The following is a 57,671-nucleotide window of genomic DNA, read 5'->3' as shown; positions in this document are numbered from 1 at the left end:
ACTTTCTCCACTTTTAAGTGATGGTAATGATGTCACTTTATTTTCTTCTGATTCAGCTTGCTCTAATTCCTCTTCAGAAACAAATAGTAACTTGAATTTTTTCAGAGCCAACTCGGCTTCCGCCTCGTCCTTCACATATGCGATCACTTTATTATTCAGTGTTAACCCAATTGCTTCTGTTTTGATCGTCAGCTGGTCCTTCAATTTATCAACAACAGTATTGTCTGCTGCATTCGGACGAAAAACTTGTTCCGAAATATATGTAAGTTCATTTCCTAATTCTAATTGGTAGTCTTTATAATCCTTCTGTTTTGCTTCAACTGCCTCGTCCACTACCTGATCCGTAATCTTTTGATCAGAAATAGGTCCAAGATATTGATCGTCAAGGTATACATGATACACTGTATCCAGTTTCGTATTAGCTGTCGCAGTAATTGATACAGTTGTGAATACCATCATAAAAACGAACATCTTTATTAAAAACCCGGCTGGCTTGATGCCTTTTAACCGCTTTCCTTGCAAATCCATTCTGTAAATCCCCCTAAGATTGCTTCCCATTTATATAATTAGATTATTGATGTTTCGTATTTTCACGTGTTTTACTTTAGCATAGAATACTTTGATTTTGAGATGATTCCACAGAATGTAATATAACTGTATCACTATCTTTATCTATCATGCTTTAATAATGGTTCTATATTATTAATATAGAGGGATTTATAAGAGATATAAGACTCTGTTTCTACTGCTTATATTTTATTACCATTACATCTCTTTAATATTACAATTTCATTACAAAAAGCGGATATTGCAACAGCGATATCCGTTTTCCCCCAAAATAATGATCATTTATAATAATATTCTTGCCACTTATTATTACCTTCTTCATAAATTCTTCGCCATTCTTCATTTCCATTATCATATGATTCTCGCCATTTATCTGTTTTTGTCTCGTAACCATATCTCCAAATATCTAATCTTCGAGCATCAAGTTCTCTCCATATTTCAGTCCTCATATCAAGAGAAATTATTTCTTTATTTCTTAATTCATCCAATAAGTCATCGGCGTGTATATTTTCAGTGCTCGATTTTTCCATTATTGTCGCTACAACCAGCAAATAAAAGTAATAAGGCAAAAATAATAAATAGACGTTTCTTCATTTGACTTCCACTCCATATTTTTTAGTCAATTCTTATAATAGTATTATTGTGTAAATTTTCCATAGGTTATGAAAAAAGGTTACTTAGTACCTAAAATCCCTAACTATCTCAACAATACAAAGAACTATTTGTATGATAATGCAGGTAGAATAGAAGAGGAAAAAGCCCCATAGAGAATTACTCTACAGAGCTTATAGTCGTTATAATTAGAATCTATCTACATTTTTTCCATTATATATGTTTCCTCTGAAATCTCATCAATAAACGGAGTTTTTTCATCCATATAAAAAAGATAGAGCTCATGCATCGCTCTTGTACACGCAGTATAAAAAAGCTTACGCTCATTCTCCCTATTATATTGCTCTTTAGACGCATTATAAATAATAACAGCATCATATTCGATTCCTTTTGCCAAATATACTGGAAGAATGACGACCCCTTTATTATAGGAGTTTGCGTTTTTATCCATATGACGGATATGTAGCATTTTTCCTAATATGGCATATGCATGGAGGCTTTCTTCCAGTGTCTTGCAAATAATAGCTATTGTTTCATGGCCATTTTCTTTTAAACCCTTTACACAAGCCTCTATATTTATATGTAAAGAGTGAGTATTATCTACATGCATTAAAACTGGTTTTTTCCCCTCGCGATTGAACGGCTCAATCATTTCTCCTCCAGATACCAGCCCTTTTGTAAATTCTACAATCTGTTTTGTCGAACGGTAACTTTTTTTCAATACAATTCTTTCCGTATGATCCATCTCTGCTTCCAATAAAGTAGGCGCATTATTTGTATGTGCATAAATTGCCTGATTAATATCACCCAGAATGGTCATTTTACTATTCGGGAAAAGCTGCCTGAGATACTCCAATTGAAAAGACGAATAGTCCTGTGCTTCATCAATGAATAAATGACGAATGAGTGTATTGGATTTTCTGCCTTCTAGTTGATCTTGTAAATACAAATACGGAGTTGCGTCTTCATAAGTCATATAATTAGAGTTCAATCGATCTATTGTGTCAGAGCAAATAGCATCCCAACCATCTGGCTGTTTAAATGATCCTTTTAGTTTAAACAATTGACGATATAAAGCCGGCACATTTAAAAATCCAAATCGCTTTACGGCTCTCTTAATAGGTGTAAAATGCTTACTTACAATTGCTTTTGCCATAAGCTGCAATTCTCGTTCCGTATCTCCAAAAACATCTTCCACGTTTTCCTGTTCTGTTTGTACCTGCCTGAATACCTTTAAATAATCGGCTTTATCTAATAACTCCGCTTCCTCGATAACCCAATCCTTCAACCTTTCTACTTTTTCTTCTCTAGCAAGTTCCCTTATTATTTGCTCCATTGTTAACTTTAAACGATTTGGGATAGAGATAGATTTCTCTTGAGAGTAGAAAATATTAGATATATCCTGTGCGGAAAGAATTGTGCGATCACGGAAAGTAATGTTTTTAAAAATGAGTCCCTGCTCAGAAAGATCGTTTATATATTCATCAATAAGTGTCTTAAAGCCGATACTCGATTTATATTGAATGGCTTTCATCCTACTATCATATCCCGGCTCATTTATTGCAGTCAGCGTATATTCCAATTGAGAAAAAGGATCTTCTATATCAAATCTTCCTCCGAGTCTCGTAAGCAAATATTGTTGATATGTTGTTTGCTCCATGTTATCTTCCCCTAGCTCCGGAAGCACGGTTGCCACGTAACTATTAAAAAGAGGATTGGGTGAAAAAAGCATAATATTATCAGCTGATAGCGTATTTCGATACCGGTAGAGCAAATAAGCAACCCTTTGAAGAGCTGCCGACGTTTTTCCACTTCCAGCAACTCCTTGAACAATTAGGAACTTACTTCGCTCATTACGAATAATATCATTTTGTTCTCGCTGAATGGTAGATACGATGCTCTTCATCTGCGTGTTTGCGTTTCCCCCAAGCACTTCTTGCAACAAGCTGTCACCAATCGTAACACCTGTATCAAACATACTTTTTAGCTGACCTTCCTTTATAATAAATTGCCGTTTTAATTCCATCGTTCCTTCAATCATGCCCGACGGAGTTTTATAGATAGCGCGGCCTGGCGAGTAATCATAATACAGACTGGAAATTGGTGCACGCCAATCGTAAATTAGAAACTCTTCGTCATTCTCATCCATCAAGGAAGCCACACCTATATATGTGCGATCCGTTTCTCTCTCACCATCTTCATGAAAATCGATCCGACCAAAATAAGGAGACTTTTTCAGTTTATCGATCTGTTTGAGTTGTGTATTCGAATGTCCGTGAGTTCTTTCCCGTTCAGCGAGAAGTTCAGCTTGTTGTTTAATACTTGTAAAGGTCTCAATTACATCATCCGGCTCATCTAGATTGACCGTAACATCTTCCCAAAAATTCTTTCGAAGTTCAATAATTCCTTCTTTAAGCCCGCCCATATTTCCATGAAGCTGCTTCATTTTTTTATCAAGTACATCCTGAATAAAATCGACTCTTTGCTGCTCTTTTTCTCGCTCCTTATTCATTCGGCAACTCACACTCCCTCTTTTTTCGAAAAAAATGTTTGACACCCCAATTACCCTTGTGCTATAATTTAAATTGGATACAAATATACACACGCATTAAAAGGTCAAACAAAATTAAGAATAACATAATTCAATATATATTTCAATGGCTGAACGGGACTTTTCCGTTCAGCCATTTTGCTTTTATCCTAGCACTCTACGCTACCTCCTTTTCCAAAATGTAGAAACAAACCAAATGCTTCATTTTACCCTTTAACAGGAGTGCATCAAAAAAAGCACACCCATTAAATGAGTGTGCTTCGACTTTATTTATTTAGTGCAAGTTGAATCATCAATTCAATCGCTGTTGGAATGGCATCTTCATCAATATCAAATTTCGGATGATGGTGAGGGTATTCGCTTTTATTACTTTGCATCCCTACATTTATGAACGCACCCATCTTTTCTTTCAAATAGTAAGAATAATCCTCCGCACCCATAGATGGATCCATTACGGAAAAAGTATCAGCTCCAAATGTTTGGGCAATGATTTTTTCCGCATATTCACAAGCTTCAGGATGATTATATAGTGGTGGTGTACCTATAATATATTCGTAGTCACCTGTGGCCCCAAAGCTGGCACAAATGGATTCCGTCAGTTGTTTCGTTCTTGTGTGCATTAAATCAGCAGCCTCATAAGTCATCGCGCGAATTGTTCCAGTTAATCTTGCTTCAGAAGGAATAACATTAAACGAATTTCCCGCTTGTATGCCACCAAATGAAATAACACCGGCATGAAGTGGATGCAGACTTCTGCTTACAACCGATTGGAATGCTTGAATTAAATGAGATGCAATATAAATGGGATCGATCGCATCTTGTGGCTGACCGCCATGTCCACCAATTCCTTTAATCTTAATATCAAAATCATTGCACGATGCCATAGCTGGACCTGTTGCAAATCCAATCTTCCCTATTGGAAGATTTTGCATCAGATGAATACCAAAAATAGAGTCTACTCCATCTAGAACTCCTTCTTTTACTAGTTGCTCCGCTCCACTTGGTGACGCTTCTTCTGAGCTTTGGAAAATAAATTTTATATTATTTTTCACTTGATCTTGATTGCTACTCATCCATTTAGCAACAGCTAATAAAATAGCTGTATGACCATCATGACCACATGCATGTGATACACCTGGATTCCGGGAAATATATGGCTTGTTCTCCCCTTCTTCTTCGATTGGTAATGCATCCATATCAGCACGAAGCGCGATGGTTTTTTTACCTTCTGTACCTTGCAAATAGGCTACAACGTTTGGTGCTGAGTAGTTTTCATCAATCGAAATACCGAATGCTGTTAATGTTTTTCGTACATAAGCAGCTGTTTCAAATTCCTGTCCTGATAATTCAGGATTCATGTGAAAATGTCTGCGTTGTTCTATTGTCCAAGCTTTTAAAGCCGAGTCTACTAATTTAGTTGGTAACATGATGATTCTCCTTTTTCTTTTCGTGACCATGTTTTGCAATTTTGAAAACGTCTAAGTATGAAACAAATAACATAAGATCCCTCAACTAAGAATACCGCCATCCTGCGGCAACTTCGACGCACCCACGTCTTGTGAGCGCGGTTTGTACGTCGTTTAACGGGCGCCTTGCGCTTTTCTTGTTAAAATGGTCCGTATTTGATGGCTTGGGCAATAAGTAAGAAAATAATGCCGAGTGCGACTTCGATTAAAATAAAGGGAAGTACCCATCTGAACCATTTTGTATAAGGAATCCCAGCAACTGCAAGGCCTGCAATTAGTACGCCCGATGTCGGGAAAATTGAGTTCGTAATTCCATCACCAAGTTGGAATGCAAGCACTGCTGTTTGTCTTGTTACACCGACTAAATCAGCAAGCGGCGCCATGATTGGCATTGTAAGTGCGGCCTGTCCACTTCCTGATGGAACGAGAAAGTTTAAAAATAGCTGCACAAAAAACATACCAACGGCATTAAAAGCTGGTGATAATTGGTTAAGCAATGTAGATGCATAGAATAAAACAGAATCCATTAACTTACCGTCTTGGACTATAACTAGAATCGATTGAGCAAATCCAATAATTAATGCTCCACCAATAACATCTTTCGCACCATCCATAAAGTTATCTGCGATGCTACTTGGCGTTAACTTACCAATAAAGCCCATTAGGATACCAAATAAAAGGAATAATCCAGCAATTTCCGTAATGTACCAGTCGAATTTTAATACACCAATAATTAAAATCACAAAGTTTAGTAAAAAGACACTTAATACCCATTTATGACGAGTTTCCAACTTGATATCTTTCTTATTCAATTCGTTCTTGCTTTGTTTCGTATTTCCTATAAAGCGCAGTTCAGGTTGTTCCTTAATTTTTTTAGCATAACGGTATACATAGATAACACCAGCTAAATAAAATGTAACGAGCATGATGAGTCTAAGTCCAATACCGGAAAATGTCGGCAACTCCGCTATACCCTGTGCGACTCCGACGTTAAATGGATTGAGCACAGCACTAAGGAATCCAATATTCGCGGCCAATGAAACGATGGCAAATCCAACAATAGAGTCAAATCCAAGTGCGATAGCAAGTGGTGTGATAATGGCCACATAGACGATCGTTTCTTCTGACATCCCCATTAATGTGCCACCAACAGCAAAAAATAGCATTAATGCCGGGATAAGAAACAATTCCTTATTGGCTAATTTCTTCGTAATTGTAACGATAAAAGCATCCATTGCCCCTGTTGCCTTCAATACTCCAAACGCTCCACCAATAATTAAAACAAAAAAGATAATACCGGCGGCAGATATCATTCCTGAATGAATACTGGTGAAAATTTGAAAAAATCCAACTGGGGATTGCTCTGTAAACTGGAATGAATCAGGATTTACAATTGTTCGTCCGTCTACTTCTACTCTTTCATATTCCCCAGCTGGGACAACATATGTTAATATTGCCGCTACTACCATCACACAGAAAATTAACACGAAGGCGTTAATGTTTCTACCTTGGGGCTTCTTCGTAACTTTTTTGCTCGTTGCATTACTCATGATGTATACTCCTTTTATATATTTACCCATGTATTTTTAAGATTATTTAAGAATAATTATGCATCTTAGTGTAATCAATATTCATAGAAAATGCAAGGTAAATTCCTATAAAATTGCATATAAATATTGGTAAATGGGCATATTTGCAACTTATTTATATTTATAAAATATTCATTCTTTTATAAATTCTCCTTACACATAGTTTTATTACATATTATCAATCATTTAAACGTTTTATTTTATAGAAAGATCATGATTCCACTCATTACTCATACTAATTGATTAGCCACCATAATAACCTAGAAAAGTTGCTATAGAAATTAGACTCTGTCATCCTCTCTCAACTTCCTTTATTATTTTTTGGAAAATGGTACCCATTAGGTAAATTTCTGGTATAAATATAATAGGTCAGTATATCGACTCATTCTTCTTTGAGTCCCTCCTATTCAAAGGGGAGAAAATTAAAATACTTTATTCATAACTATATAAAGGGATGGAAAAGAGACGATGTTAACAAATCAATACATGTCTAAGCGAAGAATTTTTCTTATTATTGGTCTATTTATATTTGTGCTAACTAGTTTTCGTATTACATGGATTAAATTTCACTCCACTCCAGATCACCCTCAAGCAAAGAATGGAATAATAGATTTGCAAGATTGGGAGTTTAATAGTGAGCAAACGATTAGTCTAGATGGAGAGTGGGAGTTTTATCCCAATCAATTTCTTCCCCCTAACTCAGATCATTATCAGAGTACAGCGCTAGATAAACACCTAGTTTCTATACCTAATAACTGGAACAAAACGATATCTGATAATGTGATTATTTCACCTCAAGGGTTCGCCACTTATCGCTTAAAAATCTTACTTCCTGAAAATAAGCAGCGATTATATGGCATCTATGTACGAGATATTTCGACAGCATCAAAAGTTTTTATAAATGGCTCATTAATAGCTGAGTCTGGCCAACCAGCGAAGTCCGCTAGCCAATACACTGGGAAACTCGGCCCATATTCAGCCATCTTTCAAACAGAGCGCGATCAAATGGAAGTCATCATTCATGTAGCGAACTATGAAACCACTTATACCGGTGGAATTCCTAAATCAATAAAATTTGGAACAGAACCGGCTATAAGTAAAGAGGCAAATTCATCAAGATCAATGCAAATGATCGTATGTGTTATTTTATTATTACATGGAATGTATGCTCTCGGTTTATACATCATTGGCAAACAACAAAAAGAACTCATTTACTTTAGCTTATTACTCGTTTTTGCCATTTTCTCCATTTTAGTAGATGAAGATAGAATATTATTTTCTTGGTTACCGATTGATATCAAGTGGTCACTGAAATTAATGTATTTATCCTTTGCTGGTGTCCTATTTTTTATGCTCGCATTTATCGCATCTGCCTTTAGCTTAAAGAGCCGGATTATTCAAGTATTTTTAACACTGTATAGTATTTTAGGGGTCGTCATTTTATTCATTCCTTTTCCATACATGATGTTTATAGGCCCTATTACGATGCTTTTAAACTTTATGACCTATCTACTTATGTTTATACTATTAATCCATATTATTCGAAAGGGAGATTCAGATGCAATTTTTATCCTTTTGTCCAATACAGGTAATTTTGTCAATATTTTATGGGGAATTGCTATAAATGCTAACTTGATAAAAATCCCTTATTATCCATATGACTTTATTATTGCGATTATGGTTTTTACCTTTTTTCTATTTAAACGTCATATTCAAATTTTCAATCAAAATCGAGAACAAACGAAGATACTTCAGAAAGCTGATAAAATGCGGGATGAGTTTTTAGCAAACACGTCGCATGAATTGCGAAATCCTCTCCATAGTGTAATTAACATTGCCCAAAGTATTTTGGATGATAAAACCGATTTTTTAACGAATAAGAATAGGAGAAATTTGGAACTACTTATTAAAGTAGGACGGAGGATGACATATACACTCAATGACCTTCTCGATATTACGCATTTAAAAGAAAAAAATATTCACCTTCACAAAGAAAGTATTAGTATTCACGCGATTGCTTCTGGTGTATTCGATATGATCCGTTTTATGACAGAGGGAAAGAATATTCATTTACATCTCGACATTCCAGTTGATTTTCCTAAAGTGATAGCAGATGAAAATCGACTAATTCAAATCTTATTTAACCTCCTTCATAATGCGGTTAAATATACAAATGAAGGTACTATCACGCTATATGGTGACTATAACGAAAAGATCGCAATATTTTATATACGTGATACCGGTATTGGGATCGATACCGAAACGCAAAAGAAGATATTTGATCCGTACATACAAGAAAATGCTAGCATGACATCTATTGGTGGTGGCATTGGTTTAGGGCTTAGTATTTGCAAACAGTTAGTCGAACTACACGGTGGGGAGCTTAACGTAGATTCATCGCCAGGCCAAGGATCCGTTTTCTCCTTCACACTTCTATTAGCCGAATCACCTACTATTGAAAAGGCAGCTCAATCAGAAGTCGCTGCTTCTATTAGTATTAATAAGGTATTACCTAAAGTAAAAGAGTCAGAACTAATCGATCCACCCCTATTAGCTATTAGTAGTGACGAACCAAAGGCTAAGATTTTTGTTGTTGATGATGATCCGGTTAACTTAATTGTATTAAATAATATCCTTTCTTCAGAATATGATATTACCACTACAACAAGTGGAAAAGACGCATTGATTCACATAAACAAAGGTGAATGGGATTTGATTATCTCTGATGTGATGATGCCTCATATATCCGGGTATGAATTAACCCAAACACTTCGCAAGCAATTTTCTATCTCTGAATTGCCGATTTTACTGCTAACTGCTCGTGGACAAGTGGAGGATGTATATACCGCCTTCAGCATGGGCGCTAATGATTATGTTGTAAAGCCAGTCGAAGCATTAGAATTGAAATCCCGTGTTAAAGCGTTAATCGATTTAAAAAGAGCGGTCAAGGATCAACTGGGGATGGAGGCTGCATGGCTGCAAGCTCAAATTCAACCACATTTTTTATTTAATACATTAAATACGATTGCTGCTCTAAGTGAAATTGATTCAGAGAGAATGGTTATTCTGCTTGAGGAATTTGGAAATTACCTGCGGAGAAGCTTTGCTATAGACAATACAAGAACAGTGATCCCAATTAAGGATGAGCTTGCCCTTACACGTTCTTATTTATTTATTGAAAAAGAACGCTTTAGAGAAAGGCTACAAGTAGAGTGGGAGGTTGATGAACAACTTTCTTTAAAAATCCCTCCACTATCCATTCAGCCTATCGTTGAAAATGCTGTTAGACACGGTGTTCTTAAGCGCCCAAATGGGGGCACAATATGTATTCAAATTACTGATCATCTTACTTTCTTTAAAATTGCAATAGTGGATGATGGCGTCGGAATGAGCCAAAGTAAAGTAGCGGATATTCTTAATGGCCAACGTAATAAATTAAGTGGTATTGGTTTAACCAACACTATTAGGCGATTAAAGCAATTAAATGGAGAGGGATTACAAATAATAAGTGCTCCTAATCAAGGTACCACAGTAAGCTTTCACATTCCAAAGCTTTAAAAACTAATAGGGTTTGCTTGTTTAATGCAATTCCTTCATTAATACAGATTCTACAGAAGGTATACAATTCTTACTATATTTATATGATTGGAACAAAATCACTATGAGAAAATGAAAACCAAATTGATGGAAGCGTAAGGTGGCGACTCTGAGAGAATCAAGCGTGACAGGTAAGACCCTGCAAGGAGCAAAGCGACTGAAGCGGAAATCAACGGTGATTCATTTCCCATTATGTATAGATAATGTTATTACGACCCAATAAAAAAAGAGGAGTATCCAAAAAGTTGAACTTCTACGACTTCTTGGAGACTCCTCTCTTATCATTACTTCAAGTGATTTATGATGCAATTATACCTTTATTAAAGGAATCGATCGATCAGTTAATTGTTGGACCGTTTGATCATCGACTTTGCTATCCGTTATAATGTGATCAATTACATTCAAATTATTAATCCGAGAAAAAGCTTGGACACCAAATTTTGTATGATCCAACATAATATAAATAAGATCTGCTCTATCAATCATCATTTTCTTCAGTCGAGATTGTTCTTCATTTGACTCACTAATCCCATTCTCCATATGTAACCCCTTACACGATATAAACGCTTTATTTACGTGGTATGTATCCAACGATGATTCTGCCAAAGGCCCTACATAGGATAGTGATTTAGAGAGTAATGTCCCTCCTGTCGATATAACCGTAATTTGTTTCTTTTGGCTTAATTCCATTGCTACTTTAATTGAATTCGTTAATACAGTTATTGGTTTATCTCGCATTGCTTTAGCCATATACCATGCAGTTGTGCTTGCATCTAGGATTATTTTATCTCCTTCATTAACATGTTTCACTGCCTCAAGAGCAATTTCCTTCTTCTCTTTTACATTCATTATTTCTCTTTCAGTATAAGGAATCTCCAAGGAATCTGTAGGGCTAATGCTTATCGCTCCCCCATGACTTCTAGAGAGTTTCTTTTCTCCTTCCAACTTTTCCAAATCTCTACGGATGGTCTCTTCTGTGACGGAAAAAATCTGGCTTAATTCTGTTACACGAATACTTTTCCGTTCATTTACAAGTCCAACAATCTTCTGTTGTCTCTCAGCAACAAGCATATACTTCCCTTCTTTCCATTATCTCAGCCTATTATAATATAGATTCCCTGTTAGAAACAGGGAATCTATATGGTTCATTATTATCTAGTAAAGGCTGCTGCTACCCCTCCATCCACAGTTACCATACATCCAGTAGTTTTGGCTGCTTTGGACGATGATAAGAAAGCGATGGATTCAGCAATATCTTGTGGTAAAATGTTTACATTCAAAATAGTTCGTTTACGGTAATGTTCTTCCAAATCATTTGCACCGATTCCATAAGAGGAAGCTCTTTCTTCCTTCCATTCCGAATCCCATATTTTAGATCCGCGAATAACAGCATCAGGCAGTACAGAGTTTACACGAATACCATATTGACCGCCATCTGCAGCTATTGTTCTAGCTAGATGGACTTCTGCCGCTTTTGCCGTACTGTATGCAGCAGCATTTTTACCAGCATAGATAGAGTTTTTCGATCCAACGAATACCATACTACCACCGATTGCTTGATCCTTCATTAACTTAAATGCCTCTCTAGCTACAAGGAAATATCCTGTAACCAATACATTCATATTTAAATTCCATTTCTCAAGTGTTGTTTCTTCAAATGGACTTGAGCTCGCTAATCCTGCGTTGTTAACGATAATATCTAGACCGCCATATGTTAAAACAGATGCTTGGATGGCTGCAATGACTTCCTCTTCTTTCGTTACGTCCATCTTTACAGCCAGTGCACGGCCTTCACCAAATCGCTCATTAATCTCCAATGCAAGTTGCTCGGCACCTTCTAAGTTAATATCTGCAACCACTACATGTGCACCTTCGGATACTAAACGATAACATGTTGCACTACCAATTCCTCCAGCTCCTCCAGTTACAAATGCAATTTGACGTGAGAACTCTGCTTCAGGTGGAGCTAAGCTTAGCTTGTAAAGCTCTAATGGCCAGTATTCAATCGCAAATGATTCTTCCTCATTTAATGACACAAAGTTTCCAAGCGTTGTGGAACCTTTCATTACTGACACAGCACGATGGTATAATGATTCGCTTACCTTTGCTGCTGACCAACTTTTACCTGTATTAAGCATTCCAAGACCAGGTATAAGTATAACACGCGGGACTGCTTCTACAATTTCATCTCCATCTGATTTATTCCGATTAAAGTAGGCGATATATTCATCCTTGAAGGAAGCAATACCTGATTTCACCAATTCAATTAAATGCCCAACATCTTCGCTATTAGGATCCCATTCAATAAATAATGGCGTACGCTTTGTATGCACTAAATGATCAGGACACGCTGCTCCAATTTGAGATAATTCTTTCGCTTCTCTACTATTCACGAAAGATAATATATTTTCACTATCATCATAAGTTACGATCATCTTTTTCTCGTCGCTTACTTGTCCGCGTACAATAGAAAGTACTTGTGAAAGAATTTCTTTCCTTTCAGTAGCCTCTAATGATTTATATTTTGAACCACCAAAAAGGTCCTTTCCTTCCGCTTTATTTTCTATATAATCTTCCGCTTCTTGAATGATGGAAATTGTTTTATTATAGCTTTCCTTTGATGTCTCTCCCCAAGTAACAAGCCCATGTTTTTCCATAATAACTAGCTCTGCTTTCGGATTGCTTTGTACCCCCTCAGCAATCATTTTCGAAAGTTTAAACCCCGGTCTAATATATGGAACCCATACAAAACGATCGCCATAGATTTCTTTTGCGATTTCTTTTCCATTATCAGCACAAGCAATGCTAATAATAGCGTCTGGATGCGTATGGTCAACATGCTTGTAAGGTAAAAATGCATGTAGCAGCGTTTCTATCGAAGAACGGGGATGCTTAGCATCAATCATACAGTGAGCTAAATAATCTACCATTTCTTCATCTGTCATATCATCTTTTTCTATTAATGGCTTAATATCTTCCATCTTCAACCCAGTAAAATTCTTATCTTTCATGGTCGCAAGGTCAGAGCCACTCCCTTTGACCCACATCACTTCTATTTCATTACCTCGAAAGTCGGTTACTGTGGTTTTAGTGGAAGTATTTCCTCCACCCCAATTGGCGACTGAACGATCTTGACCTAATATATTTGAACGATATACCAATTCTCCCAAACCACTTTCAACCTTTGTTCCCTCATCACTCCAACGATTTTTCACCATTCTATTTCCTCCTCTATTTCTAAATCTTTGTTCTATCAATCTCTTGCTCTATATTTAGTTTTCGCTAGTACTTCAACCACCCATTATTAATAAATCGAGCATGTAGTATTGAAAAAGGGCTTTCATTTGTTTTTAGTATACATTGAATACAAATTAAAAACAACATAAAACAACACAAAAACTTTTGTTTATGTTTGAATTTATTGTTTTACAAATTATAAATCACCAAAAAGCAAGTGAATCATCATTGTTTTCATTGACTCACTCGCTATTTGATTATATAAAACTATTCATTTTTATTTTCTCTTAGATAGTACTGTTTCTTCATATTCTTTGACCTCATCTAACCAATTTTCCCTTACAGGTACTCCCATTTCATCACAGTAGTGATCCCAAATTGCGCCAAATGGATATGTTTTTAATTCTTCCATTAGGGCTAGTCTTTCTGTAAAGTTTCCTTCTTCTTGTAATTGCTTTAAATACTCATTTGGCGTAAGCATCGCATATAATAACGCTTTTATCATATTACGTGTCCCTATTGTCCAAGCCGCCACTCGATTAATACTTGCATCAAAAAAATCGAGTCCAATCCTTACTTTATCTATTGCATCATTTCGTACAATTTCCAAGCCTATTTCACGTAACTCATCATCTAAAATAACAACATGGTCGCTATCCCATCTAACTGGTCTGGATACATGCAAGGCCAATTGGTCACTATATAGAAGCATCGATGAGATTTTATTAGAAATAACTTCAGTTGGATGATAATGACCGCTATCTAATAAACATAATTTATTATTTTTTAATGCATATCCCATATAGAATTCATGTGACCCAACAACATAAGCTTCTGATCCGATACCAAATAACTTACTTTCCACCGCATCAACATTATATTTTTCATCAATTTCAACAGAAAAAACCTCATCTAATGACTCTTTTAATCGTTTTCTCGGCGTTAATCTATCACTTGGAATATCTTTATAACCATCAGGAATCCAAACATTGGTTAATGTCGGTGAACCTAATTCTTTCCCCATGTATTCGGCAATTTTTCGGCTTGCAATCGTATGTCTAATCCAAAAATCTCTAATATCCTTATTTGGATGAGACAAAGTTAAGCCATCCTCCGCTTTTTCATGGGAAAACAGCGTCGGATTAAAATCTAACCCCAAACCTTGTTCCTTTGCCCAATTCACCCAGTTTGCAAAATGCTTTGGTTCAATTTCATCTCTATCTACAACTTCTCCATCTGTCTCTGCATAAATCGCATGTAAGTTGACACGATGTTGGCCAGGAATAAGTGACAAGGCCTTTTCTAAGTCACTTCTCAGCTCCTCAGGCGTAGTTGCTTTCCCCGGATAGTTTCCTGTAACATCAATTCCACCTGATAATTCCTGACGATTGACTTCAAATCCTCCAATATCATCTCCCTGCCAACAATGAATGGAGATAGGAATATTCCGAAGCTTTCCTAGCACCTCTTCAACATCTATTCCCCATTTTTCATATAGTGTCTTTGCATATTCATAATTTTCTTTGCTCATCATACTAATCCCTCCAATTAATCCTTTTTTGTAAATGCATTCATTTCAAAAGATTGCTTCACTATCTTTCTAGCATCACTTAAATCAGCGATCTCACCAAGAGCTATTAATTGCGAGACAATATTTCCTATTGCCGTAGCCTCGATAGGCCCAGCTAACACTTTCTTTTTAGTCGCATCAGCAATGAGCTGGTTTAACATATTATTTTGTGAACCGCCACCAATAATATTTATGGTTTTAAATTCCCTTTCATATATTTCTTCTATTTCCTGTATCGCACCCTGATAGCTATCAACCAAACTAGTAAACACACATTTTGCTACTTGTCCCGGAGTTCTTGGAACAGCTTGATCCGTTTCCTCACAATACTTTTGAATTTCTTCAATCATATTTTTTGGCTTAAGGAATCGATCCTCATCCACATTCACTTTCGAGTTAAAAGTCGTTTCTTGTTTAGCCAATTCGGAAAACTCTGCAAAAGAATACTCATCATTATAATTTCGTTTTACTTCTTGAATCATCCATAGCCCCATAATATTTTTCAAGAATCTATACCGATAATCAAATCCACCTTCATTTGTGAAATTATAATCCAATGCTTTTGTAATACAAATGGGAAAACCATTTTCCACACCAATTAAAGACCATGTACCAGAGCTAATATAGATCGTGTCATTCAACTCTGGGACAGCTACTACTGCCGAGCCTGTATCATGTGTTGCTGGCAGTAAAACTTCCATATCAAAACCGAGTTCACTAACAAGCTCTCGTTTTAAATTTCCTATTGATGATTTAGGGGGCAACATTTCTAGAAACATATCTTGATTAATACCAATTTGTTCTATTAATTCTCCATCCCATTTCTTCGTAAACGCATTCACTAATTGCGTTGTCGTTGCATTGGTGTATTCATTTACTTTCCTTCCAGTTAATAAATAATTAAGATAGTCTGGAACCATAAGAAAAGACCGAGCCTTTTCTAAAATCTCTGGGTTACTTTTTTTCAGCGCATACAGTTGATAAATGGTATTAAACTTTTGAAATTGAATCCCAGTTTCTAAATACAGTCGCTCTTTACTAATAATAGAGAAAACTTCTTCCATCATTCCATCTGTTCTTGGATCACGATAGGCGACGGCGTCAGTCAGCAATTCATCATTTTCATCTAACAATACGAAATCCACAGCCCAAGTATCGATACCAATACTTACTGGTTTTAGCCCACTTTCTTTCGTCTTGTGAATACCCCTCTTCATCTCTGTAAAAAGGGAGTCCAAGTCCCAGCAAAAGTAATGTCCCTTTTGAGTTATTTTATTTTCAAATCGATGGATCACATCAAGTTTTAATTGACCATTTTCCATGTACCCGGCAATCACCCTGCCACTAGATGCCCCTATATCCACTGCTAAGCTACATTTACTCATCGTAATAGCCCCCAAAAACATTTTATTACTAAATATCATTGTTATACTTCATCAAGACTGTAGACATTCATATTGGTTACTCTAATTAGAATGGCTTATTAGTACATCATCTGTATCTTGTTCAGTACCATAACGTTCTTCTTCGATTTCTTTTAGTGATTTACCTTGTGTTTTAGGTGCTAGGGCAATTCCAATAATTGCATGAATGACTAAAAAGGTAATCATGACGATTCCTGCTATTTTAAATCCTAAAGTCATCATTATTGTTGGCAATACGAAAGACCAGATTGCAATACCAGTGCGTACCAAGAAAAACATTAGTCCTTGTGCACTAGCTCGATAGCGAGTTGGGAATAATTCACTTGTCCATAACGCATAAAAGGCTTGGGCTCCGATACCGGCAGCTGATCCCCATAAAATAACAAATGCAATGAGTGTTGGCCAGGTCATTGGCATAAAGGTTAAGATAATCCAAGCTACGACCCCCATCACTGCTCCTATACCAAACATCATTCGCCTACTGTATTTATCTCCTAACTTCATGAAAATAAAGTAAGTTGCTATTACTGTGAACATCCATAAAAATGCCTGAAGTAAATTTGCTTGTAGTGTACTTATACCACCCACATTTTCGTAGATATAAGGCATGAAATAACCCATAGCTCCTGAAGTCAGATTCCAAAATAAGTAAATACCGATAAGTAAAAATAAAGATTGACGGTTAGGTCTAAGTTTAAATAGTTCTTTTAATACACTTACTTGTATTTTACCTTGTGCAAGCTCTTTTTTCTCTTGTTCCTTTTGTTCTTCCCACATTTTTGATTCGCCGATCCCTCTTCTTATATACCAAGTAATGAAGGCAATAATGAGTAAATGAAGGAAGATAATTCTAGATCCCAGTAATCCAAGTGGTGCTAATAATACCGCTAAGAAGAATGTAATCATTGGGCCAATTGACCAAGCTAACTGCGCCGTACCAACATGTGCGGCACGTTTTCCTTCTGGCGATTCCTCAGCAATAAATGTCCAGGAAACAGGCACTCCCGCTCCAACTGCAATTCCCGTAATAACAGTTCCAATTAATAGCATTGGAAAATTAAATGAAAGGGCAATTAAGAGAACACCAATCATATAAACCAATAAATCATAGTTAAAAATAACCTTTCTCCCATACTTATCCGTTAATGGACCACCTATTAAAGCTCCAATAGCAGCACCAAAGGCGTTTGCACTTAGAGCGCTTAATAAACCGACGCCCATATTATCAATATTAAGATATGCCTGCCAAAGAGTTAAACTACTTGCGGCAGCAATAATCGAACCTGCTTCAATATAATTTGCCATCGCTATAGCAATCGTTGCTTTCCAACCAGTTACGTTTTTTGCACCAAATTTCTTCTTTGTCATTTCTGTTCCCCCCTGCTAGCACAACCGCTGTTAATCCATATGAAAAACTTGCTTTAAGCTCTTAGAAACCGGACTATTATCTGTATTCGTTTTCATTACAGGCTTCATGAAGTCCCACCACTTTTGATTAATATCTGTAGCAGACATCTTATTCCACTTTTCTTCATTCTCGATCTCCACATAACCAAAAAGTTGATTCGTCTCTTTGTCTAAAAAAATGGAATAATTACTTGCCCCATGATGATGTAATGCATCAACCATCTCAGGCCAAATCTCATTATGACGTTTCTCATATTCCTCATGTTTATCTGGATAAACTGTCATAACAAAAGCTTTTCTAATCATCTACATCCAACCTTCCTATTTGTATTATATGGATAACTCGAATGTTATCGTTTACATCAAAGTTGTTAGTATATACTTTAAATCTATTTATCTTTTAAGTCAACACAAAACAACACAAAGAAAAACAAACAAAGCGTTTTACTGTGTTTGTTTACTACTTATCTATGTGAAAAATTTTAAATTACTTTTGTATTTCTGTATTTATAATGCATATCGTTAATACTTATACTCTTTTTGATGTCTTACGATTAGAAAAACACCCTGCTTTTTAAAATTCACCGATAGATTGCTAGGGTTGTGCGGTGACAGCACTTGGGACATAATGCAAAGCACATGGTGGAACTGTTTATTTAAAAAGAATTTATTGAAAAATAATCGATTTAACAAAGGAATATGGGGACTTTCAAGTACTTGTGTCGTTTCGAAGAATTGAAAAACCATGTCAGTGGGAATTATCGTAACACAACAGAAGATGGAGGAAATCCTTTATTTCATGGTGATGTCAATGAATACACCGCGTGCAAAAAAACAATTAAAAAAGCAACCTCAGAGTAAGCATCATAAGGTTGCGATAATTGCATATGTGAATAGGATGAAAATTGCTCTTTTCGCCTTATTCCACACAGTATCATCTAGATTATCAATTAGCTAATCCTAATTCGTAAGAAGATAACTCAACTATGGCAAAAAGAAAACCAAGTTGATTGAAGCGTAAGGAGGAATTTTCATGGTCCTCAATGTTTAAGATATTTCCATTCTTTAAGCCCCCGAAGGAACGGCAGAATCATCATATCTATATTCAAGATTAACGAATTTATTATATTCTTTTACGAATGCGAGCGACACAGTGCCAACTGGACCATTACGCTGTTTCGCAATAATGATTTCAATAATGTTTTTATTCTCTGATTCCTGGTCGTAATAGTCGTCACGATAAAGAAACGCAACGATATCCGCATCCTGCTCAATACTTCCTGACTCACGAATATCCGACATCATTGGCCGTTTATCCTGGCGTTGCTCCACACCACGGGAAAGCTGAGAGAGCGCGATAACAGGCACTTCTAATTCACGAGCTAATCCTTTTAACATACGGGAAATTTCTGAAACCTCTTGTTGACGGTTCTCTTTAGAATTTCCACTACCTTGGATGAGTTGTAAATAATCGATTAGAATCATTCCAAGACCGTGCTCTTGCTTCAAACGTCTACACTTAGAACGAATTTCTCCAATTCTAATACCTGGTGTATCATCTATGAAAATACCCGAATTAGATAGACTTCCCATTGCCATCGTTAACTTTTTCCAGTCATCATCTGTCAAGGACCCAGTTCTTAGGTTTTGGGCATCGATATTACCTTCGGCGCAAAGCATCCTCATCACAAGCTGCTCTGCCCCCATTTCCAAACTGAAAATCGCAACGTTTTCTCCCGTTTTCGTCCCAACGTTTTGTGCAATATTAAGCGCAAATGCCGTTTTACCAACAGATGGACGTGCAGCAACGATAATTAAGTCGTTTCGCTGAAAACCAGCTGTCATTCGGTCAAGTTCGCTAAATCCAGTTGGAATACCGGTTACGTCTCCCTTTTGATTATGCAAAAGTTCTATATTATCATATGCACGAACAAGTACATCTTTAATATTATGAAAGGCTCCTGAGTTTTTACGTTGAGCGACTTCCATGATTTGCTTTTCCGCTTCATCAAGAAGTTCATTTACCTCGTCTTCTCGAGTAAAGCCATCTGTTGCTATATTAGTAGCCGTTCTAATTAATCGGCGCAATAATGATTTTTCTTCAACTATTCTAGCATAATAACCAATATTGGCTGCTGTTGGAACAGAAACTGAAATTTCACTTAAATAAGAAACTCCACCAACGTCTTCTAGCATTTTGGCTGCTGATAGTTCTTCTGTGACCGTAACTAAATCCACAGCTTTTCCCATCTCATTCAGCCTTAACATCACTTCGTATATCTTTTGATGTGCACTACGATAAAAATCTTCCGGTATAAGTATCTCAGATGCAAGGATTAAAGCAGCTGGTTCTAAAAAAATCGCACCTATAACTGCTTGTTCCGCTTCTATATTTTGAGGCGGTGTTCGATCCAGCATATCACTCATACTATTCCACCTCCGCTATTGCTCAAGGAACATCGGCTAAAGGGGCATACATCGTATTAGCTTGCCGATGTGACCCGCATTTTACGAGCCCCATATAAAAAATGTGACCGGCCTGAACCGTATCACATTTCATTTGTTAACTCTATTCTATCATGGAATCTGCTTATTAAGTTATAAAATCTTTAGTTTCCTTCTTTTACATGTACATCTACTGTTGCAGTAACATCTTGATGAAGTTTTAGAGGAACCTTCGTAACACCCAATGAACGGATAGCGTCATCTAGAACAATTTTTCTTTTATCTACTTTAATTTTATGTGTTTTTTTGAGCTCATCTGCGATTTGCTTACTTGTAATTGAGCCGAATAAACGCCCACCTTCACCAGATTTAGCTGTTAATTCTACTGTCAGACTTTCAATCTTTTCCTTCAATTGCTTCGCTTCTGTTACTTCTTCTGCTGCTGCCTGTTGCTCTTTTTTCTTTTGATTATCTAAAGATTTCATATTTCCAGGCGTCGCCTCTACCGCAAGCCCTTGTTTAATCAAAAAGTTCTGTGCATAACCTACAGCTACATCTTTTACTTCCCCTTTTTTTCCTCTACCTTTAACATCTTTTAAGAAAATAACTTTCATGATTCCTGACTCCCTTCCAAATAATCATCTAATGTTTGTTTTAATTTTAACTCTACTTCAATTACTTTCATTCCTTGTATTTGGACAGCGGCATTAGATAAATGTCCGCCACCTCCAAGTGCTTCCATAATCACTTGAACATTAACCTCTCCTAGCGATCGAGCACTAATACCTACTATATCATCTTCCCGCTTAGAAATAACAAATGATGCGGAAACTCCATCCATTGTCAGCAACGCATCAGCGGCTTGTGCAGTAACAACAGGGTTATAAACTTCATCCTCTGTCCCAGTTGCAATAGCGATGCCTACATTGTAAAACTCTACTGTTTCAATTAACTTAGAGCGCTTTATATATGTCTCAACGTCTTCTTTTAAGAATCTTTGTACCATTACCGTATCAGCACCAAGCGCTCGTAAATAAGATGCTGCATCAAATGTTCTAGATCCTGTTCTCAATGTAAAACTCTTTGTATCTACAATAATACCCGATAATAACGCTGTTGCTTCAAGCGTATTTATTTTCTCGCCTTTTGGTTGATATTCAAGTAACTCTGTTACAAGTTCAGCTGTTGATGAAGCATATGGTTCCATATAAACGAGCAGTGGTTTTTTTATAAAGTCTTCACTTCGACGATGGTGATCGATGACGACAATCCGGTCCGTTTTACCCAAAAGCTTTTCTTCAATCACGAGTGATGGTTTATGCGTATCTACCACAACTAGAAGTGTATTATCCGTCATCAATTCCATTGCCTCCTCTGGTGTAATTAACCAAGAGTATAGCTCGGGATAACCTTTCATTTCTTCAATTAGCCTCTTCACGCTAATATCAAGTTCCGAGAAATCAACCACAATATAGCCTTCACGTTGATTCATCTCAGCTGCTTTTCGAATACCAATAGATGCTCCAATAGCATCCATATCAGGGAATTTATGACCCATCACGATTACCTTATCGCTCTCAATCATTAATTCTTTTAAAGCATGAGAAATCACTCGTGCTCTAACCCTCGTACGCTTTTCCATTGGGTTTGTTTTACCACCATAAAATTTCAGCTTTCCATTAGGCAGTTTCATTGCAACCTGGTCTCCTCCACGCCCTAAAGCTAGATCCAGGCTTGATTGAGCTAATGTACCGAGTTCTGGAAGTGAGGAAACCCCTAATCCTACTCCTATACTTAATGTTAACGAGATATTCTGTTTCACTGTATTTTCACGGACTACATCCAAAATAGAAAACTTATCTTTTTCTAGCTCACGCAAGATTTGCTCATTAAATAATGTAACAAACCGATCTGATGATGTCCTTTTCAGGAAAATGCCATGATCTAGTGCCCAGTTATTTAAAATGGAGGTTACAGTACTATTTAATTCACTTCTTGATTGATCATCCATCCCTTGTGTAGCATCATCATAATTGTCTAAATAAATAATCGCAATGACATTGCGTTCCATTTCATAACGCCTTACTGTTTCAATTTGCTCTGTTACATCAAAGAAATATAAAAGACGTTCTTCCGGTTTAAAATATACCCGGAACTTTCTTTCATTTAAAGTAACAGTTTCAGATTCAATTTCCTGTTTTATAATCGGAAGAATTGGTTCTCCTACATCATATAAAGACCGACCAACGAGGGTATTTTCATTAAAACACGACGCCATAAATGGATTTGTCCATTCAATATAATAATCATCATTAATGAGCATAATTCCAATTGGCATTTCCATCAGTGCTTCTTCGCCGACCTTTTTTACTCTATACGATAAAGTCGAGATATGCTCTTCTACAGATTTAACCATATCGTTCTCAATTTTAATAGCGGCAATGGTTAATGCTATAAGTATGAAAGCTCCAATTATAGCTAGCCACCAATATTTAAAGCCAACATAGACGAGAAGAGCAGCTGACACCGTCAATATGATATATAAAGGATAGCGCATCCTTCGCGATTTTACATAAGAAGGCATACTTTCAACTCCTTCATCATTTTTTTTCAAGGTAACCTCTTAGATTAAATCCTATATCAATTATACCTAACATTCTTACGATAGAAAGGAAGATCGGCAGAATAAAGGTGAAAATCACTGCTAACACAGGTAATACTATTGGCCATTTTTTCAAATGGCTATAGAAAAAGATAAAAGCCAGGCCTTGAATAACTAATAACACTTGTAAAATAAAGGCGCCGTTTATTAATACCATATACATATATGTTCCAGGCTCTGGGTTAACGAGAAGCGTCAAAATCAAAGCGGCTAAATAATACCACAAAATACTTTTTGATACTTTCAATTCTCGAAATGGGCCAAATTTAGGTACCGGTATACCTAATCGTTTAGCAATTGGAAAATTAATAATAATCAATAGTATTACTGTGGAGAAGGCCATAGCAATAAAGAATATTGGAGCCATCGAACTCATTAAGCTAAGCATTTCGTTCATTTGTTCTTGCAACTTTTCTGGTGGATTTTGTCCAAATGATTGCAAGGCGGCTGTATATTGATCCAAAGACGATTTAAATATTTGAGCAATCTCATCGATAAAGTTCACAGAAAAGAATACAGAGGCTATCACAAACAACAGCACTATATTTATGAGAAATGTTATGCTCGAAGCTAAATAAATAATTAATTTACTTTTACCAGTTCTGATTCCATATCCCATAACCATACCAGTCGTACCAAATATAATGGCAATTGGCACCATTATAATATTTCCAATCAAAAGGGTAATGAACACCGCCCCAATCACTAGAATCGCTGTATTTTTCAAAGGATACTTAGCGCTGTACAATAGAAATGGTAGGATTAAAAAAAACTGAGTGACAATCATTACTATCGGCACAAATAAGGAGATAAACAGTAACACGGCAAATATTGCCAGCATCAATGCCCCTTCTGTTAACATTCGGGTATTTTTCACTTTTACACCTCTTCTAGCTTATATATACCTTTTCTATTTTACCGATGATTTGCCCAACGTTCAACTTTACCGCAGTACGATTATCTAAGATAAAACAAAAGAGATGTTTCAAAAGTAGAAACATCTCTCATTGTATCGTTTATATTTTAAAGTGATTGATCGAATCATGCAATTCATGACTCAGATCTGTAAGCTGCTCCGCGGATTTAGCAACTGATTGGATGGCACGTAATTGTTCATCTGTTGAAGCACTAACTTGTTCACAAGCAGCCGCTGTTTCCTCAGAAGTAGCAGCCATTGTTTGAATTGTATTATCTACTTCTTCTTTGTATGAATTTACTCTTTGGACTTCACTAAATACTAAATCAATGGATGTTTGCATTTCCTGAAGTAATTTAGAAATCTCTCCAAAAGTCACCTCTGTATTTTCCACTACAGTTTCTTGTTGTTGGAAATTCTCACTTGTTTCAAGCATTTGCTTGGAAACTTGTTGTGAACCAGATTGTAGTTCTTGAACTGTATTTTTAACTTCTTCAGTTGAGCGAGCTGATTGCTCAGCTAATTTGCGCACTTCTTCTGCGACTACAGCAAACCCTTTTCCTTGCTCCCCTGCTCTGGCAGCCTCAATACTAGCATTCAAAGCAAGTAAGTTTGTTTGTGATGATATTTCAGTTATCGTTTCCATTACAATGCCAATGGCATGTACCTTATGATTCAACTGACCAACCGCAGTCGACATTGTCTGTAAATTACCTTTCCAATCATTGAAAGATGCTTTTAACTGTTGCATTTGTTCTTGGCCAATCGTATTCATTTCATTCACTTGATTAGCTGTTTCTGCCATATTTGTTGTTTTCTCATTAATTTCATTAAGTTGAGCGCCTAATAAATGAGAATTCTCACTAACCTGTTCTGCATCTTCCGCGGACCTTGAAGCACCTTGCGCTATTTCATTCACTGCAATTGCCATTTCTTCACTAGCAGCATTTGTTTCTTCTGATGCCGCACTTAAACTTTCAGCAGACTCCCTGACATTCCCAACCGAATGATTAACCATAGTAATTAAGCTCTTCATATTATCCATCATTAAATTAAAGTTATTTGCCAATTGGCCAAATTCATCTTTTGATTTGATATCTGAACGGACTGTTAAATCTCCTTCAGATACAATATCCATCGATGCCTTTAATTTGTCTAATGGTTTAATAAGCCTAGATATTAAAATATATAATACGAAAAAAGTAATGATTTCAGAAATAAGCATAACCCAGATTAATTTTGTTTGAGTTGCAGTCACTATTTTATCAATTTCTTTTTTATCGTATGAGGCACCAATTTTCCAACCAAAATCCGGTGTGGTTTGAAAAATATTTATTCTATTCTGACCATCAAGTTCATACTCAATTTCACCCGATTCTTGTTCACCGTACATATCTGCAATAAAACGTAGATTAGTCAAGTTTTCCCCTTTATTTACCGGATAGGCGACAGCCATTCCTTCCGCATCAAATATAAACGGATATCCGCCATAAGCAAGATTATTAGCAGAAATTTTCTCCGTCAATGTGTTTAGGTTAATATCCACACCAGTAACACCAACAACTTTGTCATCAGCTACTACTGCTTTCGACGCAGTAATTACGAAATCCCCCGTTGCCTTATCAATGTAGGGGCTAGTCCAATTAACTTGTGCTGTATTTTCCATTGCTATTTGATACCACGTTCTAGTCAGTGGATCAAGATCACTCATATCTGCATATGGGATAATCCTCGTATGCTTATTAGGCAGTGATAAAAATACAGAGGATGATTCTTTATATGTATCAATATACTGACTAAACATATCTTCCAATTCTCCTATAAATAACTTCTCTTGCTTCGGATCATTTAAAGTGTTTACAGCATATTCTCTTAATGTTGCCGAGTTAGATGCCTGTTCTAAACTTCGCTCATATTGACCAAGGAAGTATTGAATAGAGTTATTTAGTTCTCCTACCATTTCTTCACTTTGTTTAATCAAATTCGCCTCTGTACTTTTTTTATTCTGTTGGCCACTAATCATAATAATGGTTGTTGCCATTAGTATCATCAAAATAAACACCGTAACAATAATTTTTGTCTTAACTGACTTAAACATGGACATTTTTGCCCCTCCCATATATTCACTCACAATATATGTTTCGGCAAAAATTAATGAATGTTTAACTAAGTGTAAACAAAACCATTTTTTTCAATTACACCCATAAAACTACTATGCCTGTTTCCCCCTACATAACTTTTTGTAAACAAAAAAGCACAACAGGTTGTATGAGACCATGTTGTGCTTTCGAAAGCATTATTATTCGCCTGTAACAAATGGTAAAAGTGCCATTTGACGAGAGCGTTTAATTGCTGCAGTCAATTTACGTTGATATTTTGCACTTGTTCCAGTTACACGACGTGGAAGAATTTTCCCGCGCTCTGAAACAAATTTCTTTAATAAATCAATATCTTTATAGTCGATGTGTGTAATACCGTTTGATGTGAAAAAACACACTTTACGGCGTTTACGTCCACCTCTGCGTCCACCTGCCATAGAAATAACCTCCCTTTATCTTTTACTTAAGTCCTTCGAAATTACAAGACAGTTTATCTCAGTACTAAAAACCTTACCAGACAATAAATTGTTTTATAATTGTCGAACTGTCATATATGTGTCAAATTTAGAATGGAAGATCGTCATCAGAGATGTCAATTGGTTGTCCATCATTTGAGAAAGGATCTTCATTCGTTCTAGTAAAACTTTGATTACTACGTTGATTCTGATTTTGCCCATAAGGGTTCTCTTGGCCTCTTTGTTCTCCACCATATTGGTTTCCTCCAAAGTTACCACCGCGTTCTTGCGATCCAGCCGCGCTTCTAGGTTCAAGAAATTGAACACTATCTGCCATTACTTCCGTGATATACACACGTTTACCGTCCTGGCCTTCAAAGTTACGCGTTTGGATACGACCGTCAACACCTGCAAGACTACCCTTTTTCAAATAGTTAGCAACGTTTTCTGCCGGTTTACGCCAAATCACACAATTTATGAAGTCAGCTTCCCGCTCCCCCTGTTGATTTGTAAAGGTGCGGTTAACTGCTAACGTAAAATTTGCTACTGCTACACCATTTGGTGTATAGCGCAAATCCGGGTCTTTTGTTAATCGTCCTACTAATACAACTCGGTTCATCATCAGAATCAACCTCTTCTCTATATACTTCTTATAAAATGTTTCACGTGAAACATTTAAGTTTATTTTTCGTCTTTAACAACAATATGACGAATGATATCGCCATTGATCTTCGCAAGACGGTCGAATTCCTGAATAGCTTCAGGCTTTGCATTCGTATGGATTAAACGGTAATATCCATCACGGAAATCGTTGATTTCATATGCAAGTCGACGCTTACCCCAATCTTTTGATTCGATGATTTCCGCACCTTCAGAAGTTAGAATATTATCGAAACGCTCAATAACCGCTGTTTTTGCTTCTTCTTCAATGTTTGGGCGGATAATGTACATGATCTCGTACTTTCTCATCGTTTGTCACCTCCTTATGGACTATGCGGCTCTTTTTGGTGTAAAAGAGCAAGGAGCAATTTTCATTACTCACAATGAGTAATTATAGCATATACACCCAGTATTAGCAATGTCTATGTATACTTTTCTTTTCTTCTTCATCTGTTTAGTATTTTTATTTAAGTAAGCGAAAACCCGGCTGAGAAACTCTCGCCGGGTTTTCGCTTACTTAAATTCTTCGTCTTCGTCTCCATCTTCCATATCTTCATAAGCTTCCATTGAAGGATTATAGAGCTTATCAAGATCAGGATCTTCTGCAAATTCTGTGGCATAACTTGTGTTACTTAAGTTCCTACTTTCTTCCCTATCAGGAACATCTGCTGTGTCAGAATTAAACAGGAGTCCCAGGCAAATAATGCCGCTAATTCCGACTAGAGTGTAAATAAATCTGGCAAAGCCGGAAGTAGTGCCTCCAAATATAGATCCAACTAGATCAAATTGAAATAATCCAATTAAACCCCAGTTAATTGCACCAATAATTACCAAAGCTAACGCAATTCTCCTTAAAGTTTTCAAACAAACACCTCTTTCTTTTTAATCAAATCAAAAGCATAACTTACTAATGATTCCGCTTTAGTTTTCGAAGAAAGAGGAAATTTATAACATGAAATAACTTCCAACCTACTTTTTATTTTTTGTTGCCTAAGATAAATTTATAAATCCCAATCCCATAAAATTGTCTCACTTAGTTTAACCTCTCTATAATCGTTGCATTCGCCATACCAAAACCCTCGCAAATGGCTTGTAAACCAAATCGCTTTTCCGTCCTTTCCAATTCGTGTAAAAGTGTCGTCATGACCCGTGCTCCAGTCGCTCCTAGCGGATGTCCCAATGCTATAGCCCCACCATTAACATTTAACTTCTTCGGGTCAGCTCCAGTTTCTTTTAGCCAGAACAACGGAACTGAAGCAAATGCTTCATTTATTTCAAATAAATCAATAGCAGATAAATCCATATTTGCTTTTTTAAGCACCTTTTCAGTAGCCGAAACGGGGCCTGTTAACATAAGCGTTGGATCTGAACCAACTACAGAACGGGCGACCACTCGAAAACGTGCCTTCAAATTTAACTTTTCCGCTTTCTCCTTTGACATCAGAAGGATCGCCGAAGCTCCATCACTAATTTGACTTGCATTCCCTGCAGTTACATTTCCATTCTTTAAAAAGGGAGGTTCTAGCCCAGCAAGTATCTCCATTGATGTATTCTCTCTCGGCCCCTCATCCTTTTGTATGTTGGAATTCCCAATCATAACAGGCATAATCTCCCGATCAAATCTTCCTTCTTTCATGGCTGCAATCGCCTTTTTATGACTTTGTAAAGAAAATTGGTCTAACTCTTTTCTTGTAAAGCCCCATTTTTCTGCGATTCTTTCTGCTGATAAACCTTGATTAATTATCTCGTATTTTTTTGTTAATATCTCACTATGCTTCGCTCCTTGTACATTTGAAAACATTGGTACTTGTGACATACTTTCTACACCACATGCAATCACTACATCCATATCTCCACTTAATATTGCTTGGGAGGCAAAGTGAACTGCTTGCTGACTTGATCCACATTGTCTATCAAGAGTTATGCCAGGTACTTCCTGTGGGAAACCTGCAATAAGAGAAGCAATTCGAGCAATATCCCCTGCTTGTTCTTTTACTTGTGTTACGCATCCGGCGATGACATCATCGATTATAGATGGGTCCATTCCAGTTCTGTTAATGATTTCTTTTAAAACTAATGCAAGTAGCTCATCCGGCCGTATACTACTTAATGCTCCATTCTTTCTTCCAATTGGCGTTCTTACGGCTTCAATAATCACGACTTCTGCCATTTTACTCCTCTCCTATCCTCAAAATAAACGCTATCTATTTGTATGATGAATATTCAAACCTCTTAGTTATCATTCTTTTTGCTTTTTCGTTTTTCCTTTTTTATCATTAGCAAAGTGCATACCGACCTAAAATCTAATGCCATATTTATTTTTATTATAAGTAAAAACTACCTATTGTTCTTCAATTAGGTAAATAGGTAGCAGCTTAAATATTCATTTAAAACTTTCATATAGTGGTTATTCTTCAAAAGCCATTTTAAATCTGGAGTGATTGGGTGCCAAACTTCATTACAGATAAACTCCTAGCCTTATTAGATCGCTTCTTATGACTACAATATTTGGTTTTTTCTTCACACTTTTCATCATCTTTCTCGGCATGATGCCAAGTCCTAGGTTGGATTGTTTAAATCTTAGATGATTATTTACGTAAAAAAAAAGACACCTCTTAGGTGCCTTATACGTTAAAGCGAAAATGGATGACGTCTCCATCTTTCACTAAGTATTCTTTTCCTTCCAGACGTACTTTTCCTGCTTCACGTGCAGCAGCCATTGATCCGCCTGCAAGTAAATCATCATAGGAAACTGTTTCCGCCCGAATAAACCCTTTTTCAAAGTCAGTATGAATGATACCCGCACATTGGGGTGCCTTCATTCCTTGAATGAATGTCCATGCACGTACTTCTTGCACACCAGCGGTGAAATAAGTAGCTAGTCCAAGAAGGTTGTATGTGGCACGAATAAGTAGATCAAGACCAGATTCCTCTATACCAAGTTCTTCAAGAAACATTGCTTTTTCTTCATCATCTAGTTCCGCGATTTCTTCTTCAATTTTTGCACATACGACAATTACTTCAGCATTGTCTTCCTGAGCAAATTGACGAACCTTTTGCACATATTCATTATCTGAAGGATCTGCGATATCATCCTCACTAACATTAGCCGCATACAATACTGGCTTGCTTGTTAAAAGATGCAATCCTTTAACATATTTCATCTGATCTTCACTAAATTCCAATGTACGTGCAGGTTGGTCTGCTTCAAATGCAGTTCTTAATTTATCTAATACTTCAAACTCATACATAGCTTCCTTATCTTTTTGCTTAGCCATCTTTTCGACTCGACCAATCCGTTTCTCAACAGACTCAAGATCAGCAAGAATAAGTTCAAGATTAATTGTATCAATATCATCTAATGGGTCTACTTTGCCTGATACATGTGTAATATTCCCATCATCAAAACAACGAACGACATGACAAATAGCATCGACTTGACGGATATGGGATAGAAACTTATTCCCAAGCCCTTCACCTTTACTAGCACCTTTTACGATTCCCGCTATATCTGTAAACTCAAAAGCTGTTGGTACCGTTTTTTTCGGTTTAACAAGCTCTGTTAATTTTTGCAGTCTATGATCCGGTACTTCCACAATGCCGACATTTGGGTCGATTGTACAGAATGGATAGTTAGCAGCCTCTGCGCCCGCCTTTGTTATTGCATTAAATAATGTAGATTTACCAACGTTCGGCAAACCCACAATACCTGCTGTAAGAGCCATTTCGGTCACTCCTCTTCTTTGGGGTCTAAAAATCGTACCTGTCCCCTTGTTCATCCTTTCATAATTATAGTGAGTCAATACGAAAAGCGCAAGGCGCTCGTTAGGAGAAGGAACGGCTAAGTTCGCCACGTAATGCGGCAACACCGCCCCTCACTCACCACGTACGGACCAACGACAAGTATAAGAAAAGATAGCTAGAAGGTCAGTCTTTCCCTTTCTTGGCAGATTGACTTATAGCCTCGAACGTAGAACTAAACATGAGGTGTCTCGACTATTCCTCTTGTTTTTGTAAAATCTTTTTTATTTTTCTAGCAAATTCTTTACGCGGTAACATGACACTATGGTCACAACCTTCGCATTTTATCCGAATATCCATCCCCATTCTAATAATCTTCCAGCGATTTGTCCCACAAGGATGTGCCTTTTTCATTTCTACAACATCATGAAGATTGAATTCCTTTTTTTCCAATTCCTATTCCTCCTGATGACTTTCCGTATTTTTTATTTCAGGTAGCTGTCTGTCAAGCTCTACTTTCAACTCACGACGAATTTGACGAGCTATATACCAATTTTTCAACGGAATGGTTTCCGCAGTAATTCGAAAGACCACTTCTTCACCATTAAATTGTTCAATACCAAGTAGCTTCGGAGTATCAATAATTTCTTCATATTTTTTTGGCAGAGTAGTTAAAAGCAACTCAATCGCCCTCTCTACTTTATCTAGATCACCTTCATAGTTAATAGTAAAGTCCACTACCGCAGTGCTATTATAAATGGAGTAGTTCGTAACTTCAGTAATGCTTCCATTTGGAATAATATACAATTCCCCTGTCCAATTAAGAACCTTCGTCGTACGTAGACCAATTTCCTCTACTTTACCTTCAAAACTATTTATCTTTACTTCATCACCAACAGAAAACTGATCCTCAAAAATAACAAAGAAACCGGCAATAACATCCTTTACAAGATTCTGCGATCCAAAACCAACAGCCACACCTAGAATCCCTGCACCTGCAAGTATCCCTTTAATATCTATCCCCACTGTCGAAAGTATGGTAACAAAGGCGATAAAATATATAGAATAGGTAATGATATTCTGTAATAATTTTACGAGTGTGTTTTCTCGCCTTTCGGATATCCTCAACCGCGATTTTGTTTTAATTTTTAACATATTTCCGACTGCAGCTTTTCCTACTTTGATAACCACAGAAGCTATGACAAAAATGAGAATGATTTTTAGACCTGTTGAGCCCAATTCAATCCACATTTTTTGATCAAACAATTTATCCCCAAAAGTTGAAGCTGCCTCTTTGACGTTCTTATCCAATGAATTGCCACCTACCTTCTTTATTCCGAGAAATCCAATGTTTATCTATTTTAACAACTTTGTTTTGAAATGCATAGACCGATGCTTAAAATCTTCTTTACTGTGTATAGAATGGAAAATTTCTCCGTATACTGACTAATAGTATAGAAAGGGGCGAAAGAAATGAAATCACATCCTCTTTTTGGTGCACAAGATCAAAATGAAATCAGGGTAAAATTTGATGATAAAGGGTCGAAAGGGACTATCTCTGAAGGTATCGGAACATTACTTCCTTTTAGTAAACATCGCACTATTGGAATCGTCTGTATAGGAACAGATCGATCTACTGGTGATTCTCTAGGTCCTTTAGTAGGGACCTTTCTTAAGGAAGCTGGTTTAAAACGTTTTCAAGTATATGGCACTTTAGAGGACCCGGTTCACGCTGTCAATCTTGAAGAAAAGCTACAACTTATCCATGATACTCATTTTCGACCTTTCATTATTGGAATTGACGCTTGTCTTGGTAAGTTAAATAGTATTGGTTCAATAAAAGTTGGTATAGGTCCTGTCAAACCTGGATCAGCCGTTAATAAAGACCTTACTCCAGTCGGGGATATTCATATAACAGGTATTGTGAATGTTGGCGGTTATATGGAGTTATTTGTTCTTCAAAATACACGTCTTAGTTTAGTAATGAGTATGGCAAAGCAAATTGCCGCTGCCATAATTGAAGCCGATAAAGCTTACTATGAAAATAAAAAATCATATTTGCAATTAGAATGGGATATGGAACGAGAATCGCACATTAAATGATAATGAATCAACCTCATATAAAAGACAGAACTTAATAGGATTTTTTTCTCCATTAGAACGTCACTCTTCCTCACCATCGTTTATAATTGAATAATGAACGTCTATTTTGGAAGGTGAGGTTTTAGAATTGAACCCTATTCTACAATACAATGGCATTGTTTTACTGAATGGCTATGTGCAACGTTTATTTGTTTTTGAGAAAGTCCACTCCTTACTAACACAAACAAACGATAATGCTGAAAAAATGAACAATCTTATTTCCCTCCTTGATACATTAGGAAAGATTGAAACAGACTTTACTCAAACAAAAAAGATTTCAGAAGCAGATGTGGAAGTAACTCAGGCCGTACTGAAAACAACACGCTCACTTATGAAAGAGTATATATGTAACCTTTCATCTGAAGCATCCTTTGATGAGAAGATAGCTATCGCTGCCTCCACTATTTATGCGGAAGAACATATTAACAACGGAGTGATTGAATTAGGTAAATTATTTAATCCAGATATTCTAGATCGCTATATGCAACAAATACCATACCATCAAAATCGAGTAGCCTTAGTTAATCGAATTGTTCATAAGAAAGTAGCAAATGAATTAATAACAGAGAGTGAAACGCAGCAAATAGATAAGTGGTGTTCTGATGTGATCCAGAACAAAGCTGGAATAGATTTAGATTTAAATACGATTCAAAGATTTCTTAAAGGAAAAAGGTAGAAGGTAGTGAGAAGAAAAGCACAATTACTGAGATGGAACTGCTTAAACGCTAGGTCGCATGAATCTAGCGTTTATATTATAAGATTAAATGATATGTATATTTAATCCCAACAAGTATAGTTACAACCAATAGTCCGGGCAATAAGTTGGCTACCCTAATTTTAGTCACCCCTATTAAATTCAAACCGATAGCAACAATCATGATTCCACCTGTCGCTGTCAATTCTAGGATAAACATATCCATTAATACCTTAGGTATAAGGCGGTCAATTTGCGTTGCAAAAATGGCAATCAAGCCTTGGTATAATAACACCGGGATGGCAGAAAAAATGACACCAATTCCTAGAGTTGTTGTTAAAATTAATGCTGTAAAGCCATCTATAACTGCCTTTGTATATAGAACTTGATGATCGCCCCTAATGCCGCTATCAAGCGCCCCGATAATTGCCATTGCTCCAATTACAAAGATCAAAGTCGCAGTAACAAACCCTTGTGCAATACTACCTTTTTCTGAAGGACCAACTTTTCTCTCTAACCACAATCCAAGGGTATTTAATTTATCTTCTAATTGCCACCATTCACCAAGCACCGCTCCAATTACAATACTTAGAATTACAATCAAAAAATTCTCACTTTTAAATCCCATTTGTAAACCTAAAACCATTACTACTAAGCCTATTCCTTGCATTGCTGTCCATTTCATTTTATCCGGAATCCGATGGAGAAACTTCCCTAATATTGTTCCTATAACAATACATAATCCATTTATTATCGTACCTAGAAGCACCATTATCTCACCTATTTATACAAATTACATATCTAAAAGAGCATTTCCGACTAATTATGATGAAAAAGGGTTCGTCATTATTACATATTCTGCATCGAGCAATACCTAATACCCCTGTGTCGTCTACCTCTCCTTTAAAAACATCGAAGTGACCCACATAATTGTGGGTCAGCTTATTCATATTACTCAAGGATTTCTAATATACGTTCGAGATCCTCGTTAGATAAAAATTCTATTTCTATCTTTCCTTTTTTACTAGAACGTTTAATTTTTACTGTCGTGCCAAATTTCTCCCTTAAACTATCTTCATATCCTTTTATAAAAACATCCTTTTTAGGGGGAGCCGCTTTTGTTTCACGTGGAACATTTTCATTCAAATTCTGTATCAGTTTTTCTAATTGCCGAACATTTAAACCTTCTTTCACACTTTTCTCAGCAACAGATTCTAACTTTTCTTTCTGTTTTAAACCGAGCAATGTACGGCCATGCCCCATGGAAAGCTTTCCTTCCGTTATATACAGTTGAATATCTTTTGGTAATGATAATAAACGAACATAATTAGCGATATGTGGGCGGCTTTTACCTAATCTTTTCGCCAATTCTTCTTGCGTTATATGTAGCTTGTCCAATAGAGTTTGATAAGCTGTAGCTTCTTCAATTGGAGTTAAGTCTTCCCTTTGAAGATTTTCTAAAACAGCAAGTTCCATCATTTGGCGATCGTTTAATTCACGAATAACTGCGGGAATTGTTTCTAGCTTAGCGGCTTTAGCAGCTCGATATCGCCGTTCCCCCACTACAATTTCGTAGCCTTTAATATTTTTTCTAATAATAATTGGTTGTAAAATTCCATGTTCTAAAATTGATTTCTTTAATTCCTCAATTGCTTCCGCTTCGAAGACCTTTCTTGGTTGATATGGATTAGGGTTAATTTCAACTATATCCACTTCACGAACGGTTTCTTCTTTACTAACATCCATATTTGCAAATAAAGCATTAATCCCTTTTCCGAGACCTTTAGCCATGTTCAGCCACTTCCTTTGCAAGATCTAAATAAACTTCTGCACCTCTAGACTTTGGATCATATACAATAATCGGTTCGCCATGACTGGGAGCTTCACTTAGTCGAATATTACGAGGTATGATTGTCTGGAATACTTTATTTTGAAAATATTTTTTCACTTCTTGAATAACTTGAAGACCTAAATTAGTTCGTGCATCAAGCATCGTTAATAATACGCCTTCAATCATCAATTCATTATTTAAATGTTTCTGAACTAAACGAACTGTATTTAATAATTGGCTTAAACCTTCTAACGCATAATATTCGCATTGAACAGGAATTAAAACCGAGTCAGATGCAGTTAATGAGTTAAGTGTGAGCAATCCAAGGGATGGAGGACAATCTATTAAAATATAATCATACTCATCTTTGACTTGGTCCACTGCGCGCTTTAGCCGCACTTCTCTTGATATTGTTGGAACTAATTCAATTTCAGCCCCTGCAAGTTGAATCGTTGCTGGAACGACAAAAAAATTTTCTAAGGCCGTCTTTTTAATTACATCTTTCATATCGACGTCATCTACCAATACATCATAAATACATTGGTGGACGTCTCCTTTATCGATCCCAGCCCCGCTAGTCGCATTTCCTTGCGGATCAATATCAATTAGTAGCACTTTCTTTCCAATATATGATAAACAGGCCCCCAAATTAACAGAGGTGGTCGTTTTTCCGACCCCCCCTTTTTGGTTGGCTATGGAAATAACTTTTCCCAACAAAGTCACCTACCTTTTACTTCCTTTAAAAATAACAATCTTATCTTCCTCTATTTTAGCAAACTATTTCCTTTAATTACTGTTTAAAGAAAAAAAAGTTTACTAATATATGTTTTTATATAGAAAAGTGAGAAACTTGCAGAACAAGTTTCTCACTTTTTTCTAAATTTGTCCTACTTGTACTATGCTTTAAAAGTAGGACTTATGCCTTTTTCTTCGGTATTTTAATTGTAATTTGATAAAAGTCCTCAAATTCTTCCTCTTCGGAATCAAGATTAATCCCACTATCGGATACCATAGAAAGTGACTGGCGAATTGTATTCACAGCAATACGCATATCCTTACTGACAGCTTTTCTTCTCGGCTTGCGTTTTGGTGTTTCTGTAGAAAGAAGCTTAACTACCTGCTCTTCCGTTTGTTTCACATTTAAATTCTTTTCGATAATGAGTTCCATTACCTGAATTTGTTTTGCCGGATCTTTTAAAGGAATCAATGCGCGAGCATGGCGCTCGGTTATTCTCTTTTGTAGTAATTCCGCTTGTACCTCTTCTGGCAACTTTAAGAGCCGCAGTTTATTCGCTACGGTTGATTGACCTTTTCCAAGACGTTGTGCCAAAGCCTCTTGAGTTAAATCATGAATTTCTAATAGTTTTCCATATGCCTTCGCTTCCTCAATCGGCGTTAACTCTTCACGTTGAAGATTTTCTATCAATGCAACAGAAGCCGTCTCTGCATCACTTAAATTTTTAATAATTACTGGTACTTCTACCCATCCAAGTAATTGGACAGCACGAAAACGACGTTCTCCCGCAATTATTTCAAATTGACTACCGGCTGATTCTCTCACTACAATCGGTTGAATAATTCCATGTGTATGAATAGTTCTAGCCAGTTCCTCAATTTTTGTTTCATCAAAAATCGTTCTTGGTTGGAATTGGTTTGGAACAATTTCAGATACAGGTATTTTTCTTACTTCTTCCCGCTCGTCTGCCATTTCATTTTCTATCGGCAATTCCTTATCACCCAAACCAAATAAACGAGAGAAAGGATGCTTCATCCTTCTACACCACCTTAATAGAAACTCCCTTTAATACATCATTCTATTTTATTTAGCATTATCCTGCAAAACAACTGCTAATTCCTCATAATTGAGCTAACCAGCTTACTCTAGAGGCATTTTATTTGGCGTTCCAGGTTTTCGGGGATATTTATTAGGTGTTTTTTTGACTTTCTTAATCACGACGATATTACGATCACTATCTTCTATCGGCAGTGTAAAAGAATGAACAGTAGATAATTGTCCCCCAAGTTGCTTGATCGCATGGTCTGCTGCTGTCAATTCCTCTTCAGCATTAGCTGCTTTCATAGCAACAAACTGGCCCCCTTGTTTTACTAATGGTAAACAGAGCTCGCTTAATACGGACATTCTTGCAACGGCTCGCGCCGTTACAATGTCATATTTTTCACGAAACTCTTGCTTTTTGGCAAACGTTTCTGCCCTATCATGATAAAAATGTGTATTTTTTAAACGAAGCTCTTTAGATAAATGTTCTAAAAAAGTAATTCTCTTATTCAATGAATCCACAATAGTAATATCCAAATTGGGATAGCATATTTTCAATGGTATACTAGGAAATCCTGCTCCTGCCCCTACATCACAAAGTTTGATTGGTTGGTTGAAATCTACAAAAAAGGCTGCACTCACCGAATCAAAAAAGTGCTTTAAATATACTTCTTCCTTTTCTGTAATTGCCGTCAAGTTCATTTTTTGGTTCCATTCAACGAGCAATTCAAAATATCGCTCAAATTGTTCAAGCTGTTGAGAGTCGAGGGCAATTCCCTTTTCTTTTAATTTGCCTATAAATAAATCTTTATTCATCTTCAACTCATTCCTTCTTAATCATCTCCAGATACGCGGGCTATTTTTCCTTGTTCTATATAAACAAGCAAGATTGAAATATCTGCAGGATTTACTCCTGCAATTCTTGAAGCCTGAGCAATCGAAAGCGGGCGTACTTCATTAAGCTTATGACGTGCCTCAGTAGCAATCCCATTAATAGCATCATAATCGATATTTTCAGGGATCTTTTTATCTTCTAGTTTTTTTAGTCTTTCCACTTGCTGTAGAGATTTAGTAATATACCCCTCATATTTAACTTGAATTTCCACTTGTTCCGTTACATCTTTAGGTAAAATCTTTTCAGCTGGTATTATTTCATGAATATGTTTATACGACATTTCTGTCCTTTTCAATAAATCCGATGCTCGAATGCCATCTTTTAATTCACTTCCGCCTTCTCGGCGAATAACTTCTTGGGCATGTTCATTCGGTTTTATTATGGTTGAACGAAGACGATTAATTTCCCCTTCTATTGCCGACTTTTTCACTACATATTTATTATAACGTTCTTCTGAAATAAGTCCTATTTCATGGCCGAGTTCAGTCAAACGTAAATCTGCATTATCATGGCGAAGTAACAATCGATATTCTGCTCTTGATGTAAGCAAACGATACGGTTCGTTCGTACCTTTTGTTACAAGATCATCTATTAATACACCAATATAACCATCGGAACGACTTAAAATAACCTCTTTCTTGCCCATTACATTCCTCGCTGCATTAATACCAGCCATAATCCCCTGCGCAGCAGCTTCTTCATATCCTGATGTTCCGTTAATTTGCCCAGCTGTGTATAAGTTTTTAATTTTCTTTGTTTCTAATGTAGGCCATAGCTGAGTAGGAATAATCGCATCATATTCAATCGCATAGCCTGGTCTCATCATCCGAGCATTTTCCAAACCTGGAACAGAAGTGATTAACTCATGCTGGATTTCTTCTGGCATACTCGTAGAAAGTCCTTGTACGTACACTTCATTCGTATTACGGCCTTCAGGTTCAAGAAAAACTTGATGACGTGGTTTATCATGAAAACGAACAACTTTGTCTTCAATAGAAGGACAATAGCGGGCGCCAGTTCCTTTAACCATACCTGAAAACATCGGCGAACGATGCAAGTTTTCATCGATAAGCTGGTGTGTCCGAGCAGTCGTATACGTGAGCCAGCATGGTAATTGATCTGTAATGAATTCCGTTGTTTCATAACTAAATGCCAACGGTTGGTCATCACCGGGTTGAATTTCCGTTTTACTGTAATCAATCGTTTTACTGTTAATCCTTGGCGGCGTACCTGTTTTGAAGCGTTCCATTTGAAAACCTAACTGTGCCAGATGTTCTGATAATTTTATCGATGGTTGTTGATTATTAGGTCCGCTTGAGTATTTCAGTTCTCCTAAAATGATTTCACCACGAAGAAAAGTACCAGTTGTAATGATAACCGACTTCGCCCGATAGACCGCACCTGTTTTCGCAATTACACCTTTACACTCATTTTCCTCTACTATTAATTCATCCACCATTCCTTGAAGTAAAGTAAGGTTTGGTTCATTTTCCAATGTGTTTTTCATTTCATGTTGGTATTGGAATTTATCTGCCTGTGCACGTAATGCTTGTACAGCTGGCCCTTTTCCAGTATTAAGCATACGCATTTGAATATATGTTTTATCTAGATTTTTTGCCATTTCCCCACCAAGGGCATCAATTTCTCTAACGACGACTCCCTTAGCCGGTCCACCAACCGATGGATTACATGGCATAAAAGCGACCATATCAAGATTAAGCGTCAGCATTAATGTATCTGCGCCCATTCTAGCCGCTGCTAAGCCCGCTTCACACCCGGCATGGCCTGCACCTATTACAATAACATCATATTGGCCTGCCTCGTATTGTTTCATAGTTAAATTGAACCTCCTTAAAGTTCTAAAGTAAAAAGTATTTATTTTAATCCCACACAATGTAAGTCCTATCAAATTTGCCACAAGACGTGGCGTGCTCCTAGCCGTTGTTCCTCTTATTTTTGTCTAGCTTCAGGTGCCCAACGACTAGCAAACTTCAGGAGTCTTCCTACGATAAGTCAACATCGATTCACCTTTCAGGCTCACCGTGTTTCCTTTGAAGTAGAAGGTCCTCGACTCTTATTTCCCTAAGCAGAATTGGGAGAATAGCTGGTCGATTAGGCTTTCTTGGACTGTATCGCCAATTATTTCCCCAAGAAGTTCCCATGTTCGAGTTAAGTCAATTTGAATAATATCTATAGGAGTTCCCATGTCTATTCCAGAGAGCACATCATCAATTGCTTGTAATGCTTGGTGCAATAAAGCAATGTGGCGGTTATTAGATACATAGGTCATATCTGCCGCTTCAAGCTGTCCTTGAAAGAACATACCTGCTATAGCTTGTTCAAGATCATCTATTCCCTCTTCTTCCAACAAAGAAGTCGTGACGATTTGATGATTTCCTGCAATTTCTCGTACGCGATCCATGTCTACCTTTTGCGGTAAATCAGTCTTGTTAGAAATAACAATAACATCCATACCTTCCACAGCAACAAAAAGTTGCTCATCTTCTTTTGTCAGTTCATCTGCAGAATTAAGAACAAGTAATATTAAATCCGCCTCTTTTAACACTTGTCGCGAACGCTCTACGCCTATTCGCTCCACGATATCTTCAGTTTCTCTAATACCTGCAGTATCAACTAATCTAAGTGGAACGCCTCGTACATTAACATATTCTTCAATGACATCTCTGGTTGTACCAGGAATATCTGTGACAATTGCTTTATTTTCTTGTACTAAACTATTCAATAAAGATGATTTACCAACATTAGGTCTTCCGATAATTACAGTAGAGAGACCTTCACGTAAAATCTTCCCTTGCTCCGATGTTTGAAGCAATTTTTGTAGCTCGGCCTTTATATGTGTTGCCTTTTCTACTAGTAACCGATGTGTCATTTCTTCTACATCATCATATTCTGGATAATCTATATTCACTTCTACATGTGCTACTGTTTCAATAATGTCTTGCCTAAGACCTCTAATCAGCTTAGATAAACGCCCTTCCATTTGGCCAAGGGCAACTCCCATTGCTCGATCTGTCTTCGCTCTAATTAAATCCATAACCGCCTCTGCTTGTGATAAATCAATTCGACCATTAAGAAACGCCCGCTTTGTGAATTCACCTGGTTCCGCTAACTCTGCTCCAGCATTCAATGCAAGCTGCAAAACACGGTTAACAGAGACAATACCGCCATGGCAATTAATCTCTACGACATTTTCTCTTGTAAAAGTACGAGGTCCTTTCATCACACTAACCATAACTTCTTCAGCTATTTCTTTTGATTTAGGATCAATAATTCGCCCATAGTGAATTGTATGTGACGGTACTTCAGCAAGTTTACTGCCTCCAGCACTACGAAAAATTCGATCAGCAATCTCGATCGCTTCTTCTCCACTTAATCGTACAATAGCAATTGCGCCCTCACCCATTGGAGTAGAAATGGCAGCTATCGTTCCATATTCCATTTTCTCCACCTCTCTTTCTTATTACGACATTTATATCATCGTGTGCTATCACGAAAATTTTAAGATAAAGGTTAATTATCCCCAATATAATAGAATAACAAAATTACTGTTTATATAAAAGATTGTTTTTCTGTTGTTGAAATTTATCCACAACCTTAATCGGTCGCACTCTTCATTTTAACTTATCCACATGTGAATAACAATAAGTCATTCTTTTTTTACCTTTATCTATACAAAACAAAAAACCCGGCTTTCGCTCAGGTTTCTATGAAATGATTACTCCATATTTATTTTCGCTTATATTGTCTTCACTTTCAGTTCTCTTTTTCATTATTTACATATATTATTTTCTATCGTTGGTTAAAAATTTAAGTAAATCACCAAAAACTACCTTATCCGAATAGTTTAATTCACGTTGAACTTGATCAAAATAAGGGGTACATTTATTTCTTTTTACCTTTTCACCCGTACTTTTACTAAGGCACTCGCCTTCACTAAAGATATGATGGGCAGTAGCAAAGCTGCCATCGCGAAATATTACAAGATTCTTATGATTTTCAGAGAGTAAGCTTGTGCCAAACGCAACTGTTTCTTTCTCCTCTTCTATACCAAGCAAATCAAGAATAGTTGTTCTTAAGTCAACTTGACCTCCAACCTTATTGATCACTTGTCCTTCCATCCCTGGGATATGAATAATCAGTGGTACCTTTTGTAATTCAACATGTCCTGTCTGTGTAATTGGCATTTCAAGAACTTCTTCCAATGCATCGTAATAATTTCTTGAAATGCCATAATGATCACCAATTAAAACAAACATAGAATCTTTATATAAATCAGTGTCTTTTATTTGCTCAAAAAATGTTTTTATAGCTTCATCTTCATAACGGACTGTTGTAAAATATCTGTTCACTACGCCTTGAGATGTATTGGCTTCTTCTATAAATTGATCCTCTGGATCCAATAAATAAGGAAAGTGATTCGTTAATGTTAACATTTTAGAATAAAACGGTTGAGGTAAAGTTTGTAAATAAGGGATAGACTGTTCTAAAAAGGGTATATCCTTTATTCCGTAATTTACAGAATTATCTTCATTTACCTCAAAATACTCCTTTGAAAAAAATTGGTCATACCCAAGAGTTTCATACATAACAGAGCGGTTCCAAAACTGTGCATCATTCCCATGAAAGGAAGCGGAATAATAACCTTGCTCTTTTAATATATGAGGTAAACTATAATATTCATTTTGTGGCCTTCGAACAAATACAGATCCACCTGGTAGCGGATATAAACTATTATCAATAATAAATTCAGCGTCTGATGTTTTGCCTTGAGCCGTCTGATGGTAAAAATTCGAGAAATATAAACTTTCATTTTTAAGTTTGTTTAAAAATGGAGTGACTTCCTGATTATCAATTTGTTTATCTATCACAAAAGATTGGGTAGACTCTAAGAAAACCAAAACGACATTTTTATTTTTAGCCATTCCATGTAACTCAGATTGATTTGCCTGCTTTTGTTTGCCTTTTGTGTACTTATTTATTTCCATTATTTCCGTCTCATCAGCAAAAACACTATTTACAGAGGTTTTGGAGTATACAAATAAATCATATAAATGATAATGATAAAGACCAAGTGACTTTACAATCAATTCCTTATCATAGGATTTTTTCCAAAATCCAGTATTAATAACTAAACTTAAAGCGAGAGGCACTACTATCGCCAAAATAGCAACTTTAGGCCAGACCTTTCTTTTCATTGATAAGTCTGGAAGCCAATTTTTTCTTAATAATAAACCAAGGATAAAGAAGTCAAGAAATAACAATATATCAAAATAACTGATCAATTCAAACGTACTTTGGCTGAGTCCACCAACATTTTGGAACTGCAATAATACAGGAACAGTAATAAAGTCAATATAAAAACGATAATAGAGTACATTTCCAAATAATAAGAGAGTAAGTAGAAAATGTATCGTAAATAGTGCTGCAATCCGAATTTTTTTAGGAAAAATAAAACCGATTCCTAGTAGGAAAACAGCCGAACCAATTGAAGTCAAGCCTAAAACGACGCCCTCCATCCAAGACTGGATGTTTATATGAAATACCCATATATATAGCGCACCCATTTTGAGACTTAGGAAAAAAATAGTAGATATATAGATAGATATATCTTGGTTTTGCCTTTCTTCAAGAAAACTTAAAAACCTACTTCTCATATTTATCCACTTCCTAAATAATCATTCTTCCTTCATTTTAACATTATTATTGTAACAATCACTAAATAATACCATGACTCTTAATTATAGACGATTGAAAGTTAGTTAAAGTTTCAAGAACAAAAAAAGAACCTTTCCTAAATTTAGGAAGGTTCTACTTTTCAACAAAATCACTTATTATTTTCTTTCTTTCGAGGTTCGATGACAACATAACGTTTCGGTTCTTCCCCTTTTGAAAGAGTTTGGATATTTTTATTATTCGAAAGCGCTGTATGGACAACCTTTCTTTCGTAATTTGGCATCGGTTCTAGTGATACCGGCTTGCCCAGATGATGTGCTTTAGAAGCAAGGCGCTCTGCCAACTGAATCAATGTGTCTTTACGGCGTTCACGATAATCTTCTGGATTCAAAATAATCGTGATATAATGTTTGGAATGACGATTTGCTGCTAATTGCGTTAAATATTGCAACGAATTAACAGTTTGTCCCCTTTTTCCAATCAATAATCCCATTTTTTCCCCAGATATATTAAAAACAACATTTCTTTCATCTTCTTTTGCTATTTCAATGTTAGCTTTAATTTCCATATTTTTTAGCACAACTTTTAGAAATTCCTTAGCAGATTCTATTGCATCCGGCTTCATCGTAACTTCTACTACAGCTGGGCGAGAACCAAATATACCAAAAAGTCCTCTTTTTCCTTCATCTACTATATTGATGTCTATACATTCTCTAGTGGTGTTTAGTTGAGCCAGTGCGGATTCTACTGCTTTATCGACGTTTTGTCCCGTAGCAGTGATTTCTCTCACTTTTTAGCTCCCCCCGCTCCTCCATCTTTTACTTTCTCGTTTTGTACAACCGGAGATTTAATAAAATATGTTTGAACAATCATGAATATGTTCCCGACTACCCAATAAAGGGCAAGTGCTGCAGGGAAATTCACTGCGAATATTAAGATCATAGCAGGCATAATATAAAGCATCATTTGCATTTGTGGATTTGCCGGTGTACCAGCCATCATAATTTTTTGCTGTAAAAATGTCGTTAATCCAGCAATGATTGGTAAAAGATATATTGGATCCGGTGCACCTAAATCGAACCAAAGAAAATCTCCAGCTTTACTAATCCCTTCTGTTCTGATGATAGCTTGATAAAATCCAATTAAAATTGGCATCTGAACGAGTAACGGAAAACAACCAGCAAGCGGATTAACTTTATGTGTTTGGAATAACTGCATCGTTTCCTGTTGAAGTTGTTGCTGTGTTTTTTGATCTTTGGAACTGTACTTTTCTTTTAACTTTTGCATTTCAGGCTGTAGAGCTTGCATAGCTTTAGAATTTCTAGTTTGCTTAATCATAAGGGGTAAAATTGCTAATCTAATTAAAATGGTAACGATAATTATAGCTAATCCATAACTATTACCAAATAATTCAGCAACTGTAGTGATGAGCCAAGATAGCGGATAAACAATATATTTGCTCCAAAACCCTGTACTTTCAGCAGTTATGTAGTCAGGATTATCAATCGTTGAACAACCTGTTGCTACCAGCACTACTACCAACATAACTGATAACAATAATATTCTCTTTTTCAAGCCTGTTTTCCTCCCTACTTTCAATTACGATTGGTTTATTATCTTCTACCGCATATTTTAACATCTTTTTCTAATATAAGTGATGAAAAAAACCTTTTTTAATTTTGTTCCTTTTTTAGACATTTCCCTAATTTAAGCACATGCTCTAGGCTTTTTTTCACCGTATGATAGTCCATAACAGACACAGGCTTCCTTGCGATTATCACATAATCCTTCCCCTGATCCACTCGCTCTGATAATTCATGGAAGGCTTGACGAATATAGCGTTTAATATGGTTTCTGACGACTGCATTTCCTATTTTTTTACTGACAGATAAACCAATTCTAAAATTACTTTGATCCTCTCTGTTCAATACATATACGACAAATTGTCTGTTTGCAACTGACTTTCCTTTTTTAAAAACTGTTTGAAAGTCATCATTTTTTTTGATTCTAAACGCCTTTTTCATACATTCACCTGCATTATGGAAATCATTTAAATATATTAAGAGCGATACCTAAACCTCATTTACTAGCTTAGGTATCTATCTCTAATAATTACTCTTTATTTGTCGAAGATCGCCACAAAAAGTGGCGAATGCAACTGATTCCTTTATTGTTTGCATATTTCTTATCATTTATTAGAAAAAAGACCACTGAGATGTTTCAGTGGTCTACGCTGATAACACTTTTCTTCCTTTACGGCGACGAGCAGCCAAAATATTACGGCCAGTTTTTGAACTCATGCGCGCACGGAAACCGTGTACTTTGCTTCTTTTACGTTTATTTGGTTGGAAAGTTCTTTTCATGCTATGACACCTCCTCGAGGGCTAAAAAAATTCAATATCAGACATACTAATCAATTATAAAGACCTAGCCAATTGATTGTCAACCCTTCATTAGTTTTTCCCTCTATTTATTTTCAAAAAATAGTATCATTCTTTTACTCTAATCTTGATTGTGGATAGTTTTTCGACAGTTTTATTTTATCCACAACACATATCGACAGCTTTTTCACAAATTAAGTGCTTGTGGACAATTTAAATTCACTGCTGATTAGCTATGTGGATAATTTACATTGTACATTGCTAAGCTTGGATTTATTTGTTATGATTATGATGTTTTCACTCTGGATACTTTTTGTGGATATTAAGTTTATCCACAGTTTGTGGATAAGGTGTGGATAATTAATTCACTTCCTTTGGATAATCTTGTCCACAATACGTGGATGATGTCGAAAACCGTTTTTCTTCCTTATTATACATTTTCCACATTCATATAATTGTATAATTATTGATACGCGTAATTTATATGAGAAACAGTTATATAACAGAGGTTAAAACTCTTTAGTAAAGGAGGTATCGCATTGGAGAATATAACTGATCTTTGGGATCAGGTCCTAATGAATATTGAAAAAAAGGTCAGTAAGCCTAGTTTCGATACTTGGTTGAAATTTACGAAAGCACATGTATTGCAAGGCGATACAATGATCATTACAGCGCCAAATGAATTTGCCAGGGATTGGCTTGAAGGCAGGTATTCTCAATTAATCTCCGGATTACTTTATGAGATTATTGGCGAGGAACTAAATGTTAAATTCATCATTCCTCCTCAAGAGGAAGAAGGTGAGAGTATTTCTTCAGTTCAAAAAGAAGTCAGTCATAACGAATCATCAGACATTTATCAAAGTATGTTGAACCCAAAATATACATTTGACACATTTGTGATTGGGTCTGGAAATCGTTTTGCTCACGCTGCTTCACTTGCAGTAGCCGAAGCACCTGCAAATGCATATAATCCTCTTTTTATTTACGGGGGAGTCGGTATGGGAAAAACCCATTTAATGCATGCAATTGGTCACTATGTAGTGGAACATAATCCAGCAGCAAAGGTAGTCTATTTATCTTCTGAAAAGTTTACAAATGAATTTATTAATTCTATTCGAGATAATAAAGCTGTTGATTTTCGAAATAAATACCGCACTGCTGATGTCTTATTAATTGATGATATTCAATTTTTAGCTGGAAAAGAACAAACACAAGAGGAATTTTTTCATACATTTAATACGTTGCATGAGGAAAGTAAACAAATTGTTATTTCTAGCGACCGTCCTCCAAAAGAAATCCCAACCCTTGAAGATCGGTTAAGGTCACGTTTTGAATGGGGATTAATTACTGATATTACACCTCCAGACCTTGAAACTCGAATTGCCATTTTACGCAAAAAGGCAAAGGCTGACGGTCTCGATATTCCGAATGAAGTCATGTTGTATATAGCTAATCAAATTGATTCGAATATCAGAGAATTAGAAGGTGCTCTCATTAGAGTTGTCGCTTATTCATCACTCATAAATAAAGATATTAATGCAGATTTAGCAGCGGAAGCATTAAAAAATATTATTCCAAGCTCCAAACCAAAGGTCATCACTATCTTAGATATCCAAAAAATGATTGGTGCTGAATATAATGTAAAGCTTGAAGATTTTAAAGCTAAAAAACGTACACAATCTATCGCCTTTCCACGGCAAATTGCCATGTATTTATCTCGCGAAATGACAGATTTCTCTCTTCCTAAAATTGGGGAGGAATTTGGAGGTCGTGATCATACTACAGTTATTCATGCCCATGAAAAAATTTCAAAAATGTTAGCGTCAGATCCTGAATTTCAAAATAAAATAGATGAAATACGTGAATCTCTTAAAAAACAATAATGGGGATAATGTGTATAACTGTGACTACATTGCGCACAGCCTGTCCACATGTGGATAAGCTGTGTTTCCAAACGATTCACAGGGTTATCCACATATTCACAGGCCCTATTACTATTACTACTATCTTTTCTTTTAAAAATAAGTATATATATAGGCATTTAGCCAAATTTTTAAGTTATGGAGGAAAATAGCATGAAATTCATCATTCAGCGTGATCGTCTTATAGATACTGTACAAGACGTGATGAAAGCAATCTCTTCAAGAACAACAATTCCAATATTAACTGGGATTAAAATTATTGCATCCGAAGATGGTGTTACTTTTACAGGAAGTGACTCTGATATATCAATTGAATCATTCATCCCTAAAGAAGAAGATGGAAATGAAATAATTGACATAAAACAATCTGGTGGAATTGTTTTAAATGCTAAATTTTTCGGAGAAATTGTTCGAAAATTGCCGATGGATACAGTTGAAATCGAAGTGTTAAACCATCATCAGACTATTATTAGATCTGGAAAAGCTGAATTTAATTTAAATGGCCAAGATCATGATGAATACCCTCATTTACCACAAATATCTGAGGAACATGTATTTTCAATACCAACTGATTTACTAAAAACCTTGATCAGACAAACCGTATTCGCAGTGTCCACCTCAGAAACACGGCCTATCTTGACAGGTGTAAACTGGCAAATTGCGGACAGTGTTCTTACTTGTACAGCTACAGATAGTCACAGACTTGCTATGAGAACAGCACCGATAGATATAGATCCTACTGTTTCGTATATCGCGGTGATTCCAGGGAAAAGCTTAATAGAATTAAGTAAAATATTGGATGATTCTAATGAGCCCGTAGAAATTGTTTTCACTGAAAATCAAATTTTATTTAAATCCAAAAACATCTTATTCTTTTCTAGAAGGCTTGAAGGGAATTATCCTGATACATCTAGATTGATTCCAACAGAAAGCAAAACAGAGCTTGTTCTTCATGCTCGTGATTTCTTACATGCAATTGATCGTGCTTCATTGTTAGCTCGAGGCGAAAGAAATAATGTCGTCAAATTAGCTACTCTTGAAGAGAAAATAATAGAAATATCTTCCCATACACCTGAAATTGGAAATGTCATTGAAGAAATTCAAAGCCAATCGATTGAGGGAGAAGAACTAAAAATATCTTTTAGTGCAAAATATATGATGGATGCCTTGAAGGCTTTGGAAGGCACAAACATTACAATCAGTTTTACTGGAGCAATGAGGCCATTTATTATTCGTTCCGTGGAAGATAGCTCCATACTTCAACTTATCCTACCAGTTCGAACATTTTAATATATTTAGTGATAAAAAATCCTGCCTCTTGAGGTAGGATTTTTTATTCAAACAATAACAAATGACACTTTATAATAATGAACATGGACCATTAGATCTTTGTAAATTAATTTAAAGTTTAGTAAAATAAAGGAATGACTTCTCATGGAAAAGAGTGAAAATGTGAAAAATAAAATCACAATTAATACTGATACAATAACATTAGGACAATTTTTAAAACTAGCAGATATTATTCAATCTGGTGGTATGGCAAAGTGGTTTCTTAGTGAACATGAAGTGTTTATAAATGGTGAACAGGATCAAAGAAGAGGCCGTAAATTACAAGCTAATGACAAAATAGAAATACCGGGAATTGGAAATTACATTGTTACCCGTTAAAGGATGTCGACTTCATGTATATTGAAGATTTGGAGTTAGAGAATTACAGAAATTATAAGGATCTGACTATTTCATTTGAAAATAACGTAAATGTTATTTTAGGTGAAAATGCTCAAGGCAAAACAAATGTGATGGAATCCATCTATGTTTTAGGCATGGCAAAATCTCATCGAACGTCAAACGACAAAGATTTAATACGCTGGGATGAAGAGTATGCTAAAATAAAGGGTAGGGTGCAAAAATCTAGGGGCACAATTCCACTTGAACTAACGATTTCCAAAAAAGGGAAAAAAGCAAAGTTTAATCACATCGAGCAACAAAAATTAAGTCAATATGTTGGCAATATGAACGTTGTCATGTTTGCGCCAGAAGATCTCCACCTCGTAAAAGGGAGCCCTCAAGTAAGGCGTCGTTTTATTGATATGGAAATTGGCCAAGTTTCCCCGGTCTATTTGTATGATATGAGTCAATTCCAAAAAATTCTCCAGCAGCGTAATCATTATTTAAAGCAGTTGCAAATAAAAAGGCAAACTGATTTTACGTTTCTCCATGTATTGACTGAACAATATATTGAAGTTGCAATAAGAGTTATAAAAAAACGCTTTGAGTTTATTCAAATGCTAGAGAATTGGGCTAAACCAATCCATTCTGGTATATCTCGTGGTTTGGAAGAACTCGAAATTCACTATAAACCTTCAATTGAGGTATCGGGAAGCACAGACTGGTCAAAGATGGTAGAAGTACTAACAGATAAAATCTCTTCTCTTCAAAATAGAGAAATTGAACGTGGGGTAACCTTGGTGGGACCACATCGTGATGAAATACTTTTCTTTGTCAATGGACGAGATGTTCAGACATTCGGTTCACAGGGGCAGCAGCGTACAACCGCATTGTCTGTAAAACTTGCTGAAATCGAATTAATCCATTCAGAAATTGGAGAATATCCCATTCTGTTACTTGATGATGTGCTCTCGGAATTAGATGATTATCGCCAATCGCATTTATTAAATACGATTAAAGGAAAAGTTCAGACCTTTGTTACTACAACAACAATTGATGGTATTGATCATCAAACTTTAAGAGAAGCAACAACCTTTTCAGTAGAGAATGGCGTGATGGTTAGAGTAGAGTGAGGTGAGTGCATGTATGTGCATATAGGTGATGATATCATGATTCGCTCTCGTGAAATTATTGCAATGCTTGAAAAAGATACAGTCCAGATATCGGAGGACATGCAAAAAATTTTCACTGAAAAAAAAGACCGATTGGTCAAATTAACGAGCGGTTCATATAAATCAATTATTTTTACTGGAACGCAAATTTATCTCTCACCAATCGCTGTTGGTACATTGAAAAAGAGATTGATAAAATCAACCAGCTATGAGCTGATCATATAGTTTTAAATATAAAAAGTTTTTACACAAAATTGGCAGGTTAGTATTAATCATGTCCATGTCCAGGCGTACAGAGTTATAAACTTACTTCAAAAGGTATAACTTTCACCCCGTAATAAATTTTTTTCAAAAGGGCTTAGCTCTTGTTCGGTAGTCTCCTTACGTTTTTTTGTTCTACAAATAGGAAAGTGCAGGTGAACTTTTTGACAATGGATCAAAAAGAATTGCAAGAACAATTATATGATGAAAATCAAATACAGGTTCTCGAAGGTTTAGAGGCGGTTCGTAAACGTCCAGGTATGTATATTGGATCGACGAGTGCGAAGGGTTTACATCACCTTGTATGGGAAATCGTCGATAATAGTATTGACGAAGCACTAGCAGGTTATTGTGATAAGATTAACCTTACGATCGAGGAAGATAACAGTATTACAGTAACAGATAATGGACGCGGTATCCCTGTTGGAATACAAGAAAAGATGGGGAGACCTGCAGTAGAGGTTATTTTGACTGTTTTACACGCAGGAGGTAAATTCGGCGGCGGCGGTTATAAAGTTTCCGGTGGTTTGCATGGCGTTGGTGCTTCTGTTGTAAACGCACTGTCTGAGACATTAGAGGTATACGTGCATTTAAACGGAGAAATACATTATCAAAAATATGAGCGTGGTGTTCCTGTTTCTGATTTAAAAGTGATTGGTGAAACAGATCATACAGGTACAACGATTCGCTTTAAGCCTGATCCAGAAATTTTCACAGAAACAACGGAATTTGATTTTGATACACTAGCGGCGCGAACGCGCGAATTGGCTTTTTTAAATAAGGGTCTCACATTAATCATCGAGGATAAGCGTGAAGAACCGAAAAAAAGTGAGTTTTATTATGAGGGCGGAATAAAGTCATATGTTGAACACTTGAATCGCACAAAAGAAGTTGTACACGAAGAACCTATTTATATCGAGGGTGAACGTGATGGAATTTCAGTAGAGGTAGCTATTCAATATAACGATGGTTTTGCAAGCAATCTTTATTCATTTGCAAATAATATCAACACATATGAGGGTGGTACACACGAGTCCGGATTCAAAACGGCATTAACTCGTGTCATCAATGATTACGCACGTAAAAATAATATATTCAAAGAAAGCGACAGTAATTTATCCGGTGAGGATGTTCGCGAAGGAATGACAGCAATCATTTCTATTAAGCATCCAGATCCACAATTTGAAGGACAAACAAAAACGAAACTGGGTAATTCAGAAGCACGCACAATTACAGATTCATTGTTCTCAGAGCATTTAGATAAAGTTTTAATGGAAAACCCCGTGCTTGCTAGACAAATCGTTGATAAAGGGTTAATGGCGGCAAGGGCACGTCTTGCTGCAAAAAAAGCTCGTGAATTGACACGCCGTAAAAGTGCTTTGGAAATCTCTAATTTACCAGGGAAATTAGCAGACTGCTCATCACGTGATCCCGAGATCAGTGAAGTATTCGTCGTTGAAGGTGACTCAGCTGGTGGCTCGGCTAAGCAAGGAAGAGATAGACATTTTCAAGCTATCTTACCTTTAAGAGGAAAAATTATTAATGTTGAAAAGGCTCGACTCGATAAGATTCTCTCTAATAACGAAATTCGAATGATTATTACTGCATTAGGAACAGGAATTGGTGAGGAATTTGATATCGCTAAAGCCCGTTATCATAAAATGGTAATTATGACGGATGCCGACGTGGATGGTGCACATATTCGAACATTGCTTTTAACATTCTTTTACCGTTATATGAGACCATTGCTTGAAGCAGGCTTTGTTTATGTTGCTCAGCCACCTTTATATAAAATTAGTCAAGGCAAAAAAGACAATTATGTCTATTCTGATAAAGAGTTAGAAGACTTTTTAGCTGGAATCCCGGAAACACCAAAACCAGGTATTCAGCGCTATAAAGGTCTTGGAGAGATGAACCCAGAGCAATTATGGGAGACAACAATGAATCCTGATAGTCGGACACTTCTACAAGTAAGCTTAGAAGATGCAATTGAAGCGGATGAAACTTTTGATATGTTAATGGGTGAAAAGGTAGAACCCCGAAGAATTTTCATTGAAGAAAATGCTCTTTATGTTAAGAATTTAGATATTTAGAAACGTAGCAAATATAAACAGATTTGAAGCTTAATAAAGATATTGCTTCATTCTGTTTTTTGCCAAGGAAAGGGAGGCTCCCAGAGGTATGGCAGACTTACCAAATTCGAATATAAAAGAAATTAATCTGAGTCAAGAAATGCGATCATCTTTTCTTGACTACGCAATGAGTGTTATTGTTGCACGTGCTTTACCTGATGTGAGAGATGGATTGAAGCCAGTTCACCGTCGTATTTTATATGCAATGAATGATTTAGGAATGACAAGTGATAAAGCATTTAAAAAGTCAGCTCGTATTGTTGGTGAAGTAATCGGTAAGTATCATCCGCATGGTGACTCGGCTGTCTATGAAACAATGGTCCGGATGGCGCAAGACTTTAGCTATCGTAATATGCTTGTAGAAGGACACGGAAACTTTGGATCGGTTGATGGGGATTCTGCTGCTGCAATGCGTTATACAGAAGCAAGGATGTCCAAAATTTCAATGGAACTTGTTCGTGATTTAAATAAAGATACGATAGATTATAAAGATAACTATGACGGATCAGAGAGAGAGCCCGCCGTATTACCGGCACGTTTTCCAAACTTGCTTGTAAATGGTTCTTCGGGGATTGCTGTCGGAATGGCAACAAATATTCCGCCACATCAACTTGGAGAAGTAATTAATGCATTGATTGCACTTAGCGAAGATGCAGATATTACAATTCCTGAATTAATGGAGTATATTCATGGGCCTGATTTTCCAACAGCCGGCTTGATTGTTGGCCGCAGTGGAATCAGAAGAGCTTATGAAACTGGGCGTGGATCTATTATTATGCGAGCCCAAGTAGAAATTGAAACAAAGGCAAATGGAAGAGAAACAATTATTGTTAATGAACTACCTTTCCAAGTAAATAAAGCGAGATTAATTGAACGGATAGCCGAGCTTGTACGCGATAAGAAAATTGAAGGATTAACTGATCTGCGTGATGAGTCGGACCGTACGGGTATGAGAATCGTGATGGAAGTTCGTAGAGATGCAAACGCCAATGTAATCTTAAATAATTTATATAAAATGACTGCTCTACAGACGAGTTTTGGGATTAACATGCTTGCTTTAGTAGATGGACAGCCTAAAGTATTAAATTTAAAGCAATGTCTCTATCATTATTTGGAGCATCAAAAAGTTGTCATTAGACGTAGAACTGAATTCGAGTTACGGAAGGCTGAAGCGCGAGCTCATATACTTGAAGGGTTAAGAATAGCATTAGATCATATTGATGCAATCATTAGTTTAATTAGAGGTTCAGCAACAACTGAGATTGCACGCAATGGGTTAATGGAACAATTTCAATTAAGTGAGAAACAAGCACAGGCAATTCTTGATATGAGACTTCAACGTTTAACTGGTTTAGAACGGGAAAAAATTGAAGAGGAATATCAGGAACTACTCAAAGTAATTGCTGAATTAAAAGCAATACTTGCAGATGAAGAAAAGGTGCTTGAAATTATAAGAGAAGAATTGCTTGAGATCAAAGAACGCTTTGATGATGGACGCCGAACAGAGATTATAGCTGGCGGTTTAGGACAAATTGAAGATGAAGATTTAATTCCAAGAGAACAAATCGTCGTGACATTAACACATAATGGGTATATCAAACGCCTACCTATTTCCACTTATCGTAGTCAAAAACGAGGTGGTCGTGGGGTACAAGGGATGGGGACGAATGATGATGATTTTGTTGAGCATTTAATTACAACCTCGACACATGACACGATCCTGTTCTTTACGAATAAAGGGAAAGTGTACCGTGCTAAAGGCTATGAAATTCCTGAGTACAATAGAACGGCTAAAGGCTTACCGATAATCAATTTATTAGGTATAGAAAAAGGTGAGTGGATTAATACCATTATACGTGTGGAGGAATTCCTCGAAGATTGGTATTTATTCTTCGCTACGAAACAAGGGATTGTGAAACGAACGCCAGTTTCTGCCTTTGCGAATATAAGAAATAACGGGTTGATTGCACTTGGTCTTCGAGAAAATGATGAGTTGATTTCTGTTCAATTAACGGACAACAACAAACATATTATTATGGGAACAAAAAATGGATTGTTAATTCGATTTAATGAAACAGATGTAAGGTCAATGGGACGGACTGCTACAGGAGTGAAGGGTATTACTTTATCAGGTGATGATGAAGTAGTCGGAATGGAAATATTGGAAGAAAGTCATGATGTGCTAGTGGTGACGAAGAATGGATTTGGAAAGCGAACGCCGGCAGCGGAGTATAGAATCCAAACCCGTGGAGGAAAAGGATTAATCACTAGTAATATTACTGATAGAACAGGAACGATTGTAGCAGTAGAGACTGTCGATGGTGATGAAGATTTAATGATCATTACTGGCGGAGGTATCTTGATTCGAATGGACGTTGCAGATATTTCGGTGTTGGGACGGAATACGCAAGGTGTGACATTAATAAGGCTTGGCGATGAGGAATCTGTAGCTACCGTAGCAAAAGTGGAAAAAGAAGTGGAAGATGAAACTGAAGCAGAAGATAAAGAGAGACAACATGTAGAAGATGCAACTGTTAATGAATCGGATGAAATGGTAGATGAATAAATAGTATTGTGAAAAAGGACACCAATTGGTGTCCTTTTTTGTTACAATTAAAAGAAAAGTGTGAATTTAATGGGGTGAGTGTGTGAGAGTACGAATCGAAGAAATACAGGCGGACTGTATTTTAGAAAAAGATGTAATGGGGAAAACGAAAAATCCCATTATTGCTGCGAATACGGTTCTAGATAAGAAACATATACATATATTAAGAGCATTTTTAATTAAAGAGGTAGATATTCAAGTTAAAATGGCAAATGGCGACTTTTTTAAAAAAACAGAAACGAAAATGGATAAAAAAGTATTTGATTTTAATACGGATAATCCATCACAGGAATTATCCTTTACAGAACAATATAGACAAGCAGTTGAACAATATAAAAAGGAGTTTCAATCTTGGCAGTCGGGTCTTGGGGTAAATATGAGCAATATGAGAAAATTGCTTATACCCTTAATAGAAGAATGTGAGAAAAATAAGGATTGGATTAAGAGTATTCATTTATATTCGAATAAGGATGAATACTTATATCATCACGCAATAGGTATTGCTATGATTTCTCACTTTTTAGCAAAAGGTCTAGGATATGATAAGGGGCAATCACTACAGGCAGCCATTGCAGGATGTCTTGCCGACTGTGGAATGGCAAGAGTAGCTTTAAGTACTTTAAATAAAATAGGTGCTCTTAATGAAAATGATTGGATTGAGATTAAGAAGCATCCTACATATAGCTATCAGATGGTAAAAATGCTCACTTTATTAAAACCAGAGGTGAAACTAGCTATTTACCAACATCATGAGCGATTAGATGGTTCTGGCTATCCAAGAGGAGAAAAAGGTATCCGAATCCATCAATTATCGCAGATAGTGGCAATTGCCGATGTATACCATGCAATGACAACGGAACGTCCTTTTAAAAACAAAAGGTCACCATTTAAAATATTGCAAATTATGGAGGAAGATCTATTTGGTCAATTTGATATTGCAATTTTAAAAGTTTTAGCTACCGGAGTAGCATCTTTATCAGTAGGCAGCAACGTGAAACTATCAAATGGAGAAAAGGCAAAAATTGTTTATATCAAACCTGAGGCGCTAACACGTCCATTAATAAAAATAAAGAATAATGGCAATATGGTTGATTTAGAAAAAAACAGACATTTGTATATAGAGCAAGTAATTAATTAAAAGTAAATAATCCTTTCCTATAAATACATACACGTTAATTAGGAGGGGATTATTGCTTATCCATTTTAAGTTTAGCTTTATAATAGTTGTATTGAATGGTCATTCCGATAGAATTAGATAAATATTTTAAAGTTGATACGTGTTGCATATAGACGTTTAGATAGACCTACAAATAAAAAAAGAATTTTTTTGTAAAAAACTATTGCAAGATGAGGTGAAACTTGATATATTAATAAACGTCGCTGCAAGAGAGCGACACAGCAGATAATTAAAACAAAAAATATTTTATAAAACATTTGACTAGTTTATATCAAATGTGTTATGATAGTAAAGTTGCTGTTGGGAAAGCAAAAAGACTTTT

Annotated in this window: 47 protein-coding genes (1 of these 47 running past the window's edge); 11 read left to right on the top strand and 36 right to left on the bottom strand. The window is 36.3% G+C overall.

Going from position 1 to position 57,671, the window contains the following annotated elements; all coding sequences use genetic code 11:
- The 5 genes from BLE01S_RS16085 to BLE01S_RS16065 form a co-directional block, all read right to left on the bottom strand.
- On the bottom strand, positions 1 to 528 hold the 5' portion of the coding sequence (locus BLE01S_RS16085) for a M23 family metallopeptidase (RefSeq protein WP_066144697.1). The gene continues 906 nt to the left of window position 1, outside the view; 528 of the gene's 1,434 nt are visible here — the first part of the coding sequence; it begins with the start codon at positions 526 to 528; the stop codon falls past the left edge of the window.
- A 317-nt stretch (positions 529 to 845) separates the two neighbouring features.
- Positions 846 to 1,097 carry a hypothetical protein gene (locus tag BLE01S_RS16080; protein WP_066144694.1) on the bottom strand — a complete coding sequence of 84 codons (252 nt, stop codon included), beginning with the start codon at positions 1,095 to 1,097 and terminating at the stop codon, positions 846 to 848.
- A gap of 281 nt (positions 1,098 to 1,378) precedes the next feature.
- Positions 1,379 to 3,691: an RNA polymerase recycling motor HelD gene (gene helD / locus BLE01S_RS16075; protein ID WP_066144691.1), complete on the bottom strand. Its 2,313-nt coding sequence runs from the start codon at positions 3,689 to 3,691 to the stop codon at positions 1,379 to 1,381.
- Positions 3,692 to 3,996: 305 nt separating this feature from the next.
- Positions 3,997 to 5,157: a M20 metallopeptidase family protein gene (locus BLE01S_RS16070; protein ID WP_066144688.1), complete on the bottom strand. Its 1,161-nt coding sequence runs from the start codon at positions 5,155 to 5,157 to the stop codon at positions 3,997 to 3,999.
- Positions 5,158 to 5,336: 179 nt separating this feature from the next.
- Positions 5,337 to 6,746: a YfcC family protein gene (locus tag BLE01S_RS16065; RefSeq protein WP_066144685.1), complete on the bottom strand. Its 1,410-nt coding sequence runs from the start codon at positions 6,744 to 6,746 to the stop codon at positions 5,337 to 5,339.
- Positions 6,747 to 7,253: 507 nt separating this feature from the next.
- Between BLE01S_RS16065 and BLE01S_RS16060 the strand changes: the two genes are divergently transcribed.
- A complete protein-coding gene (locus tag BLE01S_RS16060) occupies positions 7,254 to 10,343 on the top strand; it encodes a hybrid sensor histidine kinase/response regulator (protein ID WP_082788775.1) in 3,090 nt (1,029 codons plus the stop codon).
- 348 nt (positions 10,344 to 10,691) lie between these two features.
- On the opposite strand, the gene BLE01S_RS16055 is transcribed toward BLE01S_RS16060, so the two are convergent.
- The 19 genes from BLE01S_RS16055 to BLE01S_RS15965 form a co-directional block, all read right to left on the bottom strand.
- Positions 10,692 to 11,453, bottom strand: a complete 762-nt coding sequence (locus tag BLE01S_RS16055) for a DeoR/GlpR family DNA-binding transcription regulator (protein WP_066144682.1) — start codon at positions 11,451 to 11,453, stop codon at positions 10,692 to 10,694.
- A gap of 80 nt (positions 11,454 to 11,533) precedes the next feature.
- Positions 11,534 to 13,600, bottom strand: a complete 2,067-nt coding sequence (locus BLE01S_RS16050) for a bifunctional aldolase/short-chain dehydrogenase (RefSeq protein WP_066144679.1) — start codon at positions 13,598 to 13,600, stop codon at positions 11,534 to 11,536.
- 296 nt (positions 13,601 to 13,896) lie between these two features.
- Complete coding sequence (gene rhaA, locus BLE01S_RS16045) at positions 13,897 to 15,153, bottom strand: L-rhamnose isomerase (RefSeq protein WP_066144676.1); 1,257 nt, start codon at positions 15,151 to 15,153, stop codon at positions 13,897 to 13,899.
- Positions 15,154 to 15,167: 14 nt separating this feature from the next.
- The gene (gene rhaB / locus BLE01S_RS16040) at positions 15,168 to 16,574 is read right to left on the bottom strand and encodes a rhamnulokinase (protein ID WP_066144673.1); all 1,407 of its coding nucleotides are present in this window, start codon (positions 16,572 to 16,574) and stop codon (positions 15,168 to 15,170) included.
- A gap of 81 nt (positions 16,575 to 16,655) precedes the next feature.
- Positions 16,656 to 17,981, bottom strand: a complete 1,326-nt coding sequence (locus BLE01S_RS16035) for an MFS transporter (protein WP_066144671.1) — start codon at positions 17,979 to 17,981, stop codon at positions 16,656 to 16,658.
- A gap of 30 nt (positions 17,982 to 18,011) precedes the next feature.
- Positions 18,012 to 18,326, bottom strand: coding sequence for an L-rhamnose mutarotase (gene rhaM / locus BLE01S_RS16030; protein WP_066144668.1), 315 nt, complete (start codon positions 18,324 to 18,326; stop codon positions 18,012 to 18,014).
- Positions 18,327 to 19,085: 759 nt separating this feature from the next.
- Complete coding sequence (gene dnaB / locus BLE01S_RS16025; protein WP_066144665.1) at positions 19,086 to 20,447, bottom strand: replicative DNA helicase; 1,362 nt, start codon at positions 20,445 to 20,447, stop codon at positions 19,086 to 19,088.
- A 182-nt stretch (positions 20,448 to 20,629) separates the two neighbouring features.
- Positions 20,630 to 21,079, bottom strand: coding sequence for a 50S ribosomal protein L9 (gene rplI / locus BLE01S_RS16020; protein ID WP_066144662.1), 450 nt, complete (start codon positions 21,077 to 21,079; stop codon positions 20,630 to 20,632).
- On the bottom strand, positions 21,076 to 23,049 hold the full coding sequence (locus BLE01S_RS16015; RefSeq protein ID WP_066144904.1) for a DHH family phosphoesterase: 1,974 nt from the start codon (positions 23,047 to 23,049) through the stop codon (positions 21,076 to 21,078). The genes rplI and BLE01S_RS16015 overlap by 4 nt, the downstream gene beginning before the upstream one ends.
- 16 nt (positions 23,050 to 23,065) lie before the next feature.
- Positions 23,066 to 24,004, bottom strand: coding sequence for a YybS family protein (locus BLE01S_RS16010; protein ID WP_066144660.1), 939 nt, complete (start codon positions 24,002 to 24,004; stop codon positions 23,066 to 23,068).
- A gap of 139 nt (positions 24,005 to 24,143) precedes the next feature.
- Positions 24,144 to 26,147 (bottom strand): methyl-accepting chemotaxis protein, encoded by a 2,004-nt coding sequence (locus BLE01S_RS16005; RefSeq protein ID WP_066144654.1) that lies wholly within the window; start codon positions 26,145 to 26,147, stop codon positions 24,144 to 24,146.
- A 195-nt stretch (positions 26,148 to 26,342) separates the two neighbouring features.
- A complete protein-coding gene (gene rpsR, locus BLE01S_RS16000; protein WP_066144651.1) occupies positions 26,343 to 26,579 on the bottom strand; it encodes a 30S ribosomal protein S18 in 237 nt (78 codons plus the stop codon).
- Between the two features lie 127 nt (positions 26,580 to 26,706).
- Positions 26,707 to 27,219: a single-stranded DNA-binding protein gene (gene ssb / locus BLE01S_RS15995; protein WP_066144648.1), complete on the bottom strand. Its 513-nt coding sequence runs from the start codon at positions 27,217 to 27,219 to the stop codon at positions 26,707 to 26,709.
- Between the two features lie 59 nt (positions 27,220 to 27,278).
- Positions 27,279 to 27,566: a 30S ribosomal protein S6 gene (rpsF, locus tag BLE01S_RS15990; RefSeq protein WP_066144644.1), complete on the bottom strand. Its 288-nt coding sequence runs from the start codon at positions 27,564 to 27,566 to the stop codon at positions 27,279 to 27,281.
- Positions 27,567 to 27,770: 204 nt separating this feature from the next.
- Positions 27,771 to 28,121 (bottom strand): DUF378 domain-containing protein, encoded by a 351-nt coding sequence (locus tag BLE01S_RS15985; protein ID WP_066144642.1) that lies wholly within the window; start codon positions 28,119 to 28,121, stop codon positions 27,771 to 27,773.
- A gap of 169 nt (positions 28,122 to 28,290) precedes the next feature.
- Complete coding sequence (locus BLE01S_RS15980; protein ID WP_066144639.1) at positions 28,291 to 29,427, bottom strand: thiolase family protein; 1,137 nt, start codon at positions 29,425 to 29,427, stop codon at positions 28,291 to 28,293.
- 454 nt (positions 29,428 to 29,881) lie between these two features.
- Complete coding sequence (ychF, locus tag BLE01S_RS15975) at positions 29,882 to 30,982, bottom strand: redox-regulated ATPase YchF (RefSeq protein WP_066144635.1); 1,101 nt, start codon at positions 30,980 to 30,982, stop codon at positions 29,882 to 29,884.
- A 271-nt stretch (positions 30,983 to 31,253) separates the two neighbouring features.
- Positions 31,254 to 31,451, bottom strand: a complete 198-nt coding sequence (locus BLE01S_RS15970) for a DUF951 domain-containing protein (protein WP_066144632.1) — start codon at positions 31,449 to 31,451, stop codon at positions 31,254 to 31,256.
- Positions 31,452 to 31,454: 3 nt separating this feature from the next.
- The gene (locus BLE01S_RS15965; RefSeq protein WP_066144629.1) at positions 31,455 to 32,309 is read right to left on the bottom strand and encodes a mechanosensitive ion channel family protein; all 855 of its coding nucleotides are present in this window, start codon (positions 32,307 to 32,309) and stop codon (positions 31,455 to 31,457) included.
- A 162-nt stretch (positions 32,310 to 32,471) separates the two neighbouring features.
- On the opposite strand from BLE01S_RS15965, the gene yyaC reads away from it, so the two are divergent.
- Both yyaC and BLE01S_RS15955 read left to right on the top strand, forming a co-directional pair.
- Positions 32,472 to 33,101 carry a spore protease YyaC gene (yyaC, locus tag BLE01S_RS15960; protein WP_066144627.1) on the top strand — a complete coding sequence of 210 codons (630 nt, stop codon included), beginning with the start codon at positions 32,472 to 32,474 and terminating at the stop codon, positions 33,099 to 33,101.
- 127 nt (positions 33,102 to 33,228) lie between these two features.
- Positions 33,229 to 33,816, top strand: a complete 588-nt coding sequence (locus tag BLE01S_RS15955) for a hypothetical protein (RefSeq protein ID WP_066144624.1) — start codon at positions 33,229 to 33,231, stop codon at positions 33,814 to 33,816.
- Between the two features lie 76 nt (positions 33,817 to 33,892).
- On the opposite strand, the gene BLE01S_RS15950 is transcribed toward BLE01S_RS15955, so the two are convergent.
- The 12 genes from BLE01S_RS15950 to rpmH form a co-directional block, all read right to left on the bottom strand.
- Positions 33,893 to 34,606 (bottom strand): DUF554 domain-containing protein, encoded by a 714-nt coding sequence (locus BLE01S_RS15950; RefSeq protein ID WP_066144622.1) that lies wholly within the window; start codon positions 34,604 to 34,606, stop codon positions 33,893 to 33,895.
- Positions 34,607 to 34,785: 179 nt separating this feature from the next.
- Positions 34,786 to 35,625: a ParB/RepB/Spo0J family partition protein gene (locus tag BLE01S_RS15945; RefSeq protein WP_066144620.1), complete on the bottom strand. Its 840-nt coding sequence runs from the start codon at positions 35,623 to 35,625 to the stop codon at positions 34,786 to 34,788.
- Positions 35,618 to 36,379 (bottom strand): ParA family protein, encoded by a 762-nt coding sequence (locus tag BLE01S_RS15940; RefSeq protein ID WP_066144617.1) that lies wholly within the window; start codon positions 36,377 to 36,379, stop codon positions 35,618 to 35,620. The genes BLE01S_RS15945 and BLE01S_RS15940 overlap by 8 nt, the downstream gene beginning before the upstream one ends.
- A 202-nt stretch (positions 36,380 to 36,581) precedes the next feature.
- Positions 36,582 to 37,436, bottom strand: a complete 855-nt coding sequence (gene noc / locus BLE01S_RS15935) for a nucleoid occlusion protein (protein ID WP_066144614.1) — start codon at positions 37,434 to 37,436, stop codon at positions 36,582 to 36,584.
- Positions 37,437 to 37,541: 105 nt separating this feature from the next.
- The gene (rsmG, locus tag BLE01S_RS15930) at positions 37,542 to 38,258 is read right to left on the bottom strand and encodes a 16S rRNA (guanine(527)-N(7))-methyltransferase RsmG (protein WP_066144611.1); all 717 of its coding nucleotides are present in this window, start codon (positions 38,256 to 38,258) and stop codon (positions 37,542 to 37,544) included.
- A gap of 17 nt (positions 38,259 to 38,275) precedes the next feature.
- Positions 38,276 to 40,171 (bottom strand): tRNA uridine-5-carboxymethylaminomethyl(34) synthesis enzyme MnmG, encoded by a 1,896-nt coding sequence (gene mnmG, locus BLE01S_RS15925; protein WP_066144608.1) that lies wholly within the window; start codon positions 40,169 to 40,171, stop codon positions 38,276 to 38,278.
- A gap of 240 nt (positions 40,172 to 40,411) precedes the next feature.
- Positions 40,412 to 41,797: a tRNA uridine-5-carboxymethylaminomethyl(34) synthesis GTPase MnmE gene (mnmE, locus tag BLE01S_RS15920; protein WP_066144605.1), complete on the bottom strand. Its 1,386-nt coding sequence runs from the start codon at positions 41,795 to 41,797 to the stop codon at positions 40,412 to 40,414.
- Positions 41,798 to 42,140: 343 nt separating this feature from the next.
- Complete coding sequence (locus tag BLE01S_RS15915; RefSeq protein ID WP_066144602.1) at positions 42,141 to 44,012, bottom strand: LTA synthase family protein; 1,872 nt, start codon at positions 44,010 to 44,012, stop codon at positions 42,141 to 42,143.
- A 170-nt stretch (positions 44,013 to 44,182) separates the two neighbouring features.
- Positions 44,183 to 44,821: an RNA-binding cell elongation regulator Jag/EloR gene (jag, locus tag BLE01S_RS15910; RefSeq protein ID WP_066144599.1), complete on the bottom strand. Its 639-nt coding sequence runs from the start codon at positions 44,819 to 44,821 to the stop codon at positions 44,183 to 44,185.
- Positions 44,818 to 45,606, bottom strand: a complete 789-nt coding sequence (gene spoIIIJ / locus BLE01S_RS15905) for a YidC family membrane integrase SpoIIIJ (RefSeq protein ID WP_066144597.1) — start codon at positions 45,604 to 45,606, stop codon at positions 44,818 to 44,820. Before spoIIIJ ends, jag begins: the two co-directional genes overlap by 4 nt.
- Positions 45,607 to 45,704: 98 nt before the next feature.
- A complete protein-coding gene (rnpA, locus tag BLE01S_RS15900; RefSeq protein ID WP_066144594.1) occupies positions 45,705 to 46,055 on the bottom strand; it encodes a ribonuclease P protein component in 351 nt (116 codons plus the stop codon).
- Positions 46,056 to 46,259: 204 nt separating this feature from the next.
- A complete protein-coding gene (gene rpmH / locus BLE01S_RS15895; RefSeq protein WP_066144591.1) occupies positions 46,260 to 46,394 on the bottom strand; it encodes a 50S ribosomal protein L34 in 135 nt (44 codons plus the stop codon).
- A 557-nt stretch (positions 46,395 to 46,951) separates the two neighbouring features.
- Between rpmH and dnaA the strand changes: the two genes are divergently transcribed.
- The 8 genes from dnaA (at position 46,952) to BLE01S_RS15855 (ending at position 57,310) form a co-directional block, all read left to right on the top strand.
- Positions 46,952 to 48,295, top strand: coding sequence for a chromosomal replication initiator protein DnaA (gene dnaA, locus BLE01S_RS15890; RefSeq protein WP_066144588.1), 1,344 nt, complete (start codon positions 46,952 to 46,954; stop codon positions 48,293 to 48,295).
- Between the two features lie 192 nt (positions 48,296 to 48,487).
- Positions 48,488 to 49,624 (top strand): DNA polymerase III subunit beta, encoded by a 1,137-nt coding sequence (gene dnaN, locus BLE01S_RS15885; protein ID WP_066144585.1) that lies wholly within the window; start codon positions 48,488 to 48,490, stop codon positions 49,622 to 49,624.
- Positions 49,625 to 49,768: 144 nt separating this feature from the next.
- A complete protein-coding gene (gene yaaA / locus BLE01S_RS15880; RefSeq protein WP_082788773.1) occupies positions 49,769 to 50,002 on the top strand; it encodes a S4 domain-containing protein YaaA in 234 nt (77 codons plus the stop codon).
- 14 nt (positions 50,003 to 50,016) lie between these two features.
- Positions 50,017 to 51,135, top strand: coding sequence for a DNA replication/repair protein RecF (gene recF, locus BLE01S_RS15875; protein WP_066144582.1), 1,119 nt, complete (start codon positions 50,017 to 50,019; stop codon positions 51,133 to 51,135).
- 9 nt (positions 51,136 to 51,144) lie between these two features.
- Positions 51,145 to 51,399 (top strand): extracellular matrix regulator RemB, encoded by a 255-nt coding sequence (gene remB, locus BLE01S_RS15870; protein WP_066144579.1) that lies wholly within the window; start codon positions 51,145 to 51,147, stop codon positions 51,397 to 51,399.
- Between the two features lie 206 nt (positions 51,400 to 51,605).
- Positions 51,606 to 53,528, top strand: coding sequence for a DNA topoisomerase (ATP-hydrolyzing) subunit B (gyrB, locus tag BLE01S_RS15865; RefSeq protein ID WP_066144575.1), 1,923 nt, complete (start codon positions 51,606 to 51,608; stop codon positions 53,526 to 53,528).
- 88 nt (positions 53,529 to 53,616) lie between these two features.
- Positions 53,617 to 56,133 carry a DNA gyrase subunit A gene (gene gyrA, locus BLE01S_RS15860; RefSeq protein ID WP_066144572.1) on the top strand — a complete coding sequence of 839 codons (2,517 nt, stop codon included), beginning with the start codon at positions 53,617 to 53,619 and terminating at the stop codon, positions 56,131 to 56,133.
- A gap of 82 nt (positions 56,134 to 56,215) precedes the next feature.
- Positions 56,216 to 57,310 (top strand): HD-GYP domain-containing protein, encoded by a 1,095-nt coding sequence (locus BLE01S_RS15855; protein WP_066144569.1) that lies wholly within the window; start codon positions 56,216 to 56,218, stop codon positions 57,308 to 57,310.
- The last annotated feature ends 361 nt before the right edge of the window (positions 57,311 to 57,671 follow it).

This window comes from Lederbergia lenta NBRC 16444 (assembly GCF_001591545.1).
Lineage (GTDB): Bacteria > Bacillota > Bacilli > Bacillales > Bacillaceae_C > Lederbergia > Lederbergia lenta.
Note: the sequence above shows the minus strand (reverse complement) of the source record. Positions and strands in the feature narration are given on the sequence as shown.

What these genes read in the sequence shown, in the direction of transcription:
- BLE01S_RS16005 (WP_066144654.1), bottom strand. Translation starts at nt 26,147, where the DNA reads ATGTCCATGTTTAAGTCAGTTAAGACAAAAATTATTGTTACGGTGTTT.
- yyaC (WP_066144627.1), top strand. Translation starts at nt 32,472, where the DNA reads ATGAAATCACATCCTCTTTTTGGTGCACAAGATCAAAATGAAATCAGG.
- BLE01S_RS16080 (WP_066144694.1), bottom strand. Translation starts at nt 1,097, where the DNA reads ATGGAAAAATCGAGCACTGAAAATATACACGCCGATGACTTATTGGAT.
- recF (WP_066144582.1), top strand. Translation starts at nt 50,017, where the DNA reads ATGTATATTGAAGATTTGGAGTTAGAGAATTACAGAAATTATAAGGAT.
- rhaA (WP_066144676.1), bottom strand. Translation starts at nt 15,153, where the DNA reads ATGATGAGCAAAGAAAATTATGAATATGCAAAGACACTATATGAAAAA.
- mnmG (WP_066144608.1), bottom strand. Translation starts at nt 40,171, where the DNA reads ATGAAACAATACGAGGCAGGCCAATATGATGTTATTGTAATAGGTGCA.
- ssb (WP_066144648.1), bottom strand. Translation starts at nt 27,219, where the DNA reads ATGATGAACCGAGTTGTATTAGTAGGACGATTAACAAAAGACCCGGAT.
- BLE01S_RS16070 (WP_066144688.1), bottom strand. Translation starts at nt 5,157, where the DNA reads ATGTTACCAACTAAATTAGTAGACTCGGCTTTAAAAGCTTGGACAATA.
- rnpA (WP_066144594.1), bottom strand. Translation starts at nt 46,055, where the DNA reads ATGAAAAAGGCGTTTAGAATCAAAAAAAATGATGACTTTCAAACAGTT.
- rplI (WP_066144662.1), bottom strand. Translation starts at nt 21,079, where the DNA reads ATGAAAGTTATTTTCTTAAAAGATGTTAAAGGTAGAGGAAAAAAAGGG.
- BLE01S_RS16055 (WP_066144682.1), bottom strand. Translation starts at nt 11,453, where the DNA reads ATGCTTGTTGCTGAGAGACAACAGAAGATTGTTGGACTTGTAAATGAA.
- gyrA (WP_066144572.1), top strand. Translation starts at nt 53,617, where the DNA reads ATGGCAGACTTACCAAATTCGAATATAAAAGAAATTAATCTGAGTCAA.
- rpsF (WP_066144644.1), bottom strand. Translation starts at nt 27,566, where the DNA reads ATGAGAAAGTACGAGATCATGTACATTATCCGCCCAAACATTGAAGAA.
- rhaB (WP_066144673.1), bottom strand. Translation starts at nt 16,574, where the DNA reads ATGAGTAAATGTAGCTTAGCAGTGGATATAGGGGCATCTAGTGGCAGG.
- gyrB (WP_066144575.1), top strand. Translation starts at nt 51,606, where the DNA reads ATGGATCAAAAAGAATTGCAAGAACAATTATATGATGAAAATCAAATA.
- remB (WP_066144579.1), top strand. Translation starts at nt 51,145, where the DNA reads ATGTATGTGCATATAGGTGATGATATCATGATTCGCTCTCGTGAAATT.
- BLE01S_RS16060 (WP_082788775.1), top strand. Translation starts at nt 7,254, where the DNA reads ATGTTAACAAATCAATACATGTCTAAGCGAAGAATTTTTCTTATTATT.
- ychF (WP_066144635.1), bottom strand. Translation starts at nt 30,982, where the DNA reads ATGGCTCTTACAGCAGGTATTGTGGGTTTGCCGAACGTTGGTAAATCT.
- BLE01S_RS15950 (WP_066144622.1), bottom strand. Translation starts at nt 34,606, where the DNA reads ATGGTGCTTCTAGGTACGATAATAAATGGATTATGTATTGTTATAGGA.
- noc (WP_066144614.1), bottom strand. Translation starts at nt 37,436, where the DNA reads ATGAAGCATCCTTTCTCTCGTTTATTTGGTTTGGGTGATAAGGAATTG.
- rpmH (WP_066144591.1), bottom strand. Translation starts at nt 46,394, where the DNA reads ATGAAAAGAACTTTCCAACCAAATAAACGTAAAAGAAGCAAAGTACAC.
- dnaN (WP_066144585.1), top strand. Translation starts at nt 48,488, where the DNA reads ATGAAATTCATCATTCAGCGTGATCGTCTTATAGATACTGTACAAGAC.
- rsmG (WP_066144611.1), bottom strand. Translation starts at nt 38,258, where the DNA reads ATGAATAAAGATTTATTTATAGGCAAATTAAAAGAAAAGGGAATTGCC.
- BLE01S_RS15980 (WP_066144639.1), bottom strand. Translation starts at nt 29,427, where the DNA reads ATGGCAGAAGTCGTGATTATTGAAGCCGTAAGAACGCCAATTGGAAGA.
- BLE01S_RS16065 (WP_066144685.1), bottom strand. Translation starts at nt 6,746, where the DNA reads ATGAGTAATGCAACGAGCAAAAAAGTTACGAAGAAGCCCCAAGGTAGA.
- dnaB (WP_066144665.1), bottom strand. Translation starts at nt 20,447, where the DNA reads ATGAGTGATATGCTGGATCGAACACCGCCTCAAAATATAGAAGCGGAA.
- mnmE (WP_066144605.1), bottom strand. Translation starts at nt 41,797, where the DNA reads ATGGAATATGGAACGATAGCTGCCATTTCTACTCCAATGGGTGAGGGC.
- rpsR (WP_066144651.1), bottom strand. Translation starts at nt 26,579, where the DNA reads ATGGCAGGTGGACGCAGAGGTGGACGTAAACGCCGTAAAGTGTGTTTT.
- rhaM (WP_066144668.1), bottom strand. Translation starts at nt 18,326, where the DNA reads ATGATTAGAAAAGCTTTTGTTATGACAGTTTATCCAGATAAACATGAG.
- yaaA (WP_082788773.1), top strand. Translation starts at nt 49,769, where the DNA reads ATGGAAAAGAGTGAAAATGTGAAAAATAAAATCACAATTAATACTGAT.
- BLE01S_RS16015 (WP_066144904.1), bottom strand. Translation starts at nt 23,049, where the DNA reads ATGCCTTCTTATGTAAAATCGCGAAGGATGCGCTATCCTTTATATATC.
- BLE01S_RS16050 (WP_066144679.1), bottom strand. Translation starts at nt 13,600, where the DNA reads ATGGTGAAAAATCGTTGGAGTGATGAGGGAACAAAGGTTGAAAGTGGT.
- helD (WP_066144691.1), bottom strand. Translation starts at nt 3,691, where the DNA reads ATGAATAAGGAGCGAGAAAAAGAGCAGCAAAGAGTCGATTTTATTCAG.
- BLE01S_RS16035 (WP_066144671.1), bottom strand. Translation starts at nt 17,981, where the DNA reads ATGACAAAGAAGAAATTTGGTGCAAAAAACGTAACTGGTTGGAAAGCA.
- BLE01S_RS15945 (WP_066144620.1), bottom strand. Translation starts at nt 35,625, where the DNA reads ATGGCTAAAGGTCTCGGAAAAGGGATTAATGCTTTATTTGCAAATATG.
- BLE01S_RS15915 (WP_066144602.1), bottom strand. Translation starts at nt 44,012, where the DNA reads ATGAGAAGTAGGTTTTTAAGTTTTCTTGAAGAAAGGCAAAACCAAGAT.